This window comes from Bradyrhizobium sp. Rc2d (assembly GCF_900099855.1).
Classification (GTDB): domain Bacteria; phylum Pseudomonadota; class Alphaproteobacteria; order Rhizobiales; family Xanthobacteraceae; genus Bradyrhizobium.
Genome location: NZ_FNCU01000004.1, coordinates 166,846 through 222,937, shown reverse-complemented (window position 1 = coordinate 222,937; position 56,092 = coordinate 166,846). Strand labels below are relative to the sequence as shown.

The 56,092-nt window shown below is 63.8% G+C and carries 54 protein-coding genes and 1 tRNA gene (1 of these 55 cut by a window edge); 31 read left to right on the top strand and 24 right to left on the bottom strand.

Features of this window, described 5'->3' with window-relative positions; all coding sequences use genetic code 11:
- Positions 1–74: 74 nt before the first annotated feature.
- The gene (locus tag BLV07_RS08915) at positions 75–740 is read right to left on the bottom strand and encodes a glutathione S-transferase family protein (protein WP_091883067.1); all 666 of its coding nucleotides are present in this window, start codon (positions 738–740) and stop codon (positions 75–77) included.
- A 160-nt stretch (positions 741–900) separates the two neighbouring features.
- Between BLV07_RS08915 and BLV07_RS08910 the strand changes: the two genes are divergently transcribed.
- The 4 genes from BLV07_RS08910 to panE all read left to right on the top strand — a co-directional run bounded on the left by BLV07_RS08910 (position 901) and on the right by panE (position 4,637).
- Positions 901–1,485 (top strand): DUF2239 family protein, encoded by a 585-nt coding sequence (locus BLV07_RS08910; protein ID WP_176945425.1) that lies wholly within the window; start codon positions 901–903, stop codon positions 1,483–1,485.
- Positions 1,486–1,570: 85 nt separating this feature from the next.
- Positions 1,571–2,920, top strand: coding sequence for an MATE family efflux transporter (locus BLV07_RS08905; RefSeq protein ID WP_244551022.1), 1,350 nt, complete (start codon positions 1,571–1,573; stop codon positions 2,918–2,920).
- Between the two features lie 93 nt (positions 2,921–3,013).
- Positions 3,014–3,622, top strand: a complete 609-nt coding sequence (locus BLV07_RS08900; protein ID WP_091883062.1) for a 2-hydroxychromene-2-carboxylate isomerase — start codon at positions 3,014–3,016, stop codon at positions 3,620–3,622.
- 91 nt (positions 3,623–3,713) lie between these two features.
- Positions 3,714–4,637 carry a 2-dehydropantoate 2-reductase gene (panE, locus tag BLV07_RS08895; protein ID WP_091882720.1) on the top strand — a complete coding sequence of 308 codons (924 nt, stop codon included), beginning with the start codon at positions 3,714–3,716 and terminating at the stop codon, positions 4,635–4,637.
- A gap of 208 nt (positions 4,638–4,845) precedes the next feature.
- Here the strand turns inward: panE and BLV07_RS08890 are convergent, their stop codons facing one another.
- The 4 genes from BLV07_RS08890 to BLV07_RS08870 all read right to left on the bottom strand — a co-directional run bounded on the left by BLV07_RS08890 (position 4,846) and on the right by BLV07_RS08870 (position 8,456).
- Positions 4,846–5,439 carry a c-type cytochrome gene (locus tag BLV07_RS08890; RefSeq protein ID WP_091882717.1) on the bottom strand — a complete coding sequence of 198 codons (594 nt, stop codon included), beginning with the start codon at positions 5,437–5,439 and terminating at the stop codon, positions 4,846–4,848.
- A 214-nt stretch (positions 5,440–5,653) separates the two neighbouring features.
- On the bottom strand, positions 5,654–6,934 hold the full coding sequence (locus tag BLV07_RS08885; protein WP_091882714.1) for a PQQ-dependent sugar dehydrogenase: 1,281 nt from the start codon (positions 6,932–6,934) through the stop codon (positions 5,654–5,656).
- Positions 6,935–7,318: 384 nt separating this feature from the next.
- Positions 7,319–8,305, bottom strand: a complete 987-nt coding sequence (locus BLV07_RS08875; protein ID WP_176945424.1) for an NAD-dependent epimerase/dehydratase family protein — start codon at positions 8,303–8,305, stop codon at positions 7,319–7,321.
- Between the two features lie 76 nt (positions 8,306–8,381).
- Positions 8,382–8,456: transfer RNA gene (locus tag BLV07_RS08870), tRNA-Gly, on the bottom strand.
- Between the two features lie 272 nt (positions 8,457–8,728).
- On the opposite strand from BLV07_RS08870, the gene trxA reads away from it, so the two are divergent.
- Both trxA and BLV07_RS08860 read left to right on the top strand, forming a co-directional pair.
- Complete coding sequence (gene trxA, locus BLV07_RS08865; protein ID WP_091882708.1) at positions 8,729–9,652, top strand: thioredoxin; 924 nt, start codon at positions 8,729–8,731, stop codon at positions 9,650–9,652.
- Between the two features lie 31 nt (positions 9,653–9,683).
- Positions 9,684–10,361 (top strand): LON peptidase substrate-binding domain-containing protein, encoded by a 678-nt coding sequence (locus BLV07_RS08860; RefSeq protein ID WP_091882705.1) that lies wholly within the window; start codon positions 9,684–9,686, stop codon positions 10,359–10,361.
- Between the two features lie 12 nt (positions 10,362–10,373).
- Here the strand turns inward: BLV07_RS08860 and BLV07_RS08855 are convergent, their stop codons facing one another.
- The 6 genes from BLV07_RS08855 to BLV07_RS08830 form a co-directional block, all read right to left on the bottom strand.
- Positions 10,374–12,875 (bottom strand): EAL domain-containing protein, encoded by a 2,502-nt coding sequence (locus BLV07_RS08855; protein ID WP_091883059.1) that lies wholly within the window; start codon positions 12,873–12,875, stop codon positions 10,374–10,376.
- A gap of 201 nt (positions 12,876–13,076) precedes the next feature.
- Positions 13,077–13,667, bottom strand: a complete 591-nt coding sequence (locus BLV07_RS08850; protein ID WP_091882702.1) for a cytochrome b/b6 domain-containing protein — start codon at positions 13,665–13,667, stop codon at positions 13,077–13,079.
- Between the two features lie 49 nt (positions 13,668–13,716).
- The gene (locus BLV07_RS08845; RefSeq protein WP_091882699.1) at positions 13,717–13,995 is read right to left on the bottom strand and encodes a PepSY domain-containing protein; all 279 of its coding nucleotides are present in this window, start codon (positions 13,993–13,995) and stop codon (positions 13,717–13,719) included.
- A gap of 221 nt (positions 13,996–14,216) precedes the next feature.
- The gene (locus tag BLV07_RS08840) at positions 14,217–15,029 is read right to left on the bottom strand and encodes an SDR family oxidoreductase (RefSeq protein ID WP_091882696.1); all 813 of its coding nucleotides are present in this window, start codon (positions 15,027–15,029) and stop codon (positions 14,217–14,219) included.
- Positions 15,020–15,829 (bottom strand): crotonase/enoyl-CoA hydratase family protein, encoded by an 810-nt coding sequence (locus tag BLV07_RS08835; RefSeq protein WP_091882693.1) that lies wholly within the window; start codon positions 15,827–15,829, stop codon positions 15,020–15,022. Before BLV07_RS08835 ends, BLV07_RS08840 begins: the two co-directional genes overlap by 10 nt.
- Positions 15,830–15,860: 31 nt before the next feature.
- Positions 15,861–16,211: a hypothetical protein gene (locus tag BLV07_RS08830; RefSeq protein ID WP_091883054.1), complete on the bottom strand. Its 351-nt coding sequence runs from the start codon at positions 16,209–16,211 to the stop codon at positions 15,861–15,863.
- A gap of 106 nt (positions 16,212–16,317) precedes the next feature.
- Between BLV07_RS08830 and BLV07_RS08825 the strand changes: the two genes are divergently transcribed.
- Positions 16,318–16,848: a TetR/AcrR family transcriptional regulator gene (locus tag BLV07_RS08825; RefSeq protein ID WP_176945423.1), complete on the top strand. Its 531-nt coding sequence runs from the start codon at positions 16,318–16,320 to the stop codon at positions 16,846–16,848.
- 124 nt (positions 16,849–16,972) lie between these two features.
- Positions 16,973–17,170 (top strand): Trm112 family protein, encoded by a 198-nt coding sequence (locus BLV07_RS08820; RefSeq protein ID WP_028133418.1) that lies wholly within the window; start codon positions 16,973–16,975, stop codon positions 17,168–17,170.
- 230 nt (positions 17,171–17,400) lie between these two features.
- Here the strand turns inward: BLV07_RS08820 and BLV07_RS08815 are convergent, their stop codons facing one another.
- Entirely contained in the window at positions 17,401–18,621 is a 1,221-nt protein-coding gene (locus BLV07_RS08815; RefSeq protein ID WP_091882687.1) for a ubiquinone biosynthesis hydroxylase, read from the bottom strand.
- Positions 18,622–18,757: 136 nt separating this feature from the next.
- On the opposite strand from BLV07_RS08815, the gene tesB reads away from it, so the two are divergent.
- The gene (gene tesB / locus BLV07_RS08810; RefSeq protein ID WP_091882684.1) at positions 18,758–19,621 is read left to right on the top strand and encodes an acyl-CoA thioesterase II; all 864 of its coding nucleotides are present in this window, start codon (positions 18,758–18,760) and stop codon (positions 19,619–19,621) included.
- Between the two features lie 4 nt (positions 19,622–19,625).
- Here the strand turns inward: tesB and BLV07_RS08805 are convergent, their stop codons facing one another.
- The gene (locus tag BLV07_RS08805) at positions 19,626–20,525 is read right to left on the bottom strand and encodes a DUF4339 domain-containing protein (RefSeq protein WP_091882681.1); all 900 of its coding nucleotides are present in this window, start codon (positions 20,523–20,525) and stop codon (positions 19,626–19,628) included.
- Between the two features lie 236 nt (positions 20,526–20,761).
- On the opposite strand from BLV07_RS08805, the gene BLV07_RS08800 reads away from it, so the two are divergent.
- The 12 genes from BLV07_RS08800 (at position 20,762) to xth (ending at position 32,605) form a co-directional block, all read left to right on the top strand.
- Positions 20,762–21,100: a P-II family nitrogen regulator gene (locus BLV07_RS08800; RefSeq protein WP_028176997.1), complete on the top strand. Its 339-nt coding sequence runs from the start codon at positions 20,762–20,764 to the stop codon at positions 21,098–21,100.
- A 133-nt stretch (positions 21,101–21,233) separates the two neighbouring features.
- The gene (locus tag BLV07_RS08795) at positions 21,234–22,535 is read left to right on the top strand and encodes an ammonium transporter (protein WP_091882676.1); all 1,302 of its coding nucleotides are present in this window, start codon (positions 21,234–21,236) and stop codon (positions 22,533–22,535) included.
- Between the two features lie 42 nt (positions 22,536–22,577).
- Complete coding sequence (locus tag BLV07_RS08790; RefSeq protein ID WP_018646000.1) at positions 22,578–22,892, top strand: ArsR/SmtB family transcription factor; 315 nt, start codon at positions 22,578–22,580, stop codon at positions 22,890–22,892.
- Entirely contained in the window at positions 22,889–23,245 is a 357-nt protein-coding gene (locus tag BLV07_RS08785) for an SRPBCC family protein (protein ID WP_091882673.1), read from the top strand. The genes BLV07_RS08790 and BLV07_RS08785 overlap by 4 nt, the downstream gene beginning before the upstream one ends.
- Before the next feature lie 42 nt (positions 23,246–23,287).
- Complete coding sequence (locus BLV07_RS08780) at positions 23,288–23,890, top strand: ATP-dependent Clp protease proteolytic subunit (RefSeq protein WP_091882669.1); 603 nt, start codon at positions 23,288–23,290, stop codon at positions 23,888–23,890.
- Positions 23,891–24,316: 426 nt separating this feature from the next.
- The gene (locus BLV07_RS08775; RefSeq protein ID WP_008142813.1) at positions 24,317–24,655 is read left to right on the top strand and encodes a P-II family nitrogen regulator; all 339 of its coding nucleotides are present in this window, start codon (positions 24,317–24,319) and stop codon (positions 24,653–24,655) included.
- 38 nt (positions 24,656–24,693) lie between these two features.
- Positions 24,694–26,142 carry an ammonium transporter gene (locus BLV07_RS08770; RefSeq protein ID WP_091882666.1) on the top strand — a complete coding sequence of 483 codons (1,449 nt, stop codon included), beginning with the start codon at positions 24,694–24,696 and terminating at the stop codon, positions 26,140–26,142.
- A 202-nt stretch (positions 26,143–26,344) separates the two neighbouring features.
- A complete protein-coding gene (locus tag BLV07_RS08765) occupies positions 26,345–26,749 on the top strand; it encodes a GFA family protein (protein WP_091883051.1) in 405 nt (134 codons plus the stop codon).
- Between the two features lie 196 nt (positions 26,750–26,945).
- Positions 26,946–28,160: an aminotransferase class I/II-fold pyridoxal phosphate-dependent enzyme gene (locus BLV07_RS08760; RefSeq protein ID WP_176945422.1), complete on the top strand. Its 1,215-nt coding sequence runs from the start codon at positions 26,946–26,948 to the stop codon at positions 28,158–28,160.
- Positions 28,161–28,169: 9 nt separating this feature from the next.
- Complete coding sequence (locus tag BLV07_RS08755; RefSeq protein ID WP_091882663.1) at positions 28,170–30,644, top strand: DNA translocase FtsK; 2,475 nt, start codon at positions 28,170–28,172, stop codon at positions 30,642–30,644.
- Positions 30,645–30,796: 152 nt separating this feature from the next.
- Positions 30,797–31,552 carry an outer membrane lipoprotein carrier protein LolA gene (locus BLV07_RS08750; RefSeq protein ID WP_091882660.1) on the top strand — a complete coding sequence of 252 codons (756 nt, stop codon included), beginning with the start codon at positions 30,797–30,799 and terminating at the stop codon, positions 31,550–31,552.
- Between the two features lie 237 nt (positions 31,553–31,789).
- A complete protein-coding gene (xth, locus tag BLV07_RS08745) occupies positions 31,790–32,605 on the top strand; it encodes an exodeoxyribonuclease III (protein ID WP_091882657.1) in 816 nt (271 codons plus the stop codon).
- 106 nt (positions 32,606–32,711) lie between these two features.
- Here the strand turns inward: xth and BLV07_RS08740 are convergent, their stop codons facing one another.
- Entirely contained in the window at positions 32,712–33,155 is a 444-nt protein-coding gene (locus BLV07_RS08740) for a cyclic nucleotide-binding domain-containing protein (RefSeq protein WP_091882654.1), read from the bottom strand.
- A 58-nt stretch (positions 33,156–33,213) separates the two neighbouring features.
- On the bottom strand, positions 33,214–33,900 hold the full coding sequence (locus BLV07_RS08735) for a response regulator transcription factor (protein ID WP_007598630.1): 687 nt from the start codon (positions 33,898–33,900) through the stop codon (positions 33,214–33,216).
- Between the two features lie 201 nt (positions 33,901–34,101).
- Here BLV07_RS08735 and BLV07_RS08730 point away from each other — a divergent pair, with 201 nt between their 5' ends.
- Together BLV07_RS08730 and BLV07_RS08725 are read left to right on the top strand one after the other, a co-directional pair.
- Complete coding sequence (locus BLV07_RS08730; RefSeq protein ID WP_176945421.1) at positions 34,102–34,671, top strand: L,D-transpeptidase family protein; 570 nt, start codon at positions 34,102–34,104, stop codon at positions 34,669–34,671.
- A 6-nt stretch (positions 34,672–34,677) separates the two neighbouring features.
- Positions 34,678–35,463, top strand: a complete 786-nt coding sequence (locus BLV07_RS08725) for a 2-keto-4-pentenoate hydratase (RefSeq protein ID WP_091882648.1) — start codon at positions 34,678–34,680, stop codon at positions 35,461–35,463.
- 94 nt (positions 35,464–35,557) lie between these two features.
- Here the strand turns inward: BLV07_RS08725 and BLV07_RS08720 are convergent, their stop codons facing one another.
- Positions 35,558–36,247, bottom strand: coding sequence for a YggS family pyridoxal phosphate-dependent enzyme (locus BLV07_RS08720; RefSeq protein WP_091882644.1), 690 nt, complete (start codon positions 36,245–36,247; stop codon positions 35,558–35,560).
- Positions 36,248–36,355: 108 nt separating this feature from the next.
- On the opposite strand from BLV07_RS08720, the gene BLV07_RS08715 reads away from it, so the two are divergent.
- Complete coding sequence (locus BLV07_RS08715; protein ID WP_176945420.1) at positions 36,356–38,059, top strand: diguanylate cyclase domain-containing protein; 1,704 nt, start codon at positions 36,356–36,358, stop codon at positions 38,057–38,059.
- A gap of 99 nt (positions 38,060–38,158) precedes the next feature.
- Here BLV07_RS08715 and BLV07_RS08710 read toward each other — a convergent pair whose 3' ends face one another.
- Positions 38,159–39,205, bottom strand: coding sequence for a GGDEF domain-containing protein (locus BLV07_RS08710; RefSeq protein WP_176945419.1), 1,047 nt, complete (start codon positions 39,203–39,205; stop codon positions 38,159–38,161).
- A 194-nt stretch (positions 39,206–39,399) separates the two neighbouring features.
- On the opposite strand from BLV07_RS08710, the gene leuS reads away from it, so the two are divergent.
- The 3 genes from leuS to holA all read left to right on the top strand — a co-directional run bounded on the left by leuS (position 39,400) and on the right by holA (position 43,720).
- Entirely contained in the window at positions 39,400–42,024 is a 2,625-nt protein-coding gene (leuS, locus tag BLV07_RS08705) for a leucine--tRNA ligase (protein ID WP_091882638.1), read from the top strand.
- Entirely contained in the window at positions 42,011–42,562 is a 552-nt protein-coding gene (gene lptE / locus BLV07_RS08700) for an LPS assembly lipoprotein LptE (RefSeq protein WP_091882635.1), read from the top strand. The genes leuS and lptE overlap by 14 nt, the downstream gene beginning before the upstream one ends.
- A 129-nt stretch (positions 42,563–42,691) precedes the next feature.
- Positions 42,692–43,720: a DNA polymerase III subunit delta gene (gene holA / locus BLV07_RS08695; RefSeq protein WP_091882632.1), complete on the top strand. Its 1,029-nt coding sequence runs from the start codon at positions 42,692–42,694 to the stop codon at positions 43,718–43,720.
- Between the two features lie 292 nt (positions 43,721–44,012).
- On the opposite strand, the gene BLV07_RS08690 is transcribed toward holA, so the two are convergent.
- The 7 genes from BLV07_RS08690 to hemJ all read right to left on the bottom strand — a co-directional run bounded on the left by BLV07_RS08690 (position 44,013) and on the right by hemJ (position 52,765).
- Entirely contained in the window at positions 44,013–44,897 is an 885-nt protein-coding gene (locus tag BLV07_RS08690; protein WP_176945418.1) for a ParB/RepB/Spo0J family partition protein, read from the bottom strand.
- 154 nt (positions 44,898–45,051) lie between these two features.
- Positions 45,052–45,918, bottom strand: a complete 867-nt coding sequence (locus BLV07_RS08685) for a ParA family protein (protein ID WP_091882627.1) — start codon at positions 45,916–45,918, stop codon at positions 45,052–45,054.
- 32 nt (positions 45,919–45,950) lie between these two features.
- Complete coding sequence (rsmG, locus tag BLV07_RS08680; RefSeq protein WP_244551023.1) at positions 45,951–46,592, bottom strand: 16S rRNA (guanine(527)-N(7))-methyltransferase RsmG; 642 nt, start codon at positions 46,590–46,592, stop codon at positions 45,951–45,953.
- Positions 46,593–46,736: 144 nt separating this feature from the next.
- On the bottom strand, positions 46,737–48,617 hold the full coding sequence (gene mnmG, locus BLV07_RS08675; RefSeq protein WP_091882620.1) for a tRNA uridine-5-carboxymethylaminomethyl(34) synthesis enzyme MnmG: 1,881 nt from the start codon (positions 48,615–48,617) through the stop codon (positions 46,737–46,739).
- 532 nt (positions 48,618–49,149) lie between these two features.
- Positions 49,150–50,505 (bottom strand): tRNA uridine-5-carboxymethylaminomethyl(34) synthesis GTPase MnmE, encoded by a 1,356-nt coding sequence (gene mnmE, locus BLV07_RS08665; RefSeq protein ID WP_091882613.1) that lies wholly within the window; start codon positions 50,503–50,505, stop codon positions 49,150–49,152.
- Positions 50,506–50,823: 318 nt separating this feature from the next.
- A complete protein-coding gene (rho, locus tag BLV07_RS08660) occupies positions 50,824–52,089 on the bottom strand; it encodes a transcription termination factor Rho (RefSeq protein WP_091882608.1) in 1,266 nt (421 codons plus the stop codon).
- 253 nt (positions 52,090–52,342) lie between these two features.
- Entirely contained in the window at positions 52,343–52,765 is a 423-nt protein-coding gene (gene hemJ, locus BLV07_RS08655; RefSeq protein WP_091882604.1) for a protoporphyrinogen oxidase HemJ, read from the bottom strand.
- A gap of 524 nt (positions 52,766–53,289) precedes the next feature.
- Between hemJ and BLV07_RS08645 the strand changes: the two genes are divergently transcribed.
- The 4 genes in view from BLV07_RS08645 to dnaQ are tightly spaced (at most 30 nt apart) and all read left to right on the top strand, a layout consistent with a single transcriptional unit that may run on beyond the window.
- Positions 53,290–54,129: a pyruvate, water dikinase regulatory protein gene (locus BLV07_RS08645; RefSeq protein WP_091882598.1), complete on the top strand. Its 840-nt coding sequence runs from the start codon at positions 53,290–53,292 to the stop codon at positions 54,127–54,129.
- An 8-nt stretch (positions 54,130–54,137) separates the two neighbouring features.
- Positions 54,138–54,746: a Maf family protein gene (locus tag BLV07_RS08640; RefSeq protein ID WP_091882595.1), complete on the top strand. Its 609-nt coding sequence runs from the start codon at positions 54,138–54,140 to the stop codon at positions 54,744–54,746.
- A gap of 23 nt (positions 54,747–54,769) precedes the next feature.
- Positions 54,770–55,369, top strand: a complete 600-nt coding sequence (gene coaE / locus BLV07_RS08635) for a dephospho-CoA kinase (RefSeq protein ID WP_091883042.1) — start codon at positions 54,770–54,772, stop codon at positions 55,367–55,369.
- Between the two features lie 30 nt (positions 55,370–55,399).
- A protein-coding gene (gene dnaQ / locus BLV07_RS08630) for a DNA polymerase III subunit epsilon (protein ID WP_091882592.1) crosses the window boundary here: on the top strand, positions 55,400–56,092 show its 5' portion. The gene runs 24 nt beyond the window's last position; only the first 693 of its 717 coding nucleotides appear in the window; the start codon lies at positions 55,400–55,402; the stop codon falls past the right edge of the window.

The window sequence follows — 56,092 nt, the reverse complement described above, 5'->3', positions numbered from 1 at the left end:
ACGTCGTTTGCATGGCACGGCAGCGCGGGCCGGGCGGCTCGCAGAGCCGAACCTGGGATCTCGCTGAAAGTACCCTACCGCCCGACCTGATACGGCCCGCCCTTTTCGAGCGCGCGCGCATACGCTGGCCGCGCGTGGATGCGCTCCAGGAACGCCATCGCCTTGGGGTGGCCCTGCTCCAGCCCGCCGCGTGCTTGGGCTGCTTCCAGCGGAAAGCTCATCTGGATGTCGGCGGCGGTGAATTCGCTGCCCGCGAACCACTCGCTCTTGCCGAGCTCGCCTTCCCAGTAGTCCATGTGCTGCTTGAGCTGCGGATTGACCAGCGCGGTCAGCGCCTGGTTGCAGACCTTGCGGACCAGCGGGCGGAGAAGCGCCGGCGTGCGCTTCGGCATCAGCGTAAACAGCAGCTTCAAGAGCAGCGGCTGCATCGCCGACCCTTCCGCATAGTGCAGCCAATAGGTGTATCGCAGACGTTCCGGCGTGTTCGGCGGCGGGATCAGCCGACCATTGCCGTAGGTGGCGATGAGATATTCGATGATCGCGCCAGACTCGGCGATGGTGTTGCCGTTGTCGGTGATGACCGGCGACTTGCCGAGCGGATGGATGGCGCGCAGCTCCTTCGGCGCGCGCATATCCGGCTGGCGTTGATAGCGCACGATCTCGTAGGGCACGCCCAACTCCTCGAGCAGCCACAGCACGCGCTGCGAGCGGGAATTGTTGAGGTGGTGAACGGTCAGCATCGCGCAGGTCCCCAGCTTGGCTTGGTCGGTTGCGCCGTTGGTGCCAGCCCGGGGACGCAATGTCGAGCCATCGGTGCGGATATTTTCACCCGGGTATATTGACGCCAGAAATTTACCCGGGTATTAAACTGCCAACGCGATCAGTTTGGCAATGATTCCAATGCAACCGACCTTCACAGCCTTCATCGGCCAGCACCGGCTGGCCTCGGGAGCGGCGGGCGACGTCGCACTCGCGGTCAAGCGGGCGGGGTCGCAGCCGGACCAGCCGATCATCATTTTCGACGACGGGACCGGGCGGTCGATCGATTTCGACCTGCGCGGCGAGGATCACGAGGTGCTGGCGCGGCTGGCCAAGCTCATGCCGCCGCCACCGACCGAAATCAGCGAACCGCCGAGCGAGCCGCGCGGCCGCGGCCGACCGAAGCTCGGCGTGGTCGCGCGCGAGGTGACGCTATTGCCGCGGCACTGGGAGTGGCTCAACGCGCAAGCCGGCGGCGCCTCGGTCGCGCTGCGCAAGCTGGTCGACGAGGCCAGACGCGCCAGCGGCGACAAGGACCGCGAGCGGAAGGCGCGCGATGCGGCCTATCACTTCATGTCGACCATGGCCGGCAACCTGCCGCAGTTCGAGGAAGCCTCGCGCGCACTGTTCGCGGATGACCGCCGGCGCTTCACCGGGCTGATCGCTGACTGGCCGACCGACATCCGCGATCACATCGTCAAGCTCGCCTACAGCGACCCCGCTTAAGGCGCGCGCAGCATTCACCCCCATCAACGGCCGAGCCGCGCATCGCGCGGCAACGGCTTCGCACGCCCTGATGAAAGGCAAATCCATGTCCGCACCCGCACCTCTCTCGACGACGTTTCTTCGCTTCCTCGCACCGCTGATGCTGAGCAACGCGCTGCAATCGCTGTTCGGCACCGTCAGCAACGTCTATCTCGGTCAGATGATCGGCATCGACGCGCTCGCTGCGGTCTCGGCCTTCTTCCCGGTGATGTTCTTCCTGTTCGCCTTCGTCATGGGCCTCAGCACCGGCGCCACCGTGCTGATCGGCCAGGCCTTTGGCGCGGGCGAGCACGGCCGGATCAAGCTGGTCGTCGGCACGACGCTCGCGATCGGTCTAATGCTCTCGGCAACGGTTGCACTCGCTGGCGGGATCTTCAGCCGGCAACTGATGCTCATGCTCGCGACGCCCGCTGATATACTCGACCAGGCCAGCGCCTATGCCCGCATCATGCTGCTCACCATGCCGCTCGGCTTCGTCTTCCTGCTGATGACGGCGATGATCCGCGGCGTCGGCGACACCGTGACGCCGCTCCTCGCACTGGCGCTGTCGACCGCGATTGGCCTGATCCTGACGCCGCTACTGATCCGCGGTGCCTTCGGATTGCCGGCGGCGGGCATCACCAGTCCGGCATGGTCAGCTGCGATTGCCAACGCGCTGACGCTGATCGTGCTGGCCGCCCACCTGCTCCGGAAAAAGCACGCGCTGGCACCGGACGCTGCACTGCTGCGTCATCTGCGGCTCAATGGCGCCGTGCTGGGAAAAATCCTCGGTATCGGACTGCCGAGCGCAATTGGCATGGTGGTGATGGCGATTGCCGAGCTGGTGTTGCTTGGGCTCGTCAACGGCTTCGGCTCAAACGCCACGGCCGCGTACGGCGCCGTCAATCAGGTGATGGGCTACACACAGTTCACGGCAATGTCGATTTCGATCGCGGTCTCGATCCTCGGTGCGCAGGCGATCGGCGGCGGCGACAGGGCGCGGCTCGACGGCATCGTGCGCACCGGACTTGCGTTCAACCTCGTGCTGACCGGCGGGCTGGTGGCGCTGATCTATCTCGTACCACGTGCCGTGCTCGGCATCTTCATCACCGACGGCGCCGTGCTCGATCTGGCGAAGCAACTGCTTTACATAGCCTTGTGGAGCTCGGTGCCGTTTGGCCTCGCCACGGTGTTTTCCGGCGCCATGCGCGCCGCCGGCGTCGCCTTGACGCCGATGCTGCTGGCGATCTTCGCCATTGTCGCGATCGAGTTGCCGTCTGCAGTGATCCTGAGCCGCACGATCGGCGTTAAGGGCGTATGGGCCGCCTATCCGATCGTGTTCTGCGCCATGCTCGTTTTGCAGATGGGCTATTACCTCGTGGTGTGGCGCAAGCAAACGATCCGGCGTCTGATCTGACGAAATCATCAAGGTATTATGATCATCATTAAACGGTGGACCTGTGGCGCGGCCTGCGCCACAATGCGCGAAAATGCCGCCAGGGAGATCGAATTGACCCGCACAGCCCCGCAATTCCTATTCGATTTCGGCAGCCCGAACGCCTATCTCAGCCATCTGGCGATCCCGGCGATCGAGCAACGCATCGGCGTCAAGTTCGAATATGTGCCGATCCTGCTCGGCGGCATCTTCAAGGCGACCAACAACAAGTCGCCGGCCGAGACGCTCGCCGGCATCAAGAACAAGCGCGAATTCCACGCGATCGAGACCGAGCGCTTCATCAAGCGCTTCAAGGTGCAGCCCTACGTCATGAATCCGTTCTTCCCTGTCAACACGCTGAACCTGATGCGTGCGGCGATCGCGGCGCAGCTCGAGGGCGTGTTCGAGGCCTATGTCGAGGCGGCCTTCCACCACATGTGGCGCGAGCCGAAGAAGATGGACGATCCCGAGATCGCCGCGAAGGCGCTGGCGTCATCCGGCCTCGATGCGCAAAAGCTGTTCGCCCGCGCGCAGGAACCCGAGGTGAAAGGCAGACTGATCAAAAACACCGAGGAGGCGGTGGCGCGCGGCGCGTTCGGCTCGCCGACCTTCTTCGTCGGCAACGAGATGTTCTTCGGCAAGGAGCAGCTGCGCGAGGTCGAGGAGATGGTGCTGGGGAAGTGATTTCCGTATAGCTTTGAAAGCTGGCAATCTCCTCTCGTCGTCCTGACGAAAGCCAGGACGACGGCAAAGAAGTAACAACAAGGACAATCCCATGCGTATCCTCGTGGTCGGCGCCGGCGCCATCGGCGGCTATTTTGGTGGCAGGCTGTTGCAGGCCGGCCGCGACGTCACCTTCCTGGTCCGGCCGCGCCGCGCCAGCGAGCTCGCGAGCGCCGGCCTCGTCATCAAGAGTCCAAATGGCGATGTGACGCTGAAGGGCCCGCCGACCGTGCAAGCGGACAAGCTCGCGGAAAAATTCGACGTCGTGCTGCTGAGCTGCAAGGCGTTCGACCTCGACGACGCCATCAAGTCGTTCGCGGCCGCCGTCGGGCCGAACACCGCGATCATCCCCATGCTCAACGGCATGAAGCATCTCGACGTCCTCGACCAGAAATTCGGCGCCGGGCGCGTGCTGGGCGGGCTCTGCGCCATCGCCGCGACGCTGAACGACAAGCGCGAGGTGGTGCAGCTGCAGCCGATGCAATCGATCAATTACGGCGAGCGCGACGGCAAGCTGTCGGACCGCGTCAAGGCAATCGACGAGGCCTTCAGGAGCGGCATCAATGGCGCCTCCGCCAGCCAGAACATTATGCAGGACATGTGGGAGAAGTGGGTGTTCCTCTCGACGCTCGCGGCATCCACCAGCCTGATGCGCACCTCCGTCGGCAACATCCTCGCCGCCCCGGGCGGCAGGGACTTTCTGCTCGGCATGTTGGACGAGACCAGCGCGATCGCCGCGGCGTCGGGCTACGCACCGGGCGGACCATTCTTCGAGCGGGTGAAGGGCAATCTGACCACCGAGGGCTCGCCGATGACGGCATCCATGTTCCGCGACATCAAGGCGGGCCTGCCGGTCGAAGCCGATCACGTCATCGGCGATCTCATCGCACGCGGCGATGCTGCCAAGGTGCCGGTGCCGAAGCTGCGCATCGCCTATACGCATCTGAAGGCATATGAGAAGCAGCTGGCGGGGTAGGGGCAGCTACACTCTCAGCTGTCGTCCCGGACAATCGAGCGATAGCGAGCGCTGATCCGGGACCCATAACCACAGCAAGTGGTTATTGCGCGAGACGGAAGCTACGAGTCTTCGCAAAACGCGATCCTGTGGCTATGGGTCCCGGATCGGCGCGCGCTTGAGGCGCGCTGGTCCGGTACGACGGCAGAGTTTGCCGCAACAGCCCCGGCTATTTCAGATGCGCGAGATAGTGCGAGACGGCGGTGACTTCCTCATCGCTCATGTGATAGGCGACATCGGCCATCGCGGCGACGCCGCTGCCGACGCGCTGGCCCGCTTTATAGTCGTGCAGCGCCTTGACCAGATATTCCTCGCGTTGACCCGCGAGCCGCGCAACCGCCTTGGTGCCGGCATAGCTGTCCGTGTGGCATGAGGCGCAACGGCGGCCGGCAGCTACCTGCGCGCCCTTTTTCGAAAGGTCCGGATCCCCGTCCTCCGGTCCCTTCGGCGGCGTCAGCTGCGAGAAATAGGCGCCGAAATTGCGGATGTCCTCGTTGTTGATCTCCTCGACGATCGGCTGCATCTGGTCGTTCTTGCGCGAGCCGGCACGGAAGAACACCAGTTGCCATTGCAGGAATTGATCGGGCTGACCGGCCAGCGAGGGAATGTTCTCGGTCTGCGAGATGCCGTTCTCGCCGTGACAGCCGGCGCAGGCCGCCGCCTTCTCCTTGATCGCGGAATTATCGGCGGCGCTTACGGAAAGGGCGCCGAGCGTCAGGAGCGCAACCGCGCTGATTGCGTGCGAGATGAACTTCCGGCGCATGATGGGAATTCCGATCTGTCGAGTTCGTCGTTCCGGGCGTGCGAAGCACGAGCTATGATGCGCAATTGCGCATCGGACAATCCATAACCCCCGCTCGCGGGTATGGGTTCCGGACTTGCGCGCAAATCGCGCACAATCCGGAACGACGGCATGGGACTTTGAGAATGAAAGAGGCTGCGACCGTCGCCCGGTCGCAGCCTTCCGTTACGTCGCGCTACTTCTTGCTGTAGCTGATGCGATAGATCGCGCCGGCCCAGTCGTCGGCGACGAGGATCGAGCCGTCCTTGGCGAGAACGATGTCAGCGGGACGGCCGAGATAGCCCTGGTCACCCTCGAGCCAGCCGGAGGCGAAGATCTCCTGCTTGGGGTTCTTGCCGTCGGGCCCGACGATCACGCGCACGATGCGCGCGCCCTGATACTTGTGGCGATTCCAGGAGCCGTGCTCGGCGATCAGGATGTTGTTCTTGTATTCGGCGGGGAATTGGTCGCCGGTATAGAACTTCATGCCGAGCGGAGCGACATGCGCGCCGAGATTCAGCACCGGCGGCGTGAACTCCGAGCACTTGTGGCCCATCGCGAACTTGTCGTCGGGCAGATTGCCCTGGTGGCAATAGGGATAGCCGAAATGCTCGCCGATCTTGTTGATCATGTTCAGCTTGTCTGAGGGCAGATCGTCGCTGATCCAGTCGCGGGCATTCTCGGTGAACCAGTATTTGCCGGTGCGCGGATCGACGTCGCCGCCGACGGAGTTGCGGACGCCGAGCGCCCAGATCTCGGCATTGCCGGTCTTGGGATCGACGCGCCGGATCTGCGCGACGCTGGTCGGCGGCATGCCGATATTGAAGGGCGGCCCGAACGGCAGGAAGAACCAGCCATCCTTGTCGACCGAGATGTATTTCCAGCCATGCGCGGCATAGGACGGCATGTCGTCGTAGACGACCTTGCCGTCGCCGAGCTTGTCGAGATTGGCTTCGGCGTCGTCGTAGCGGATCAGCTTGTCGACGGCGATGACGTAGAGCGCGCCATCCTTGAAGGCGAGACCGGTGGGCATGTTCAGCCCCTTGAGGACGGTCTTGACCTCCTTCTTTCCGTTGTTGTCCTTGATGGCATAGACGTTGCCGAGGCCGAACGAGCCGACGAACAGCGTGCCCTTGTCACCCCAGGCCATTTGCCGCGCGGCCAGCACGCCGGCGGCGTAGACCTCGATCTTGAAGCCCGGCGGCAGCTTGATCTTCTTCATCATCGCCGCGAGCTCGGCCTCCGACGCGCCAGTCGGCGGACCCGAAGGCGGTGCCAGGCCCTTCTGTGCCTCGGTCTCGTCGCCGAGGAACCAGTCGTCCGGCGGATGGGTCCAGAACTCCTTGGTGCCGGATTCGTATTTCTTCAACCCCCGGTTCTTGTCCTGCTGTTGCGCGTTGCCAGCGCTGGTCCCCGCGAGAAGGGCAACCGCTGCAACCGCCAGAACGGATTGAAAGACGGATTTATGGAATTTCATCGCGTCACTCCCCTAAGGCAGCCGTCAGGGCTGCACGTTATTTTATTTTGCTAGTCGAGAGGCGAAGTTTTGGGTCGGTCAGGACGACAGACACAAAAAGGTTAGCACATCTGCGAGCGGTGAGAAGCGCGCCGCGTGCACCGCGATTGCGCGCCGTGAAAATTGAGACGGAACGTCAACGAGGGGCGAACGGCGCGACGACAACGCTCGCGCTGCAGCGCGGAATAAAGTTGGCGCGCGGATCGTTTGCAGGCGGCTCGCGGGGCGGATCATACAAAAAAATGCGAAAACAACCCCATGCACAGTAGAACGGCTCAGGCCGGGTTGTTCTCGCTGACACCGGACAGACATTTGAAGCGTCGAGCAAAATAGCAATCGCGGCGCTTACGAGACGACGGGGTAGGGCCCATCATCGAACACCGTGTCATGATAGCCTTTCGACCCGATCTCGCGCGCCAGCGCGCTGCGAAAATCGCGGTCACCATGCAGGCTGCGCAGCACATGCGCGAAGTCGAATTCGGGCCGCCAGCCCAGCTCGCGCCGCGCGCGTTCGTTGACATAGACGCGGTCGATCTCGGGGAAGAGGCGCCAGCCGCGCGCCGCATAGAGCTGCGCACATTCCGGATAGAGCTCGCGCACGACATTGGCGGCATCGCGCGCGAGCGCGGCGAGATGGCGTTGCTCGAACGGGCTCGTGGCCGAGACGATGTAGCGGGCAAACCCGATTCTGGGCGCGCGCTCGGCGGCGAGCAGGTGGGCGCTCACCGCATCCGCGATATCCAGCCGGCGATAGAGCAGCTCGTTGGCCTGCGCGTTCTCGGTTGTGTAAGCCGACCGCATCGCCGGATCGTCATCGGCTTCCGGAAAGAAGCGCGAGGTCCGCAAGATGACGACCGGCAGGGTACGCTCGCGAAAGAACAGCTCGCAGAGGTTCTCGGCCATCAGCTTGGTCGTGCCGTAGATGTTCTTCGGCACCGGCGGCAGGTCCTCGCTGACCCAGACGACAGCCTGTCCCGCCTCCGGCCTGAGCTGCGAGCCGAACGCGCTGGTGGTGCTGGTGAAGACGAAGCTCTTCACGCCGGCGGCCGCGGCCGCCTCGAGCAGATTCAGTGTGCCGGTGACGTTGGTGTCGACGAAATCCTGCTTGCCGTGGGTCGCCACATGCGGCTTGTGCAGCGTCGCGGTGTGGATCACGGCAGTTACGCCCGCCATCTGGCGCCGGACGAAGGCTGGGTCGACGATGGAGCCGACGGCATCGGTGAAGGGCGATGGCTTCAGATCAAGCCCGCGCGCGGGCGAGCCGCGCGAGCGGAGTGTCCGGATAATCGCCTCCCCGAGGTGACCGGCGCTGCCCGTGACGAGAATTGTCATGCGAAACCCAATAAAGCCGCCAGCGGCGTGGAAAACCACGGCCCGACCCGGTTTGGCTGGATGCTCTGGGAAAAATTGGAGCGGGCGAAGGGGCTCGAACCCTCGACCCCGACCTTGGCAAGGTCGTGCTCTACCACTGAGCTACACCCGCATCCTGTGTCGGTCGCGTGACGCGCCGGCAACGGCTGTCGTATGCCAAAAGCGGGAGGGGAATGCAACAGCTACCGGCGGCATAGATTCGCAATCGGAGGCCCCATATCGACCCTGAATGCGACCAAATCGCCCGAAACTGCCCCGGAACCGGCGAATCGACCGCAATGGATTGAAATTCGGCCGTCCCGGCCCAATTTAGGAGCCGACGACGCGCATCTGCATCGACGACGTGCTAAACAGCCGCCATTCCAGACATGACGAGGGGATCCCGTGACGATCATCGACCAGGGTAACGGAGCGGCGGGCCCGGCCGCCGCCGATCTGATCAAGGACACCACCACCCAGACCTTCGTGAAGGACGTCATCGAGGAATCGAAGCGCCAGCCGGTGCTGATCGATTTCTGGGCGGAGTGGTGCGGCCCCTGCAAGCAGCTCACCCCGGTGCTGGAAAAGGCGGTCAAGGCGGCCAAGGGTAAGGTCAAGCTGGTCAAGATGAACATCGACCAGCACCCGGCGATTCCGGGCCAGATGGGCATCCAGTCGATCCCGGCCGTGATCGCCTTCGTCAACGGCCAGCCGGCCGACGGCTTCATGGGCGCGGTGCCCGAAAGCCAGCTCAACGCCTTCATCGAAAAGCTGACCAAGGGCGTGACCGCGCCGGGCGAGGTCAACGTCGCCGAGATCGTGCAGGAGGCCGAGGCCGTGCTCGCCGAGGGCGACACGGCTGCGGCCGCGCAGATCTATGCCGAGGCCCTCCAGCATGATTCGACCAACATCGCGGCGCTTGCGGGCCTTGCGAAGTGCTACGCGGTCTCCGGCGCGATGGAGCAAGCCAAGCAGACGCTGGCCATGGTGCCGGAGTCCAAGCGCAACGATCCCGCTGTGAGAGCGGTGCAGACCACGATCGACCTCGCCGAGCAGGCGGAAGCGCTGGGACCGGTGGCCGAGCTGGAACAGAAAGTCGCCGCAAACCCGCTCGATCATCAGGCACGATTCGATCTCGCCACCGCGCTCAACGCGCAAGGCAACCGCGCGGCCGCCACCGAGCAGTTGCTCGAGATCATCAAGCGCGACCGCAAGTGGAACGACGACGGCGCCCGCAAGCAGCTGGTGCAGTTCTTCGAGGCCTGGGGCGGCACGGATGATGCAACCGTCGAGGGACGCAAGCGTTTGTCGACGATCCTATTTTCGTAGGGCGTGCTGGCAACGCCAGGGGACCGGGCAGATGCCGATCAACATCGAATATCGCGGGCCCGCCGACCTTCCGGAGATCATTCCGGTATTTCCGCTGCCCGGCGCGCTGCTGCTGCCCCGCGGCCAGATGCCGCTGAACATCTTCGAGCCGCGTTACCTTTCGATGGTCGACGATGCCTTCCGCGACGGCCATCGCCTGATCGGCATGATCCAGCCCGATGTGGCGCACTCGCCGAAGGATTCCGACAAGCCGGCGCTGTTCCGCGTCGGCTGCGTCGGCCGCATCACCCAGCTCGCCGAATCCGGCGATGGCCGCTACATCCTCGAGCTCACCGGCGTCTCGCGCTTCAAGGTGGTCGAGGAGCTCGACGTGCTGACCGCCTACCGGCAGTGCAAGGTGGATTTCTTCGCCTTCGTCGACGATTTCACCGCGCGCATGGGCGAGGACCAGGTCGATCGCGAAGCGCTGCTGGCGGTGCTGGCGGACTTCCTGAAGGCCAACAACCTCAAGGTCGATTGGGAGGGCGTCGAGAGCGCCCCCAACGAGGCGCTGGTCAACGCGCTGGCAATGATGTCGCCCTATGGACCCGCGGAGAAGCAGGCCATGCTGGAGGCGCCCGACTTGAAGACCCGCGCCGAGATCCTGATCGCGGTCACCGAGATGGACCTCGCCAAGAAGCGCACCAGCGGCGATCCACCGCTGCAGTGACGGCCTGAATGCTCACGCAGCGCGGATGGCCGCTCCGGAATCTTTCCGCAGCATTGTGGCGACGTCGGATGCAGGCATCGGCCGGCTGAAATAGTAGCCTTGCGTTTCGGCGCATCCCTCTTCATGGAGGATATCCAGCTGCGCCTTCGTTTCGACGCCTTCGGCGGTCGTCGTCTTGCCAAGGCTGACGGCGAAACGAACCACTGCTCGCGCCAGATGGCGCGCCTCTGCCCTCGCGCTGGATAGTTCGCCCACAAAACTGCGGTCGATCTTGACCTTGTCGAACGGGAATCTTTGCAGAAAGCTCAGCGACGAATAGCCGGTGCCGAAATCGTCCAGGGCGATTCGTACGCCGAGCTCGCGCAGCTGAGCGAGGACCGCAAAAACAGCGTCGCTGTCATGCATGATTACGGTCTCGGTGACCTCGAGCTCGAGCCTGTGCGGCGCAATTCCTGAACTCGCCAGCGCGCCGACAACGACCGGAACAAGCTCCGTGCTCCTGAATTGAGCGGGAGACAGGTTGATTGCGATCCTGACATAGGCAGGCCATTTGGCAGCTTCCGCGCAGGCGGTCCGCAAGACCCATTCTCCCAGCGGCACGATCAAGCCGGTTTCCTCCGCAAGCGGAATGAATTCGCTCGGCAGGACCAGGCCTCGCTGCGGGTGATGCCAGCGTAGCAAGGCCTCGAAGCCGATGGTCTTGCCGGTGGCAGTGCTGACGAACGGCTGGTAGTGAAGCTCGAATTGACGGCCGGCAAGCGCATCCCGCATGTCGCGCTCCAGATTGCGTCGCGCATGCATGAGCTCGTCGAGTTCCGGCTCGAAGAAACGAAATGCTCCGCGTCCGCCACTCTTGGCCGAGTAGAGCGCGAGATCCGCGCTCTTCATGATCACGTCGGAATCGTTGCCATCGCGCGGCGCGATGGCGATGCCGATGCTGGTGCCCACCGTGACCCGGTGATCGCCGAGATCGAAGGGTTCGCAAAGTGCCTTTCTGATGTTCTCGGCGAGGGCGGCGGCCTCCACGGCCGGGTTGGTCACGTAATCGATCACCGCGAATTCGTCGCCGCCCAGTCGGGCAATCAACGCGGTTTCCGTGGTGCATTCGCGCAGACGCGCAGCGACGGCGCGCAGCAGGGAATCGCCCGCCGGATGTCCAAGCGTGTCGTTGACTTCCTTGAAGCGATCGAGGTCGAGCATGAGCACGGCCAGATCGAGGCCGCCGTTGCGCGTAACCGCAATGGCATGCTCCATACGTTCCCTGAGCAACACGCGATTTGGCAGATCGGTCAGCGCGTCGTGTTGCGCCATATGTGTGATCTTGGCCTCGGACCGGCGTTGCTCGGTCACATCGAGATGCGTGGCCACCCATCCGCCACCGGCCATCGGCTGTCGCGTCACGCGGATCAGCCGACCATCCGCAAACTCGTCGATCCTGCTCGAGACTGCATCGAACGGCAGGGCCGCCAATTTCGAGATGAATTGCTCGGCAGCACCCTCGCTGGAATCGCCCTTGAGGATTCCCTTCACAATACGATGCCTGATGATCTCGGTGTGCGATGTCCCCGTCCGCAGCAGTTCCGGCGGCAACCGATACAGTCGGGCATAACGCTCGTTGCAGACGACAAGCCGCTTTTCGGCATCGAACATGCAAAGGCCCTCGACCATGTGGTTGATCGCCGTGTCCAGCCGGACCGTCTGGTCCTGCAGTTCCTGTTGCGAGTCTTCGAGCTGCTGCCGGGCGTCCGAAAGCTGGCTGATGATCTCCTCGAACTTGGCGGTTCTGCTTGCCAGGCGACGATCGGCCAGCACGCCGATCAGGCTCATGCCCAGCACAGATAGCGCGACACCGGCGATAGCAAGCGCGAGCACGGCCGGAGAAAGCGACAGGGCGCCCGTCGCACGCGTTGGATCCGGCGTGATCTGCACGGCGCCCATGGCCGTGAAGTGGTGCGATACGATGGCGAGTGTCAGCAGGACCGCCGCTGCGAGCGTACCCCGGTAGTTCTGATACCTGATCGCGACGGCCAGGGCGGCATAGCCGAGGCACATGCCCAGAATGATCGACACGAACACGAGGTCCAGCGACCAGGCGACGCGGCCCGGCACTTCGAGTGCCCACATTCCGAGATAGTGCATGCTGGCAATGCCGCCGCCGATGATGACGCCACCGGCCGCCGCGCGCCACCGGCCGGAATCGCCGACCGCAACGCCGAAGCCCCCCGAGGTCAGAAGCATTGCCGTCGCAAGCGAAAGTGCCGTCAGCACGATTCCGTAGCCGGTCGTAACGCCGGGCTCGTAGGCGAGCATGGCGACGAAATGGGTCGCCCAGATTCCGTATCCGATGGCGGCGCCGGCAATCGCGATCCAGATCAGCTGCGTTCTTGCACGCGCCGCGATCGCACGATGGAAGATACTGACTGCAACAATACTCGCGACGAAGCAGACCAGGCCGGCGAGCAAGACGAGCCGGAAATCATGCTCGACGGTAAGGCAAGACAAAACGCGGAACATCCAATATCGCTCCATCGCCAATAGTGTCGATGGTGGTCGGGCTAAACGTCGTTCGCGTTAATTTCGTGCAACGCCTGATTGCATGCTTACCAGCGCGTTAATGCTTCGGGCGCAATTTGATTTTGCCGCGCATTGCGCATGTCTTACCGCAATCGCGCCCAAGCTGAGGGAACAACGCTTGCAACGACCGGCAACGTAATCCTAGAGGCGATTGCGAATGTGCTTGCGTCCGGTGAACATCGCGCGGATCAGGTTCTCGCGCTGGAGAATCCCCATCAGCACCACGCCGAGCACGTGCAGCACGACCAGCACGATGACCGCGTCCGATGAATAATGGTGGGCATCCTCGACCCACCAGACGCCGAAAAAGGTGACGGTCACCGACATCGCGCCCGTGATCGTCGACACCGCCAGCGAGACCAGCAGCGCCACCAGCATCAAGGTGCCGGCGGGGTTGAGCCCGATATAGCGGCCGGTGATGCCGCGGCGCAGATTCCAGAGATAGTGTGGTGCGGCGCGCAGCCTGACGCCGACCATCCGGAAGCGCGAATAGCGGCTTCCCATCAAGCCCCAGAGCAGACGGAAGGCGAGAAGGCCGATGACCGCATAGCCGACGATGCGGTGAAGGCCGTCATAGACGGTCGGCGTGAACCACGCCATCAGAACTGAGATCGCAAGAAGCCAATGCCAGAGGCGCAGCGGGAGGTCCCAGACCGCGACCGTCCGCGAAATGATTCGATTCGCGGGGGTCCTGTCGGACGCCCCGCGCGTTTGTCGCGCCGCTTCTTCCATCAAGCCCGTTTCGCTTTGGGGCTCACTTGCCGCAGTTTACTTGCGCAGCTTACTTGGCAATCGTGTGCTTCAGGCTGAGGTCCTCGGGGCTGTAGAACAGCTCGTAGAGTTTGCCTTCCTTGACGCCGTAGACCTCATAGCACGAGCCTTCGATCTTGGAGCGCCGCACCTCGTAGCCCAGCGCCTTGGCCTTGGCTTCGGCTTCGCTGGCCGGCTTCCACGACGCCTTGTCGAGCTTGGTGCAGTCCTTGAAACCGTCGGCCATGGCCGCCGATCCCATACCAATCCCGATCGTCAGCGCAATGGCAACAACACGAATGACCTTCACGAAACGTCTCCTTCTCTGTCGTGTGCGCTACGCGAGCCGCGAAGCGGGACTGAAGGAACCAAAGGTGATGGTGAAGTCAATCCGGTATGGGGCCATTTGGATTTAGAGTTGTTCTAACAACAGCCAAAAGATCAGCGCTCTCCGCGTGCAGCCTGCATTCGCAGGGTCTCTGCGGCCTTACGCCTCACGGGCCGGATGAACTGCTGGCCTCGCCAGTTGCGCTAGGCCGCGCTCCGCATTCCCGGATCGTTGCGCTGCAGCCAGTCCGTCCAGCGGAGACGTCCGCGCACACCCTGGCTGACGACAAAGCCCATGCCACGCGCCTTCGGCTCGGACAGGCCGATCGGCAGGATTTTCCGATGCAGTCTCCTTGCATCCTGGTATTGGCGGGCGAAGGTAACGAGATCGAGATCTTCGGGGCCGCCGATCTCCGCACGCACGCCGCGCTGCCCGTCGAACGTGCAAGTCAGAACGTGATCGGCGACATCCGACGTATCGACAGGATTGAACAGCGTCGTTGGCACCGGCCACACCGGAAGCCAGGCGAGGCTCGAGAGCAACCTGTCGAGCGGGTAATAGAACGGCATCGCGCGAACGATGGACCAGGACAGAGCTGACGCACGCACCAGCCGTTCGCCGGCGAGCTTGACCCGCGCGTAGGGCAGGGTCGCCTGGTCGAGACCGACGATCGAGACGTGCAGGACGTGCTGCACCTCGGCGGCCCCGCAGAGCGACAGCAGCCGCTCCGTTCCCTCGACGTCCACTGCGGAGGGCGATCTGAAGAAATCGATCGGACGAATGCTGCCGCGCCGCGCGATCGGCGAACAGGTCGCCGCATTGATGACCGTATCGACGTCATGCAGCGCTTCCCGCAACCCGGCGCCTGTGGCGAGATCGCCTGCAGCCCACTCGACGCCCGATCGCATGCCCGGCGATCGCGCAAACACCCGGACGCGACGTCCGTCGCGAACCAGGCGATCGACGATATCCCTGCCGAGATGACCTGTGCCTCCGGTGACGAGTGTCAGCGCCATGCGAGGCTCCGTCTCGGTGCGCGATGTTCGAGATTGCTCCTGACCGCTTCGACATGATTGACGGAGCCGAGCAACGCCGCCTGTTCGGCGGTCTCCGCGGCGAGACCGACCGCCGCGTCGCAAGTTGCGGACAGGTTGAGCAGTCGCTTGGCGGCACGGATGGCACCGGGGCTGCGGCCCGCAATGTCACGCGCCGTTACCAGCGCGGCCGCCACGGGGTCATCGACGAGCCGCGTCGCAAAGCCGTAGGCAAGCGCTTCGTCGGCCGAAAAAACGCGCCCGGTATAGGTCAGCTCACGCACCACATCCTCGCGTGCGAGATGACGCATCAATTGCGTGCCGCACATATCAGGCACCAGACCCCATTTCGTCTCGATGACCGCGAGCTTCGTATCGGGTGCGAGATAGCGCAGGTCGGCGCCGAGCGCGAGCTGGAAGCCGCCGCCGAAGGCAACGCCGTGCACCGCTGCAACCACGGGCACCGGCAGCTCGCGCCAGAGCCAGACGAGGTGCTGGGCATAGTTCGCGATGCCGTGGGTTCGCCGCGTCAGGTCCACGGACGGGAGCAACGGTTCGCCCTTCGCCGTAGCGAGAAGGCGGTCCAGATCGAGGCCTGCGCAGAATGCGCGCCCTTCGCCGGAGAGAACGACGGCGCGGATGTCTTTGCGCGCACCAAGCTGCGTACCGACCTCGATGACCGCCTTGAACATCGCGGGGTCGAGCGCATTCATCTTGTCCGGACGGTTCAGCCGAACATGGGCCACGGCATCGTCGATGGTCAGACGGACACGATCGGTCATCGTGCTTCTCCTTTGGCCTGCATCGGCAGGTTCAGTATCCGGCGACCGCCAGCGCGACCACGGCGGCGAGAGCCTTCCAGCCAAAGCCGCGTCCGCGCGACCACCAGGCGTTGGCGGCGGCCGCAAAGCCGTAGACGGCGACGATCGTCGCCACGATCCAGTGTCGCGCGCTGTCCGATCCCAACATTGGTGCCGCAAGCAGGAGCATGCCGCCGCCGATCCAGGCTACCGTACCGGCCTGCCAGACCAACCGGATCAGCGTGCGCAGGCTTTCCGGGGTGATGGTCGCTTTGGCGAACACCTTGGTTTCGCCCAGTACGCCATGGATCAGGGCAACCACGATTCCGGCGGCGCCGGCACATTGCAGCAGCAGATCACGCATCAGCAGACCCTCGCCTATTTCGTCCATACAACACTGTATGGAAAGATAGGCGCTGGCCTGCCGCCCGTCAATACACTAGTGTATGGTCAGACCCTGGGAACCCGACATGACCGAACAGCTCTCCGCCGACGACTGGATCAAGGAGGGGCTCAAGGCGCTCGCCAGAAGCGGTTTTACGGCGCTGAAAGCCGATCCGCTCGCCAAGGCCATGGGCGTGTCGCGCGGCAGCTTCTATTGGCATTTCGCCGATCTCGCAGCATTCCAGGCCGCCGTGCTGAAGCGCTGGCGCGAGATCGCGGCGGAGCAGATCATTGCCGACGTCGAGGCCGCCAGCGACGAGCCATTGAAGGCGTTGCTGCGCAGGTCGTTCGGCGCGCGGCTCGACCTCGAACGCGCGGTACGCAATTGGGCGGCCTTCGATGCGGCGGCGCAAGGGGCAGTGCGCGCGATCGACCGCCGCAGGCTCGACTATATCGAAGGGCTGCTGGAAAAACGCGGGCTCACCCCGGCAACCGCGCAGGCCCGGGCCCAGATCCTGTACTGGACATTTCTCGGCTTTGCCCTGTCGGGCACGCCGGTGCCGGCAGCACGGCTCCAGGCCCTGCTCGACGAGGTCTTAACGATGGTCTCCGCGTAGATTCTTATTTTGACGCGTTTTCGTTCCGCGAACCGGTACCCACTTCGCTGGAAAACGCTTTGGCAGCCGCGATGGGCGGATGCGAATTTCTGTGCTAGAGGCAGCCGACTGCCGGAGACCATCAATGAACGCGCCCACCGAACGTCCCGAAGCCAGCGTCGATCCGAAACTGCTGGAGATTCTGGTCTGCCCGCTGACCAAGGGCCCGCTGGAGTTCGACGCCGCGCGGCAGGAGCTGATCTCGCGCAGCGCCAAGCTCGCTTATCCGATCCGCGACGGCATCCCGATCATGCTGCCGGAAGAGGCGCGCAAGATCGATTGACGTTTTGTAGCCCGTTCGTCCTTTGGAGCGATGCCCACGCCACACCCTGTCGTCCCGGCGAAAGCCGGGACCCATAACCACAGGGAGAGGTTTGGCGCGATGCTGGTAACCCCGAGCCTTCGCAAAACGATTGCTGCGGCGTATGGGTCCCGGATCTGCGCGCGCTTGAGAGCGCGCTTGTCCGGGACGACGAGGAGAGAGCGGGGCGCGAGCGCTCTTGAAACGTCTGCCTACAGCGCCTCGCCCTTCAACAAGCGCGGCACTTCACCAGTCAAACCAGCCGCCTGGCGGATGAAGAGATTCTTCAGCGGCGGGGCGCGGTCGACGAGGCCGAGGCCGATGTCGCGCACCGTGCGCAGCAGCGTCGACTGGTTGGAGAACAGGAAGTTCAGCGAGTTGGTGGCAACGCCCATCGCCATGGTGTCGAACCGGCGCCAGCGCTGGTAACGGTCCAGCACGTCGGCGCCGCCGAGATCCATGCCGAGCCGCGCGGCATCGACGACGACCTCGGCCAGCGCGGCAACATCCTTCAGTCCCATGTTGAGGCCCTGGCCCGCGATCGGATGGATGACATGGGCGGCATCGCCGACCAGCGCCAGGCGCTCGGCGATGAAGGAGCGCGCGACGAAATAGGACAGTGGGAATGCGCGCGGCTTGTCGAGCGCCCTGACCTCGCCGAGATGCAGACCAAAGCGCTGCTCGAGTTCAGCGTGGAACTCCTCATCACTGAGCGCAATGATGCGCGCGGCCTCGCTGCGGCGCTCGGTCCACACCAGCGACGACCGCTTGCCGGATAGCGGCAGAATCGCGAATGGGCCGGCGGGCAGAAAGTGCTCTTCGGCGCGGCCCTCGTGATCGCGTTCGTGGCCGACGGTGACGACGATGCCGGACTGATCATATTCCCAACCATGGGTGGCGATGCCGGCGCGCTCACGCAGCCTGGATCTGGCGCCATCGGCGGCGACCAGCAGGCTCGCCGCGATCACGCTGCCGTCGCCGAGCGTCACATCGATGCCTTCGGACCGCGCGTCATAGGAGGCCACCGTGGTGGCGCGCAAATCGATGCCCTCGGCCTCGGCGCGCGCCACCAGCGCATCGATCAGGCGGCGGTTCTCGACCATATGGGCGAAGGGCTCGCCCGGCGCGACATCGCCGGCGAAGTTCAGGAAAACCGGGCGCGTAGCGTCCTCCAGCTTGGAATCGGTGACGACCATGTCCAGGATCGGCTGCGCCTCGCCCCGGACATCGTCCCAGGCGTCGATCGCCTCGAACAGGCGGCGGCAGGCGGCCACGATCGCGGTGGCGCGCGGGTCGCGGCTCGGACGCATGCTGAGCGCGGGATCGGCCACGATGACGGGAATCTCGGGCCCGAGCCCCTGGCGCAGCGCCAGCGCCAGCGCCAGCCCTGCAAACGCGCCGCCGCCAATGACAATGCTACCCTGTACCGACATACCCGACTTTCCCGGCCAATTCCTGGTCTTGCTAGCAGACTTGAGGTGGGCGAAACAGTGCGGTGAAACAAGGGCGGAACGGCCCGAATGTCATTCCGGAGCTTCAATCCGGAAATGACGGCAAGAAAGCTCACGCATGTCCAAAAGCCTGATCGACCTCATTTCGATCCTCGACCTCGAACAGCTCGAGGTGAACCTGTTCCGCGGCAACAGCCCGAAGACGAGCTGGCAGCGGGTGTTCGGCGGCCAGGTGATCGGGCAGGCGATGGTGGCGGCCTGCCGCACCGTCGAGGGCCGGCTGCCGCATTCGCTGCATTGCTATTTCATCCTGCCGGGCGACCCGCAGATCCCGATCATCTACCAGGTCGAGCGCCTGCGCGACGGCAAGAGCTATTCGACGCGCCGCGTCACCGCGATCCAGCACGGCAATGCGATCTTCTCGATCATGGTGTCGTTCCACGCCGAGGAGGAGAGCGCGTTCGACCACCAGGACAAGATGCCCGACGTGCCGCCGCCGGAAAAGCTCACGGCGGAGGAGGTGGCGAAGCAGCCGATGTTCAAGGAGATGCCGGAGTTCATCCGCCGCTACTACGAATCCGATCGTCCGATCGAGCTGCGTCCGGTCGAGCTCGGCCGCTATTTCGGCCAGAAGATCGGGGACGGCCGCATTCACGTCTGGATCAAGACCGCTGCGAAACTGCCGGACGATCCGGCGCTGCACATGTGCGCGCTCGCCTACGCCTCGGACTTCTCGCTACTGGACGCGATCATGGCCCGCTATGGCCGCACGCTGTTCGACAAGCGCATGATGCCGGCGAGCCTTGACCACGCGATGTGGTTTCACCGCCCGTTCCGCGCCGACGAATGGCTGCTCTACGCCCAGGATTCGCCGAGCGCACAAGGCGGCCGCGGCTTGACCCGCGGCTCGATCTTCAAGCCCGACGGCACGCTGGTCGCCTCCGTCGCGCAGGAAGGCTCCGTGCGCGAGCGGAGGGCGTGATCGCTTAGAGCGAGCCGCGCGGAGCGAGTTCGGTCTGCGACGCAAACCAGTTCATGATCCAGCGATACACCCACGGGATCGGGATGATGAAGCTGCACAGGATCGCGGCCACGATTCCGCGCCACAAGATCTCAAGACCGCTGCCCTTGAACACGATTTCGCGCCGTGTGCCTTCGACGCTGCGGCAGAACCAGCGCATCTGCGCGGCGGCGACCCAGGCCCAGCCGATGATGGTGATGATCGAGATCGCGAACAACAGGCTCCAGCCGATATAGGCCCAGATCGAGCCGGTGAAGCTCAGGCCCAGCGGCTGCCCGTTGGAGGCGAGGTTCGCGACCATCCATTTGATCAGCAGCCAGTAGAGGACGATCTGCACGATGAACAGCAGGTTGCTGAGCAGCTGGCTTCCGATGAACGAGATGGCGATCGCCAGGACGATGAAGCCGAAATACCAGGGCACCAACGTCATCGCATTGCCGGTGAAGCTGAGATTCGGACGACCCGGGACCTTCACGCAGGACACGATCCATTGCGTGTACCAGACGAACACCCACGGCGCCGGCAGGACGAAGATCATTCCGATCAGCAAGGCGATGCTGCGCCAGGTGAACTCGAGGATGCCGAAATCGACCGCCAGCGATCCTTCACCTGCGCCACCATAGCCACCAGCGCCAGCATAGCCACCGCCGCCCATCATCGGCGGTCCGCCGGCCGGCATCATCGGCGGCGCGCCGCCGCCTCCGATCAAGCCGGGGATTTCGGCGGCCTTCTGCCAGCCGGCCATGCCCTCGGTCCAGACCAGCGTATCCGGGCGCACGACGCCTTGGGCGATGAGATCGCGGAACTGCCCTTCCGCAAAGGGCCCTTGCTGCTTGCCCTCGGATGCGTAGAACCAACTCGCCATATAGCGTCCCCCCAAAATACTTATGTACCGCCCGGGACCGGCAGGTTCACCCGATCCATGCCGAAAATGCATTGTGAAGGATGGACGGCTGCCCTGTACAGAGGCGGCCGTTCACATGGCCAAACTGTTTTTCCGCTTCAATCTGCAACTTTTTTGTGCCATTTGCCCGGAAAGATGCCAGATTGACGCAGCGCCGGGGACATACGGCGCGGCGCATCCCGGGGAATAGGCCTGCCATGAAACTCGTCGTCGCGATCATCAAACCCTTCAAGCTCGATGAGGTCCGCCAGGCCCTGACAGCGATCGGCGTCCACGGCATGACCGTGACCGAGGTGAAGGGCTATGGCCGCCAGAAGGGCCACACCGAGATTTATCGCGGCGCCGAATATGTCGTGAACTTCCTGCCGAAGCTACGCATCGAGATCGCGGTCGCGTCCGACGTTGCCGACAAGGCGGTCAGCGTGATCACCGCGACCGCGCGCACTGGCCAGATCGGTGACGGCAAGATCTTCGTCACGCCGATCGACCACGCGCTGCGTATCCGCACCGGCGAAACCGACAGCGACGCACTCTAGAGTTTTGTTTTGACGCGTTGCCTTGACGCGAACCGGTATCCGCTTCGCGCGAAAACGCTCTGATCCATCTTCTTCGATCGCACCGGGCAACGACGCCACAGGGTGCGACGCAATCTATGCTGGGGGGAACGACATGGCGGGATATTTGCGCCGCGCAGCCGCTATGGCTGCGCCGATCGGATTTGCGTCTGCCATTGCCTCGCCGGCGCACGCCGCAGGCTCCGAGATCAACACTGCCGACACCGCCTGGATGATCGTCGCCACCGCGCTGGTGCTGATGATGACGATCCCCGGACTTGCGCTGTTCTACTCCGGCATGGTGCGCAAGAAGAACGTGCTTGCCACCATGGCGCAGAGCCTCGCCGCGGTGACGCTGATCTCGATTCTCTGGGTCGCGTTCGGCTATTCGCTGTGCTTCGTCGGCGACGGACCGTGGATCGGCACGCTCGACCGCTGGTTCCTGGCGGGCATGACCATGGACAGCGTCAACCCGGCGGCCAAGACGATCCCGGAATCGCTGTTCATGCTGTACCAGATGACGTTTGCGATTATCACGGTGGCGCTGGTCGCGGGCTCGGTCGCCGATCGCATGCGGTTCTCCGCCTACCTCCTGTTCTCCGTCGCGTGGTTCATCTTCGTCTATATTCCGCTGGCGCATTGGGTGTGGGGCGGCGGCTTTCTCGCCAGCACGGGCGTTTTGGATTTCGCCGGCGGCCTCGTGGTGCATTTGTCCGCCGGCACCGGCGGCCTCGTCGCCGCGAAGGTGATGGGGCGCCGTCACGGCTACGGCACCGAGAATCTTTCGCCGTTCGATCTCTCGCTGGCGGTGATGGGCACCGGCCTGTTGTGGGTCGGCTGGTTCGGCTTCAACGGCGGCTCGGCCGGCGCGGCCAATTCGCGCGCGGTGATGGCGATCATTGCAACGCATCTCGCCGCTTGCGCCGGCGCCCTGACATGGGGCGCGATCGAATGGTCGACGCGGCGCAAGCCCTCGGTGCTCGGCATGATCTCCGGCGCGGTCGCAGGCCTCGGCACCATCACACCGGCCTCCGGGTTCGTGGCGCCCTGGCATGGCATCGTCATCGGCATCATTGCCGGTGCGGTTTGCTACTGGGCCTGCACTTGGCTGAAGCACCGCTTCAACTATGACGATTCGCTCGACGTGTTCGGCGTTCACGGCATCGGCGGCCTGACCGGCACCCTGCTTGGCGGCGTGTTCGCAACCAGCGCCATTGGCGGCACCGCCGGCCTGATCGAGGGCCACCCGCAGCAAGTGTTGATCCAGCTCTATGGCGTCGCCGTCACCTTCGTGTGGTCGGCGGGGGTGAGCTTCGTCCTGCTCAAGCTGGTCGGCCTGTTCGTGCCCTTGCGCGTATCCCGTGAGCACGAGCTCGAGGGGCTCGACATCTCGCAGCATGGCGAGGCGCTTCAGTAACAGGGGCTTGTGCAACACATAAGTACGTGCTTATGTGTTGTCATGATCGAAGCCGACATCTTCAAGGCGCTGGCCGACCCGACGCGCCGCAAGGTCTTTGAAAAGCTCGCTGGCGGAAGCCTGAATGCCAGCGCCTTGCGCGACGGATTGGAGATCAGCCAACCCGCGATGTCGCAGCATCTTTCGGTGCTGCGCGCGGCAGGCCTCGTGCGCGAACAGCGGCAGGGCCGCTTTGTGAATTACGAAGTCGACCCGGACGGAATTGTCGCCATCGGGGCATGGCTTGCGCGCTACCGCGCCTATTGGCCGAAGCGCATGGAAGCACTCGCTGACCTCCTGAAGGACATGGATCAATGAGCGACACCGTGAAGCCTGATCGTCCCGACGAAGCCCTCGTGCTCGAATATGATTTCGATGCACCGCCGGCAAAAGTCTGGCGCGCCGTGACCATTCCTGCATTGCGCGAGCGCTGGCTGCCGGATTGCGATCTTGCCGGCGCCGAGCCGGAATCAACGATCGCAGGTGAAGAGGTGCGCTACCGGCTTCGCGATTCCAAACCGCCATTTCGCGAGAGCCACGTCATCTTCCGGATCGAGCCGAACGAACACGGCGGCACCCGCTTTCGCATCATCCAGCAAGCCTGCGACGAGCGAACAAGTCTGCCGCAGCCGGCCAATAGCAATTGCTGCCTGATGCGCGCGGCGGCCTAGCAACAACACAACTTTCATCACCTGCAGACATGGAGGTCGCCGATGCGCGACATGCTTCAGCTCGTCCCTATGGTCGTCGAACAATCCGCTCGCGGTGAACGATCCTTCGACATCTACTCGCGGCTGCTGCGCGAACGCATCATCTTCCTCAACGGCGAGGTCAATGATGCGATGTCCGGGCTGGTTTGCGCGCAGCTGCTATTCCTGGAGGCGGAGAATCCGAGCCGGCCGATCAATCTCTACATCAATTCCTATGGCGGCGTGGTTACCAGCGGGCTCGCGATGTACGACACCATGCAGTTCATCAAGGCGCCGGTTCATACGCTGTGCATGGGCACCGCGCGCTCCATGGGCTCGTTCCTGCTGATGGCCGGCGAACCCGGTCACCGCGCCGCGCTGCCCAATGCGAGCCTTCACGTGCATCAGCCGCTCGGCGGCTTCCAAGGCCAGGCGTCAGACATCCTGATCCACGCCAACGAAATGCAGGAAACCAAGCGGCGCATCACCAGGCTCTATGCGCAGCATTGCGGACGGACTGAAGAGGAGGTGGAACGGACCCTGGACCGCGACCACTTCATGACCGCGCAGCAGGGAGTCGAATGGGGATTGGTCGACCGGGTTTTTGCTGAGCGCGACGCCATCTGATGGCGCGACAGCGGCCCTCAGCGGGATCCCCTCGGCGAGTGCTCGTCTGCTCGACCCGCGACCGCCGCGATGAGCGTATCCCGTAAGCAGCGGGCGCAGTGGTCTCGATATTTCTCAAGTCCTTCCCGTATCAAAATACCTTTTGACTGCCCGACGCATGAGCAACATTGTGTCGGCAGCCTGTCCTGCCTGCGTTTTGAGCAGAGGTGACCACGTTTTGAGCGCGACGTAATATCGCACTGCACGGCAATGCGCGTTAGACGCGAAAACACGCGTTTTCATAATCCGTTAGGCAACGCGCCTGATCTGGCACGGCATTTGATTCTACGGGTCTCGGCTGAGCCCGCGTAGTGAACTTCTCCCTCGTGGCGAACCAGTCGAGAACGCCCGGCCATGTCCGGACCGGGCCAAGCGGGGATAGGACCCATGAAAATCGTTATGGCGATTATCAAGCCATTCAAGCTGGAAGAAGTCCGTGACGCCCTGACCGCCATCGGCGTTCACGGTCTCACGGTGACGGAAGTCAAGGGATATGGCCGCCAGAAGGGCCATACGGAAATCTACCGCGGCGCCGAATATGCCGTGAGCTTCCTGCCCAAGATCAAGATCGAGGTCGCTGTCGCCTCCGACCAGGTCGACAAGACCATCGACGCCATCACGTCCGCCGCGAAAACCGGCCAAATCGGCGACGGCAAGATCTTCGTCATCAACCTCGACCATGCGGTGCGCATCCGCACCGGCGAGGCCGACGCCGCGGCCCTTTGATTTCGCGCTCAACCTTTATCCAATCAGGAGTGAATACAATGACGTTTAAGCGTCCCTATGGCGCGGGACTGGCGGCTCTCGCAGTCGGCCTGTTCGCTGCGACCGCAGCCTATGCCGAGCCAACGGTCAACAAGGGAGACAACGCCTGGATGCTGACATCGACAGTGCTGGTGCTGTTGATGACGATCCCCGGCCTCGCACTGTTCTACGGCGGCCTCGTCCGTTCCAAGAACATGCTCTCGGTCCTGATGCAGGTGTTCTATACCGTCTGCGTCGTCACCGTGATCTGGGCCGTGTACGGCTACAGCCTCGCCTTCACCGGCGGTTCCGACTTCATCGGCGGCTTCTCCAAGGCCTTCATGATGGGCGTCACCACCGACTCGAAGGCGGCCACCTTCTCAGTCGACGCCAACATCTCGGAGCTCATCTACGTGTGCTTCCAGATGACCTTCGCGGCGATCACGCCCGCCCTCATCGTCGGCGCCTTCGCCGAGCGCATGAAGTTCTCGGCGATCGCACTGTTCATCCCGCTCTGGGTCACGCTGATCTACTTCCCGATCGCGCACATGGTCTGGTACTGGCCCGGCCCGGACATGATCCAGGATGCGGCCAAGGCGCTCGCTGCGGCGGGTGATGCGGCAGCCAAGACCGCGGCGCAGGCCAAGCTCGACGAGATCAACGCCGACGCCGGCTGGATCTTCAAGAAGGGCGCCATCGACTTCGCGGGCGGCACCGTGGTGCATATCAACGCCGGTATCGCGGGTCTCGTCGGCGCTCTCCTGATCGGCAAGCGCGTCGGCTACGGCAAGGAGCTGATGGCTCCGCACTCGCTGACCATGTCGATGATCGGCGCCTCGCTGCTCTGGGTCGGCTGGTTCGGCTTCAACGCCGGCTCCAACCTGGAAGCCAACGGCGGCGCTGCGCTCGCCATGACCAACTCCTTCGTCGCCACCGCTGCCGCCGCGCTGTCGTGGATGTTCGCGGAGTGGATCATCAAGGGCCATCCGTCGGTGCTCGGCGTCATCTCCGGCGCTGTCGCAGGTCTCGTGGCCGTCACGCCTGCCGCCGGCTTCTCCGGCGTCATGGGTGCGATCGTCCTCGGCCTCGTGGTCGGCGTGGTCTGCCTGTTCTTCTGCACCGTCGTGAAGAACGCGCTGGGCTATGACGACTCTCTCGACGTGTTCGGCGTGCACTGCATCGGCGGCATCGTCGGCGCACTCGGCACCGGCATCCTGGTCAACCCGGCGCTCGGTGGTGCCGGCATCATGGACTACACCGCGATCCCGCCCAAGGTTGCCGATTACGACTTCGCCACGCAGATGATCGCCCAGCTCTGGGGCGTCTGCACCACGCTGGTGTGGTCGGGCATCGGTTCGGCGATCCTCTACAAGGTCGTCGATGTGATCGTTGGCCTTCGCACCAATGTCGAGAGCGAGCGTGAAGGCCTCGACATCACCGAGCACACCGAGCGCGCCTACAATATGTAACTCTCCTCCCGGCCGCGATCTCCTCGGGGATCGCGACCAGACCTACGGTTTGGGCACATACCCGGCAATGCCCCGACCGTTGAGGGGCTCCAGCGCAAGTTGGAGCCCCTTTCTTTTGGTCGGAGGGTCGAAGAAAAACATTGCCATTGCGCACCGCCGGCGCAGAAATATCGACCTCAAGAACAACAATCGGGAGGTCGTCATGCGTTTGGAAGGCGGATGCTATTGCGGCGCAGTGCGCTACAAGGCCGAAGGTGATCCGATGATGCAGGCCCAGTGTCATTGCCGGGAATGTCAGTACATCACCGGCGGCGCGCCCAACACCTTCATCGCAATGCCGGCGGCCGGCTTCAGCTACATCACCGGACAGCCCAAGCAGTTCACGCGCAAGGACCTCGAACGCGCCGTCACGCGCGAATTCTGCGCCGAATGCGGCACCCATCTGGTGACCAAGGTTCCAGGCCTGCCGGCCGCGGTCGTAAAGGTCGGCACGCTGGACGAGCCCGGGCAGTTCCATCCGCAAATGGCGATCTACACCTGCGACAAGCAGGAGTTCCACGCGATCCCGTCGGGTCTGCCGGCATTCGAGAAGCTGCCGGGGCGCTAGGCCTCGCTGCAACCGGGATGCCTAGCATGAAGGTGCCATGCATCCCGTTGTTATCCGGCCTCATTATTCCCGCTCTGGACGGGGGCGGCGGCCGATGGTTAATCGCGTCTTAACCTCGCCCTATCTATGGTGAACTGAACCGCTTCCCGCCGGCGCCTTGGTGCGACCGGCTGTTCCAAGAGTGCTGGCGCCCAGAATGGTCATGACCGCTTCATCCCGTGCGCCGCAGGCCAGTGGAAGCTCCGACAGCGAACGCTCGCCCTTCGTCCGGCTGAACGAGCTCTTGGGCCCGCATCAACCGGGTAAGCCCTTGATTACGCTTGCAGTCGGCGAGCCCCAGCATCCCGTGCCTGACTTCGTCGGCCCGGTGCTGGCCAAGCACATCGCCGAGTTCGGCCGTTACCCGGCGAACAAGGGCACCGACCCCTTCCGCAACGCGGCGGGCGCCTGGCTGTCATCGCGCTTCAGATTGCCGCGGCCGCTCGACCCCGAGAACGAGATTCTCGTCCTCAATGGCAGCCGCGAGGGGCTGTTCCTCGCCGCGCTCGCGGCGGCGCGCTATGTCGGCCCGCGCCCCGGCAAGCCTGCCATCCTGATGCCGAACCCGTTCTATCCGGTCTATGGCGCCGGCGCTCGCGCCGCGGCCTGCGAGCCGGTCTATCTGCCGACCACCGTCGAAAACGGCTTCCTGCCCGATCTCGACGCCATCGACGAAGCGACGCTGGCGCGCACTGTGGCGTTCTATCTGGCCTCGCCCGCCAATCCGCAAGGCTCGGTCGCCAAGCCCGACTATTTCAAGCGGTTGAAGCAGCTCGCCGACCGCTACGGCTTCGTGATCCTCAGCGACGAGTGCTATTCCGAGATCTACACCCGCGAGGCACCGGGCAGCGCGCTCGAATGCGCCGGCCCCGACTTCACCCGCGTGGTTGCGTTCCAGTCGCTGTCGAAGCGCTCCAACCTGCCCGGCCTGCGCGTCGGCTTCGCCGCCGGCGACAAGAAATTCATCGGCATCTTCCTCGAGCTGCGCAACATCGCCGCGCCGCAGGTGCCGGTACCGCTCCAGCATGTCGCGACCGTTGCTTACGGCGACGAGGCGCATGTCGAGGAGAACCGCAGGCTCTACCGGATCAAGTTCGATCTCGCCGACCAGATCATCGGCAATCGTTACGGCTATCGCCGGCCCGATGCCGGCTTCTGCGTCTGGCTCAACACGTCCGCGCTCGGCGACGACGTGTCGGTGACGCTGAGACTCTTCAAGGAAGCAGGCGTGCGCGTGGTGCCCGGCAGCTATCTGGCGCGGCTCCAGCCTGACGGCTTCAATCCCGGCGCGGGCTATATTCGCCTCGCGCTGGTGCAGGATGGCGAGACCACGGCGCAAGCGCTGCACCGCCTGGTCGAGACTCTGGGTTAGGCGGGGCCCATGAGCATGTCGGCAATCGAACGTGTCATTCCACTGGTCGGCCATCTGCCGCCCTCGATCCGAGAGGGGCTGGCGCGCCGTCTGCGCGAGCTCACCGGCCTCGGCCTGATCGCGCTGGCGGGCGTCGCATCGGCGGCGCTGATGACCTGGTCGGTGCAGGATCCGAGCCTCAGCCACGCCACCTCACGGCCGATCCGCAACATCCTCGGCTATGCCGGTGCGATCGGTGCCGACCTCTCGATGCAGATCCTCGGCCTTGGCGCGATCATGCTGGTCCTGACCGTCGCCGTCTGGGGCTGGCGCATGATGACGCATCGCCCGTTCGACCGCGAAGCGCTGCGGCTCGGCTCATGGATTCTCTGCACGGTGATCGCTGCGGGCTTTGTCAGCTGCTGGCCGCATGGCGGCGCCTGGCCGCTGCCGACCGGCCTCGGCGGTGTGGTCGGCGATGCCCTGGTGCGCGCGCCCGCCGTGATCTTCGGGCCTGCGGGAACAATCTATCGCATCGTGCTGGGCACGATCCTGTTCGCCGCGATGGCCGTGACCTTCCTGATCGCCTGCGGCCTCGGCGCACGCGAGCATGACGACGAGCTCGCCGAGATCGAGGATGACGACAAACCGCTCGACGAAGACGAGGAGAGCGATCGCGGCTCGGTGTCGCTGGGCTGGCTGTTCCACGCCTTGATGAGCACCAAAGCGCGACTGATCTGGCTCTTCGGTGCCGCTTACCGCTCGCTGGTCTCGAGCGGGCCGAAGACCAAGGCCGCTCAGTTCAGCCGTCAGGAGCCCAATCTCGGCGGCGGCCGCGCCGCGCCCTCGATCTCACCGCAGTCCGAAGACGAGGACCACGAGGACGAGTACGAAGAAGAGGAGGAGGAAGAGGAAGAGGAGGAGCCCGCCGCGCGCGCGCCGCGCAAGAAGGCTGCGCCGAAGGCCTCTGCCAAGAAATCCTCCGACAAGTTCGATCTTCCGTCCGTCTCCATGCTGGCCGCACCAAAGGCCGGCGACCGCCAGCCGCTCAGCAAAGCGGAGCTGGAGACCAATTCCCGCTCCCTCGAAGGCGTGCTCCAGGATTTCGGCGTGCGCGGCGAGATCGTGAAGGCCAATCCGGGTCCCGTGGTCACGCTGTACGAGCTGGAGCCGGCGCCCGGCATCAAGTCGTCGCGCGTGATCGGGCTTGCCGACGACATCGCGCGCTCGATGAGCGCGCTGTCGGCACGCGTCGCCGTCGTGCCCGGCCGCAACGCGATCGGCATCGAATTGCCGAACGCGCATCGCGAAAAAGTTTACCTGCGCGAACTGCTGGTGGCGAAGGAGGCGACCGACACGGTGGCAAAGCTGCCGCTGTGCCTCGGCAAGACCATCGGCGGCGACCCCGTCATCATCGACCTCGCGCGCACGCCGCACATGCTGATCGCCGGTACCACCGGCTCCGGCAAATCGGTCGCCATCAACACCATGATCCTCAGCCTAGTCTACAGGTTGCGCCCCGACCAGTGCCGGCTGATCATGGTCGATCCGAAGATGCTCGAACTCTCCGTCTATGACGGAATCCCCCATCTGCTCACGCCTGTCGTGACCGATCCGAAGAAGGCGGTGGTCGCGCTGAAATGGGCCGTGCGCGAGATGGAAGAGCGCTACAAGAACATGGCCAAGCTCGGTGTGCGCAACATCGACGGCTACAACACGCGCCTGCTCGAATTGAAGGCCAAGGGCGAGGAGCCGACGCGCACGGTGCATACCGGCTTCGACAAGGAGACCGGCAAGGCGATCTACGAGGAAGAGAAGCTCTCGCTCGACCCGCTGCCCTACATCGTCATCATCGTCGACGAAATGGCCGATCTGATGATGGTCGCCGGCAAGGACATCGAAGGCGCGGTGCAGCGTCTGGCGCAGATGGCACGCGCCGCCGGCCTGCACGTGATCCTCGCCACGCAGCGGCCGTCGGTCGACGTCATCACCGGCACCATCAAAGCGAACTTCCCGACCCGCATCGCCTTCCAGGTGACGTCCAAGATCGACAGTCGCACCATTCTCGGCGAGATGGGCGCCGAGCAGCTGCTCGGCCAGGGCGACATGCTCTACATGGCCGGCGGCGGCCGCATCAGCCGCGTGCACGGACCTTTTGCCTCCGACGAGGAGGTCGAGAAGGTGGTGCGTCACCTCAAGACGCAGGGCCAGCCCGAATATCTCGAAGCGGTCACGGCTGAAGAGCCCACCGAGGACGAGGACGGCGCAGTGTTCGACGCCACAGGCATGGGTGCCGACGGCGGCGGCGATTTGTTCTCGCAGGCCGTTGCCATCGTCAAACGCGACCGCAAGGCTTCGACCAGCTACATCCAGCGCCGCCTGCAAATCGGCTATAATCGCGCTGCATCGCTGATGGAGCGCATGGAACTGGAAGGCATCGTCGGGCCCGCCAACCATGCCGGCAAGCGCGAGATTCTGGTCGAGGAAGAAGACAGCCATATGTGAGGCGAGGAGCCTCAACACATCATTTCACGCAAAATCGATATCTGCTTTTGCCCGAAATCACGCTAAAAGGCGCCCAGCCACGTTAGGACGACGCGTTGATCAGACATCCGGACATTCGATTCGCTGCCACCATCGCTGCGCGAAGCGCGCGCGTGGCCGGCGTGCTTCTCGTCACCGCCGCGATGGTGACCGCTACATCGTTCGCGCAGACCGTGCCCGTGCCGAAGCCAGCGCCGAAGGGCCGCGATGGCGGTGCGGCGGGGGGAGGGCCCGCCGTCACCGGTGCGACGCAGGCGCCGCCGAATCCGGTCATCCCGGATCCGCGCCGCAACGTACCGAGCAGTATCTTCCAGACCTTCGATGCCAACCAGAAGGCGCAGGCCGCCAAGATCAGCGCCTATCTCTCCTCGCTCCAGACCCTGGTCGGGAATTTCGTCCAGGTCGGCCCCGACGGCAGCAAGACGCAGGGCGATTTCTACATCCAGAAACCGGGCAAGGTGCGCTTCGAATATGACGCGCCGAGCCCGATCGACATCGTCGCCGATGGATCCTCGCTGGTGGTGCGTGATCGCAAGCTCGCGACCCAGGACATTTATCCGCTGTCGCAGACGCCGCTGCGTTTCCTGCTGTCCGATCGCATCGACCTGATGAAGGACACCAACGTCGTCAACGTCTCGGCCGACGACGTCTTCACCAGCGTCACCATCGAGGAGAAGCAGGCGCTGGTCGGCACCAGCCGCCTCCTCTTGATGTTCGGCGCCAAGGACGGCCAGTTGAAGCAGTGGACCGTCACCGATCCGCAGGGCTACGACACCACGATCGCGGTCTACAATCTGGATTCGAGCAAGAAGCTCGATCCGGGCATGTTCAAGATCGATTTCACCAATTACGGCCCGTCGCCGGGTTGAGCGCTCCGCTGCCGTAGGGTGGGCAAAGGCGCGGAGCGCCGTGCCCACCATCTTTCCTCCTCGCGATCGGCACGTGGGCACGCTTCCGCCTTCGCTCTTCGAGCTACGGCGGACAAGTCGCTTTGCCCACCCTACGAAAGCACGCCCAGATCCTCACATCTCGCACCCGAAAAGACGGTGGGCACGGCGCTTTGCGCCTTTGCCCACCCTACGAGAGCTTGCTAAGACGCATCCCTCATGCGTCTCTCCCTCACAACCTGGAACATCAATTCGGTGCGGCTGCGCATCGATCTGGTCGCGAAATTCCTCAAGAGCGCGCGGCCGGACGTGCTGTGCTTGCAGGAGACCAAATGCATCGACGACGCCTTTCCGCTGAAGCGCTTCAAGCGGCTCGGCTATGAGCACGTCGCGCTGAACGGACAGAAGGGCTATCACGGCGTCGCCATCGTCTCGAAGATCCCGTTCGAATCAAAGGATATCCGCACCTTCTGCGACAAGATCGATTCGCGCCACATCTCGGTATCGTTCGGCGAGAAGGCCAACATCGCAAAGCCGCTGGTACTGCATAATTTCTACGTGCCCGCCGGCGGCGACATTCCCGATCCGGCGCTGAACGAGAAGTTCGATCACAAGCTCCGCTTCCTCGACGAGATGAAGGCCTGCGAGCCGTTGCATCCGCGCGGCGAGGACCGTCACATCCTGGTCGGCGATCTCAACGTCGCCCCGCACGAGAACGACGTGTGGTCGCACAAGCAGCTGCTGAAGGTGGTGTCGCACACGCCTGTCGAAACCGAGAAGCTGAAGGCAGCGCTGGCGGCCGGCGAATGGATCGACGTCGCGCGCGAGCGCATTCCGATGTCGGAGAAGGTCTATACATGGTGGAGCTACCGCTCCGCCGACTGGACCGTCGGCGATCGCGGTCGCAGGCTCGACCATATCTGGGTCTCGCGCGCGCTGAAGGATGCCGTCAGTGATTTCAAGATCCTGCGCGACGCGCGGAGCTGGGAGCGGCCGTCGGACCATGTCCCTGTTACGGTGACGCTGGAGGTGTAGCCTCTCGGGAAGCCCGTAGCCTGGATGAAGCGCAGCGCAATCCGGGGTTCTTGCATACGGAAAGGCTGTCCCGGATTACGCTTCGCTCCGTCCGGGCTACGACAGCTCAGCTCGTCAGCTTCGCACCGGCCATCAGGATATCGCTGGCGATCTGGCTGGAGCGGACTGCGAATTCGTCGCGGAGGCGAACCGCGGCGGCGGGGTCGCTTTCGAGCACGCGCTGGAACAGGCTGCGCGCGATGCGGATGACGGAGGCGTGCTCCAGCGCAACCGCGCTCGACGGCCGCTTCATCGGCACCACCAGCGCGAGCTCGCCGATCAGGGCGCCGGGACTGGCGATCATTTCGGCACCGGCGCCATCCTCGACCCGAAAGGCACCACGCTGGACCACGAAGCCGGCATCGGCCTCATCGCCGAGATTGAACAGGACGTCGCCGCGGACGAAGTTCCGCTGCTCGGAGCCGATCGCCAGCATGCGCAACGATGCGTCTCCCAACAGGCGCAGTGTCGGGACTCGCTCGAGAAGCGCTACATCGTCGTCGATTGACATTCAGGTCCGAGGCTCAAAGGCGCGCGATCTCAAACGATTCGCGGGCCCCTGAAGCGTATCACGGCACCAGCTTGTAGCCACCGGCTTCCGTGACGAGGATTTCCGGGTTGGCGGCATCCTTCTCGATCTTCTGGCGAAGGCGGTAGATGTGGGTTTCCAGTGTGTGGGTGGTAACGCCGGAATTATAGCCCCAGACCTCCTGGAGCAGGGTCTCGCGCGAGACGGGCATCTGGCCGGCCCGGTAAAGGAAACGGAGGATGGCGGTCTCCTTCTCGGTGAGGCGCACCTTGCGCGCGTTCGCTGCGGTCAGCATCTTCGAGCCCGGGCGGAAGGAGTAAGGGCCGACCGAGAACACCGCGTCCTCGCTGGCCTCGTGCTGGCGGAGCTGGGCGCGGATGCGGGCGAGCAGCACGGCGAAGCGGAAGGGCTTTGCCACATAGTCGTTGGCGCCGGATTCCAGCCCCAAAATCGTGTCGGAATCGGTGTCGTGGCCGGTCAGCATGATGATCGGGGCCTTGAAGCCGCCCTTGCGCAGGGAGCGGACCACCTCGCGGCCGTCGGTGTCGGGCAGGCCGACATCCATCAGAACGAGATCGGGAGCATTGGCCTTTGCGGCGCTCGCGCCCTTGGCGCCGGTATCGACGGCGGACGCTTCGAATTCTTCGTGCAGCGATAATTGCTCCACCAACGTATCGCGCAGATCGGTATCGTCATCCACGATCAGGATCTTGCGGGCATTGGCCATGGGGGGTCATCCTTTTGGATCCGGCTCGGCGCGCATCCATGCCGCACCCAGCCGCGAGGGAAAGTTAGGGGTCGCCGTTGTTATTGTTGTTCGTGTTGAAGTAGTGGGCTGTTACCGATTCACAAGCCAGAACCACTCTAACCCAGAATAGCAGGGCGTTTTGATGAATGTCCTGTAATGAATTCGACATCGCATGTTCACATGAAAAACAAAGCTGCGTCAGCTAGTTACACCCAGAATCGAAGGGCCAGGCCGCTGTCCGCGATCCGCGTTAAGCCGGCTGCCGGTAATCCGCGCCGGGGCTGGCTGACGGCCGGAGCACTGACGATACCGGTGGCGCTGGGGCGAGGCGGCATTCTCGCCAACAAGCGCGAGGGCGACGGCGGCACCCCGCGCGGCAGCTTCCGTCCCAGGCGATTGTGGTGGCGGAGCGACCGGCACAGCCGCCCGCAGACGTTCTTGCCGGCCCGGATCATCACCGGCGAAGACGCCTGGTGCGAGGATCCCAAAGACCGTCATTACAACCAGGGTATCCAACTCGGCGAGGGGCAGGGCGGCGACCGGCTCAAGCGCGCCGACCACCTCTACGATTTCATCATCGAGATCGACCACAACACCAAGCCGCGGATCGCCGGCCGCGGCAGCGCGGTGTTCTTGCACCTCGCCCGCGACAATTTCGGCCCGACCGCAGGCTGCGTCTCCATGACGAAATCTGCGATGCTGCAATTGCTGCGACGGTTGGGACCAAGAACAAAAATCATCATCGGGTGAGGACGGATGCTCGACAAGGATCAGATCGCCGCCGCATCGCAAGTCCTGGTGAAGCATTGGCGCGACGGCACCAAGCTTGACGCGCTGGATGCCCGGTTGCGGCCGCAGAGCCGCGCTGATGGCTATGCCATCCAGGCTGCGCTCGAAACGCAATCGAGCGGAAAATTATTCGGCTGGAAGATCGCGGCAACGAGCGAGTCCGGACAGAAGCACATCAACGTCACGGGACCGCTGGCCGGCCGCATCATGAGCGACAGCGTAATCGCCGATGGCGGCACCGCGTCGATGAAGGGCAACGAGATGCGCGTCGGCGAGCCGGAATTCGCCTTCCGCATGGGGCGCGATCTACCGCCGCGCGCGGTGCCGTACACTGTCGACGAGGTTCTCGCCGCCGTAGACGCTTTCCATCCCGCAATCGAAATTCCCGATTCGCGCTTTACCGATTTCGCCAGCGCCGGCGAGGCGCAGCTCATCGCCGACAATGCCTGTGCGCATCTGTTCGTGCTGGGCGCGCCGACGACTGCGGATTGGCGCGCGCTGGATCTCGTCGAGGAGCGGCCACAAATCACGCTACGTGGCCAGCGCTATATTGGCCACGGCAAGAACTTGCTCGGCGATCCCCGCGCGGCCCTCGCCTGGCTCGCCAACGAGCTCCGCGGGCTCGGCATCACCCTGCGGGCAGGGGAGGTGGTCACGACAGGCACATGCCATCCGCCGCTGCCGATCCAGGCCGGCGATCATTTTGCGGTGGATTTCGGTGAGTTGGGGAAGGTGTCGGTGGGGTTTGTGTAGGCGCACACGCTCCGCTGTCATTGCGAGGAGCCCTTGCGACGAAGCAATGACGAAATCGATGACGGTTGCTGGGTGCGTTCCTCGCTAACGGCTCTCACCTGTGCCCGAAGATCGCGCTCCCCACGCGGACATGGGTGGCGCCGAGCATGATCGCGGTCGCAAAATCCGCGCTCATACCCATCGACAGGTTCTTCAATCCATTGCGAGCCGCGATCTTGGCCGTGAGAGCAAAGTGCGCCGCCGGCGTTTCGTCGACGGGCGGGATGCACATCAGGCCGGAAATCGTCAGCCCATAGGTGTCGCGGCAGCTCGCGAGGAAGGCATCGGCCTCGCCGGGCGCGACGCCGGCCTTCTGCGGCTCTTCGCCGGTGTTGATCTGGACGAAGAGCTGAGGGTGCTTGTTCTGGGATTCGATTTCCTTGGCTAACGCTTGGCAAATGCTCGGACGGTCGACCGAATGGATGGCATCGAACAGCGCGACCGCCTCTTTCGCCTTGTTGGATTGCAGCGGGCCGATCAGATGCAGCGCGATGTCGGAGTAAACAGACGTTAACGCAGGCCACTTGGCTTTGGCCTCCTGCACCCGATTCTCGCCGAATACGCGCTGTCCGGCGGCGATGACCGGGGTAATCGCATCCGCGGCGAAAGTCTTGGACACCGCGATCAGCGTCACGGAGGCGCGATCACGCTGCGCATCCTTGCAGGCGCGTGCAATTTCGGCTTCGACTGCGGCGAGCGCGTTTGGTGAATGGCCGGTTACCGGCGCGGCATTGGCTTCTGTCATGACGTCGATTGGCTGTGGTCGTAACCGAGGTAAGTCCAATTTTACCGAGTTCAAGAAAGAGTTTTTGAACCCTTCGCTTTACCTTGGCCCATGGGGTGGGTAGCGAAGATGGCAAGCGTCAGTCTCAACCGCAAACGAGCGAAACTCAAGCAGGTTCTCGGAATCCGGGCGCGGCTGGCGTTGCTCGCGGTGATTCTGGTGGCCCCCTTGATGCTCGAGCGCATCCGTTCGCTCGAAGGCACGCGCGCGCGACAGATCGCGCAGGCCTCCGCTGAATTCACCACCGTCGCAAGGCACAGCGCCGATGCGCAGCGCGAAGTGATCTCGTCGGTCGAGACCATCCTGAAATCGGAGGCCTTCATCCGGGCGTCCGCCGGCGGCATCAGCAAGAGCTGCGACGTGCTGCGCGCGAGCCTGCCGTCCAGCCTGCCCTGGATCCGCACGCTTCTGATCGCCGGCCAGGACGGTCGCATCCAGTGCGCCACCAACAACATGTATGTCGGCCTCGACCTCAGTGACCGGCCTTACTTTCTGCAGGCACAGCAAACCGGCCGCTTCGTGCTGAGCGACTTCATCCTGTCCCGGCCCGCGCCGACGCCGACCGTCATGGCGGTTTATCCGGTGTCCGCGTTCAGCGGCGTCCCGGATGCCGTCGTGCTCGCCACCGTCAATCTCGACTGGATGTCGAAGGTCATGAGCAATCTCGGCGGCCGCGCCGGCATTGCCGCAGTTCTGGTCGACAGCGCCGGCACCGTGCTGGCCGCGCCGGCCGACCAGCACAGCGCGGTCGGCCGTCCCCTCGACAACATGCCGCTGATGTCGGCGATCGCCGACAGGGCATTGCGGTCGGACCAGGACGAAGGCGCGCTGTCCTTTCTTGCGGCCGACGGCTCCCGCCGCGCGGTCAGCTACATCCGCATCGCCGGCACCAACGCGCGCCTGATCGCCAGCATCGACGAGGACAAGGTATCTGCGGCCGTGAGCCGCGACATCCGCACCGCCTATCTCCAGTTCGCCTTCGTCGTCGTGTTCGTCCTGCTTGGCGCGCTGATCGCCGCCGAGAAACTGGTGATCAAGCCGATCGAGATGCTGGCCGACATGGCCAAGCGTCTCGGCGAAGGCGATCTGTCGGCACGGGCGGCGCGCAGTCGCCTGCCCGCCGAGTTCGTGCCGCTGGCCCGCGCGTTCAATGCGATGGCTGCGCAATTGAGCCAGCGCGAGCGCGAGCTGATCGCGAGCAACGACCGCCTGACGGTGATGGCCTCGATCGACATGCTGTCCGGCCTCGCCAACCGCCGCGGCTTCCAGAGCCGGCTCGATTTCGAATGGATGCGCGCGCAGCAATATGGCAGCGAGCTCGCGCTTCTGATGATCGACGTCGATCACTTTAAGCTCTTCAACGACACCTATGGCCATCTCGAAGGCGATTCCTGCCTGACCCGGCTCGGCGAATCGCTGTCCGGCATTGCCGCCGACACGATGGGCTTTGCGGCACGCTATGGCGGCGAGGAATTCTGCCTGCTGCTGCCGAACACCGACGTGCCCCGCGCCGTCGAAATCGGCGAATTGGTGCGCGCGGCCGTGCTGAAACTCTGCCTGCCGCACATCACCTCCGCGCATATGATCGTCACCGTCTCGATCGGCGTTGCTGCGACGAAGCCAAACGAGACACTGCGCCCCGGTGATCTCATCGAAGCGGCCGACGCCGCGCTCTATGCCGCCAAGCATCGCGGCCGCAACAACGTCGTCGAGCACGGCGTGCAGGCGATCGAGACCGGCACGACTGACGTGATGATGGCAGCTAACGGCTAGAGCGTTTTCGAGCGAAGTGGATACCGGTTCGCGTGAAGAAAACGCGTCAAAACAAGAATCTAGAGCTTCGGTTCCGATACAATCAGAGCCGATAATGCTCTAGCCCGCAGCTCCCGCGCGCTCGAGCCCGATCTCGGTCACCACGCGATTGCGGCCACCGCCCTTGGCGAGATAGAGCGCGCGGTCACAGCGCTCGATGAGATCGGTGATCGCTTCGCCGGTCCTGTATTGCGCGACGCCGATCGACACGCTGATATTGGGCAGGATCTCACCGGTCGAGCGACGGGTGATCCTGCATTCGGCGATCGCGCGCCTGATGCGCTCGGCGGTCTCGGCAGAGGCGGCAAGGTCGGCATCCGGCAGCACCGCGATCAGCTCCTCGCCACCATAGCGGGCCGGCAGATCCTGCTCGCGGACCTTCTCGCGCAACACCTTGGCGATCAGGCGCAACACCTGGTCGCCGATGCCATGGCCGAAATTGTCGTTGAAGGTCTTGAAGTGGTCGATGTCGAGCAAGAGCACGCTGAGCGGCTCGCCCCATTCCGCTGTCGTCTGCGCCTTGCGCAGGAATTCGTCGAGCGCCCGCCGATTCGCCAGCCCCGTCAGCGTGTCGGTCCGGGCGCGCTGCTCGGACCTCGACAGCGAATCACGGATCACGTCGAGCTCGCGGGTCTTTTCCGCAAAGCCTGCCTCGAGCCGTGTCGCGCGGGTGGCGGCGCGGGCCAGCTCGTTCATGAGCTGGGCGACCAGCGCCTTCGGATCGACGCCGGCCTTGCCTTGGTCCGCGACCTCGCTGATCGCCTGCATCTGCGAATGGTTGTCGGCGATGGCCGTCGTCAGAAACTCCTTTGCCGCACCCATGAGAGAATGCAGCCGCTCGGAGGTGCGGACGACGATGGCACTGACCTGCGGCGCGATGTAGGTCTCGAACAGATCCTGATTGGTTCTGCTGTCGAAAGGACGGTTGTGGTCGATCAGGAGATCGATCGCGTCGCGCAGATCGTCCTGGCTGCCGGCGAGATATTGGAACCAGACGGCAAAATTGGCCGGGGTCGGCGCAATCCGCTGCTCGGCCATGCTCCGCATCGCCCGTCCGGCAATGGACGCGGCATAGTCGTAATCGGGATCGTCGAAGCTGGAATCCATCGCAAGTATTGGGGGTCCTTGGCGGCCGCAACTTCGCATCGACCCCTTAATCACACCCCAACGACGGCCTCGGTATTTTTGCGGAGCGGCTCGGCAGGTTCCCCAGATTGCGGCAACCCATTGACCCCTTGCGGACTTCTATGGCCTAGTCCGCCGTCTTTAAGCCGGCCGAACCACGAAAAGCCAACGATTCCATGACCTCCGAACGCTACAACGCCCGCGACGCCGAACCGCGCTGGCAACGCCTCTGGGACGAACAGGCGATCTTCGTCTCCCGAAACGACGATTCGCGGCCGAAATACTACGTCCTTGAGATGTTCCCCTACCCGTCCGGGCGTATCCATATCGGCCATGTCCGCAATTACACGCTCGGCGACGTGCTGGCCCGCTTCAAGCGCGCCAAGGGGTTCAACGTGCTGCATCCGATGGGCTGGGACGCCTTCGGCCTGCCGGCCGAGAACGCGGCGATCGAGCGCAAGGTCGCGCCGAAAGCCTGGACCTACGACAACATCGCCGCGATGAAGAAGCAGCTCCGCTCGATCGGGCTGTCGCTGGACTGGTCCAGAGAGATCGCGACCTGCGATCCCTCCTATTACAAGCACCAGCAGAAGATGTTTCTGGACTTCCTGCGCGAAGGGCTTGCCGAGCGCGAGAAGCGCAAGGTGAACTGGGATCCCGTCGACATGACCGTGCTCGCCAACGAGCAGGTGATCGACGGCCGCGGCTGGCGTTCCGGCGCTGTCGTCGAGCAGCGCGAGATGAACCAGTGGGTCTTCAAGATCACGAAGTACTCGCAGGAGCTGCTGTCCGCGCTGGATGGGCTCGACCGCTGGCCCGACAAGGTGCGGCTGATGCAGCGCAACTGGATCGGCCGTTCGGAAGGCCTGTTGATCCGCTTCGCGCTGGATGCGGCGACGACGCCGGCCGGCGAGAACGAGCTGAAGATTTTCACGACGCGCCCGGACACCCTGTTCGGCGCGAAGTTCATGGCGATCTCGGCGGATCATCCGTTGGCGCAGGCGGCCGCCGCCAAGAACCCTGAGCTTGCGGAGTTCATCACCGAGATCAAGAAGATCGGCACCGCGCAGGAGGTCATCGACACCGCGGAGAAGCAGGGCTTTGACACCGGCATCCGCGCGGTTCACCCGTTCGATCCCTCCTGGAAGCTGCCGGTCTATGTCGCCAATTTCGTGCTGATGGAATATGGCACCGGCGCGATCTTCGGCTGCCCGGCGCATGACCAGCGCGACCTCGACTTCGTCAACAAGTACAATCTCGGCAACACGCCGGTGGTCTGCCCCGAAGGGCAGGATCCGAAGACATTTGTCATCACCGACACCGCCTATGACGGTGACGGCCGCATCATCAATTCGCGCTTCCTCGACGGCATGACGATTGATCAAGCCAAGGAAGAGGTGGCGAAGCGGCTGGAAGGCGAGCTGCGCGGCAATGCGGCGGTCGGCGAGCGGCAGGTCAATTTCCGCCTGCGCGACTGGGGCATTTCGCGCCAGCGCTATTGGGGCTGCCCGATTCCCGTCATTCATTGCCCGAAATGCGACGTGGTGCCGGTGCCAGATGCCGATTTGCCGGTGAAGCTGCCGGAGGATGCGACCTTCGACAAGCCCGGCAACGCGCTCGATCATCACCCGACCTGGAAGCACGTCACCTGCCCGAAATGCGGCGGCAAGGCGCAGCGTGAGACCGACACCATGGACACCTTCGTGGATTCGTCCTGGTACTTTGCGCGCTTCACCGATCCCTGGAACGAGAAGGCGCCGACCACGCGGTCGGTGGTCGATCGGCTGATGCCGGTCGATTGGTATATTGGCGGTGTCGAGCATGCGATCCTGCATTTGCTCTACGCGCGCTTCTTCACCCGCGCGATGAAGGCGACCGGGCACATTGCGCTGGACGAGCCGTTCGCCGGCCAGTTCACCCAGGGCATGGTGGTGCACGAGACCTACCAGAAGGCCGACGGCACCTATGTGCAGCCGGCCGAGGTCAAGGTCGAGGTCGGCGGCAATGGTCGCCGCGCCACGCTGCTCGCGACCGGCGAAGACATCCAGATCGGCCCGATCGAGAAGATGTCGAAGTCGAAGAAGAACACGGTCGATCCCGACGACATCATCGAGACCTACGGCGCCGACGTCGCGCGCTGGTTCATGCTGTCGGACTCCCCACCCGACCGCGACGTGATCTGGAGCGACGAGCGCGTCCAGGGCGCATCGCGCTTCGTGCAGCGGCTGTGGCGGCTGGTGAACGATGCCAAGGAACTCGGCAAGGAGGCGCCGGCGGCCCGGCCGGCTTCGTTCGGGACGGATGCGACCGCCTTGCGCAAGGCCGCCCATGGCGCCCTGGACAAGGTCACGACCGGCATCGAGCGGCTGCACTTCAACGTCTGCCTCGCCCATATCCGCGAATTCGCCAATGCCCTGTCCGAGGTGCTCCAGCGCCCCGGCCAGCCCGCCCCGGACCTGGCCTGGGCGATCCGGGAGGCCGGCCAGATCCTGGTCCAGCTGTTCTCCCCGATGATGCCGCATCTGGCCGAGGAGTGCTGGCAGGCTTTGGGCCAGAGCGGGCTGGTTTCAGAGGCCAATTGGCCCCAAATCGAACGCGATTTGCTGGTTGAAGACAGCGTGACCCTGGTGGTCCAGGTCAACGGCAAGAAGCGGGGTGAGGTCACAGTTGCAACAGTGGCCCAGAATCCGGAAATCGAGGCTGCCGTTTTGGCCCTCGATGCGGTAAAGCTGGCCCTGGACGGCAAGCCCGTCCGCAAGGTGATCATCGTCCCCAAGAGGATCGTGAATGTTGTCGGCTAGGATCCGCATCGCAGCCCGCTTGCTGGCGGTCGCCGCCCTGGCGGCGCTGACGGCCGGCTGCTTCCAGCCGATGTATGCCGAGCGTAACGACGGCACTCCCGGCCTGCGCGAGAAGCTGATGGGGGTCGAGCTGCCGCCGATCGCCAAGCCGAACGCCTCGCGCGAAGCGCGCGTTGGCGTCGAGGTCCGCAATGCTCTGGCCTTCAAGCTCTACGGCACCGCGACGGGCATGCCGCCGACGCACCGCCTGGAGATCCGCTTCACATCTACCCGCTCCTCGCTGATCGTCAGCGCCGCGACCGGACTGCCGACCAGCGAGAATTACGGCATCGACGCCCAGTACAATCTGATCGAGGTCGTCACCGGCAAATCGGTGATGACCGGCACCACCTTCTCGCGTGTGTCCTACGACATGCCCGGCTCCTACCAGCGCTTCGCGCGCAACCGGGCCTATCGCGACGCCGAGGATCGTGCCGCCAACGAGATCGCCGAGAACATCACGACCCGGCTCGCCTCGTTCTTCACTGCGGGCACCTGATTCATTCCTGTCATTCCGGGGCTCGCGAAGCGAGAACCCGGAATCTCGGTTCCCAACCTCTGGTTTCTCTGGTGCGCAATTGCGCACCGTAGTTAGCGCTACGCGCGCTCCGGAATGACGATCTAGGCCATGGTCGCGCTGCGCGGAAAAGAGATCGACGCCTTCCTCGCCCGCCCCGATGCGGGCCGCCCGATCATCCTGCTCTACGGTCCTGACGCGGGCCTCGTGCGCGAGCGCGCCGATGCGCTGATCGCATCCGCCGTCGACGATCCCAACGATCCATTCTCACTGGTCAAGCTCGATGGCGACGAGTTCTCCGCCGAGCCGTCCCGCCTCGTCGACGAGGCCATGACCGTGCCGCTGTTCGGCGGCCGCCGCGCCATCCGCATCCGCGCCGGCTCGCGCAGCTTTGCCAGCGGCATCGACACCCTGGCCGAGATGAGCGTGAAAGATTGCCGCATCGTGATCGAGGCCGGCGAGCTGCGCCCGGAATCGCCGCTGCGCAAAGCCTGTGAGCGCGCCAAGACGGCGGTCGCGATCGGCTGCTACCCCGACACCGAGCGCGACCTCGCCAAGCTGATGGCGGACGAGCTCCGCATCGCCAATTTGCGTATCGCGCAGGATGCCCGCGCGGCGCTGATGTCGTTCCTCGGCGGCGACCGTCAGGCCTCGCGCAACGAGCTGCGCAAGCTCACGCTCTATGCCCATGGCAAAGGCGAGATCACGCTGGACGACGTGATGTCCGTGGTCGCCGATGCCTCCGAGCTGAAGCTCGATCCCATCGTCGACGGCACCTTCGCCGGCCGGCCCGACATCGTCGAGACCGAATTCGCCAAGGCCATGATCGCCGGCACCTATCCCGGCGTGATCATCTCCGCCGCACAGCGTCAGGCCGCATGGCTGCACAAATCGGCGCTCGCGATTGCCGACGGCACGCCGGCCTCAGCCGTGCTCGACGGCGGCTTTCCACGGCTGCACTTCTCGCGAAAGCCCGCGGTCGAAACGGCGCTGCGCAATTTCAGCCCGGCCCGGCTTGCCCTCATCATCGAGCAGCTCGCGACAGCCGCGCTGGAGACCCGCAAGCAATCCACCCTTGCCGCCGCCATCGCTCAGCGCACGCTGATGGCGATCGCCGCGAATGCGAAGCGGCGGGGGTGAGCGCGGCTCTCACCACGTCATTGCGAGCGCAGCTCTCTCAGCACCGTCATTGCGAGGAGCACTTGCGACGAAGCAATCCAGAATCCTTCCGCGGAAAGATTCTGGATTGCTTCGCTTCGCTCGCAATGACGTGATTGATGTAGACGCGCGCCACACACGCAACTGTCGTCCTGGCGAAAGCCAGGACCCATTGCCACCGCGAGTAATTTGGTGGGCGGTATTGGCCTTGATATCCTATCGATAGATCACGCGGTATGGGTCCCGGCCTGCGCCGGGGCGACAGCGAGGGCGATTAAATCCCGCCCTTCGCCAGCCGCTTCATCACCTCGTCGAGCTGATCGAGGTTGCGGTAGTTGATCTGCACGGAGCCGCCGGGATCGCGGTGATTGACCGTGACCTTGAGCCCGAGTGCGTCGCTGACGCGCTTTTCGAGATCGATCGTATCAGGGTCCTTTTCCTTCGTCCCAGTGCGCGCCTTCTGCGGCTTGCGCTCGGGCACGCCCTCCTCGTGCGCGAGCGCCTCGGCCTGGCGGACGTTGAGGCCTTCCTCGACGATGCGCTTGGCGGCTGCGAGCGGATCGGGCACGCCGATCAGCGCGCGGGCATGGCCAGCCGTCAGCTCGCCGGTTGCGATCAAGGCCTGCACCTCGGCCGGCAGCTTCGTCAGCCGCATCATGTTGGCGACATGGCTGCGGCTCTTGCCGACGACTCTTGCGATGTCGTCCTGGCTGCGTTTGAACTCATTGGCGAGCGCGTGATAGCCCTGCGCCTCTTCCATCGGGTTGAGGTCTTCGCGCTGCACGTTCTCGACGATCGCGAACTCCAGCGCATCGCTATCGCTGATGTCGACCGGCACGATCGGCACCTCGTGCAGACCGGCCATTTGCGAAGCGCGCCAGCGCCGTTCGCCGGCGATGATCTCGTAGCGGTCCTGTGCGCCCTTCACCGGACGCACCACGATCGGCTGGATCACGCCGTGCTGCTTGATCGAGTCGGAGAGCTCCTTGAGCTCGGCCTCCGAGAAGGTACGGCGCGGGTTGCGCGGATTGGCCTTGATGAATTCGATCGGCACCTTGCGCTGCGCGCGCGGACGATCGACATGCTGAGCCTCGCCGCCGACATCACCGATCAGACTCGCAAGACCTCGGCCCAGTCGCGAACGCGCTTCGTCGGCCATCGCCAGCTCCCTTGGATTCACGGTGCAGCACTCCAGAACTGAATTTCAGACTCTCGATCGTAGGGTGGGCAAAGGCGTCTTCGCGCCGTGCCCACCATCTTTCAATCGAATGGTTTTGGTGGGCACGCTTCGCTTTGCCCACCCTACGGCAGCGTCAATGCGTCATGCGCAGCTCGCGCTCGCGCTGGATCACTTCGGTGGCGAGCCGCAAGTAAGCTTCGCTGCCGACGCATTTGAGATCGTAGACCAGCACCGGCTTGCCGTAGGACGGCGCTTCCGAGATGCGCACGTTGCGCGGGATCATGGTCTTGTAGACTTTCTCGCCCATGAACTGGCGGACGTCGGCAACGACCTGGTTCGAGAGGTTGTTGCGCGAGTCGAACATGGTCAGCACGATGCCGTGGATCGACAGGTTCGGGTTGAGCGTCGAGCGCACCTGCTCGACCGTTTGCAGCAATTGCGACAGACCTTCCAGCGCGAAGAACTCGCATTGCAGCGGCACCAGGATCGCATCGGAGGCTGCCATCGCGTTCACCGTGAGCAAGTTCAGCGAGGGCGGGCAGTCGATCAGCACATAGGTGTAGTCGGCGTCCGGCGAGACGTTGTTGTTGAGCGCGCCGATGGCATCGCGCAGCTTGAAGGCGCGGCCGGGCGTGGTGCCGAGCTCGAGCTCGAGGCCTGAGAGATCCATGGTCGAGGGTGCGATGTGCAGCCGGGGCACCGCGGTCGAGACCACCGCCTCGCGCAAGGCGGCTTCGCCGACCAGCACGTCATACGTGGAGCAGGAACGGTTGCGACGATCGATGCCGAGGCCGGTCGAGGCGTTGCCCTGCGGGTCGAGATCGACGATCAGGACACGTTCGCCGATCGCCGCGAGCGCCGTGCCGAGGTTGATCGCTGTGGTTGTTTTTCCCACGCCGCCCTTCTGATTCGCCAGCGCCAGGATGCGCGGGTGGCCATGCGGTACCTCGTTGGTCTCTTGGGCGTCCTGTTCTTGCTGCGGCTCGTCAATCACGCTCATCGCAAATTCCCCCACTCAGGCCCCTGAACGCCTCACCCGCGCCGTTCGACGGACGTCAGTTCCACGATCCACCCGTCACCGGTGCGGCTTGGATGGAGCTGAGTCCGAATATTCCAATATTTAGCGGCTTCGGTCAATTCAGCCTCTACATCTTGACCCTTGAGGAACAACGCCTTTGCGCCCTGGCGCATCAGCGGCTCCGCAAAGCCGATAAGTTGATGTAGCGGAGCCAACGCGCGCGCGGTGACGCAATCGACGGGGCCGGTGATTCTATCCACATTATCCCCGATCTCAGCGAGATGTACGAGCCCCGGAGATGTGGTGACGCGAATCGCCTCGCGCAGGAATGCGGCCTTCTTGGCGATTCGCTCGACGAGATGGACGCGGGCATCCGGCGTCCCGGCCATGGCGCAGGCGAGCACGACGCCCGGGAAGCCACCGCCGCTGCCAAGATCGGCCCAGCGTTTTGCCGCCGGCGCGAGATCCACCAGCTGAAGCGAGTCGGCTATGTGCCGGGTCCAAAGATGGGGCAGCGTCGAGGGCGCCACCAGGTTGGTCTTGGCCTGCCACTCCCGGAGCAAGGCGATGTAGCGATCGAGCCGGCCTTCCGTTTCATGTGAAACGGGCGCGAGCTTGAGTGCCGCGATCTTGTCGGCAGCGATGACCGCGTCCAGCGATTGATCGGTGGCGCTGACCTTATCGGCCTTCAGCTTGGTCGGCCCCGGCTCGGATCGACGACGACCTGCACCCTCGCCTGCAATGGATTTTCCTGATGACGATCTGCCGCCTCCCGGCCCGCGCTGTTTCACGTGAAACGCCTATGCGATCGCCTTTGAGGTCTTCCGGGCCTCGCGCCGCAGATAGGCAGCGAGAATGCCGAGCGCCGCCGGCGTCATCCCGTCGATCCGGCCGGCCTGGCCGACCGTGAATGGTCGGGCCTTTTCCAGCTTGGCCCGCACCTCGTTGGAGAGACCGGGGACCTGCTGGTAGTCGACCTCAGTCAACACCATCCCCTCGTCGCGCCGGAAGGCGTCGACATCGGCGCTCTGGCGCTCCAGGTAGACGTCGTATTTGGCGTCGATCTCGAGGTGGGTGGCGATGGTATGATCGATCGCGGACAGCTCCGGCCAGATCGCGCGGACCTGGCTCCAGCCAATATCTGGATACGCCATCAGCTCGAAGGCGGACCGACGCTGGCCATCGCGGTTCAGGGACAGTCCGTGCTTGATCGCCTCGTTCGGGGTGATCGCGAGCGACTTCGAGAGCGTCCGGGCTGCGTTCAGGGCATCCATCTTGGCGCGATGGTGCTGCGTGCGGACACTGCCGACACATCCCAAGGCGATGCCCTTCTCGGTCAGACGCTGATCCGCGTTGTCGGCCCGCAGCGTAAGCCGGTATTCGGCCCGGGAGGTGAACATCCGATAGGGCTCGCTAATCCCGCGGGTGACGAGGTCATCGATCATCACACCGAGATAGCCATCCGCCCGGTCGAACACGGTCAGCGCGGCCCCGCTCGCCGAGAGCGCGGCGTTCAACCCGGCCACGATGCCCTGCCCGGCGGCCTCTTCGTATCCGGTGGTGCCGTTGATCTGCCCGGCCAGGAACAGACCGCGCAGACGCTTGGTCTGGAGGGTCGGATCGAGTTCCCGGGGATCGATGTGGTCGTATTCGATGGCATAGCCCGGACGGACCATCTTCACCCGCTCCAGGCCCGGAATGCTGGCGAGGATCGCGAGCTGGACCTCTTCTGGGAGCGAGGTCGAGATGCCGTTGGGATAGACGGTCGTGTCGTCGAGCCCTTCAGGCTCCAGGAAGATCTGATGGCCATCACGGTCGCCGAAGCGGACGATCTTGTCCTCGATCGACGGACAATAGCGCGGACCGGAGCTCTTGATCTGACCGGAATACATCGGGGAGCGATGGACATTGGCGCGGATCACCTCATGGGTCGCCGAGGTGGTCCGGGTGATCCCGCACTGGATCTGCGGGGTTGTAATCCGCTCCGTCATCACCGAGAACGGCTCCGGTGGTTCGTCGCCGGGCTGCATTTCGACCACCGACCAGTCGATCGTGGTGCCGTCCAGACGGGGTGGAGTCCCCGTCTTCAGCCGTCCGAGAGTAAAGCCGGCGCGCTCAAAGGAGCCGGAAAGCCCCATCGCCGGTGCCTCGCCCACACGACCGGCGGGCCAATTCCTCTCACCGAGATGGATCAGACCGCGCAGGAAGGTGCCGGTGGTGACGACAATCGCCCCTGCCCGAAGCTGCCGGCCGTCGGCCAAGCGCAGAGCGGTGACCCGGTCTTCCACTACGATCAGCTCGTCAGCCTCCCCCTCGATGACGGAAAGACCCTCGGTTTCCCGGATCGCGGCCTGCATCGCGGCCGCATAGAGCTTCCGGTCGGCCTGAGCGCGAGGACCACGGACAGCCGGACCCTTGCGGCGATTGAGGACTCGAAATTGGATGCCGCCGGCATCGCCGACCCGGCCCATCAGACCATCGAGAGCATCGACTTCGCGGACCAGATGGCCTTTGCCGAGACCGCCAATGGCCGGGTTGCAGGACATGGCTCCGACGGTGGCGAAACGGTGCGTCACCAGAGCGGTCGCTGCACCCATCCGAGCAGCAGCAGCCGCGGCTTCACAGCCGGCGTGACCACCACCGATGACGATGACGTCGAAACTCTCTCGCTCTGTTCGCATGAGCGGACTTCTAGCTCAGAGGCGAAGAAGCCGGAAGCGGAAAACTGGGTGAGGCGGATGTTTCACGTGAAACGGTAGGCGGAGGGCGAAAGCGATTTCGTGAAAACAACCCCATGCACAGTAGAAAGGGCGTCGAAGGAAAGGCGTTTGTTTCACGTGAAACAATGGGCCGCGCCGTTCGATGGGGGATAGGACGGCAAAGCCCGCCATGCTTCGATACCCAGGGTATTTCAGCATTGAGCGAGATCGACGCCCCGCCCGTCATTGCGAGCGCAGCGAAGCAATCCAGCATCTCTCTTGGGAGGGATACTGGATTGCTTCGTCGCAAGGGCTCCTCGCAATGACCTGATTGAGCGCCGGGTTTCGACTCACCGGCCGTCGCAGCTTTCGGGCCTAGTTGCAGCGAACAGGATCATGTCTGTTTCACGTGAAACAAACGCGCAGACACGTGTTTCACCTGAAACGTCAGGGGGCGCCGGTGTCCTGGTGCAAGAAATGGAACAAATGCTAGTCCTACAATGAAGAACTAGCACTATTTTCCGATACAGAATTTCTGGAAGATGGCCCCAAGGACGTCTTCGACATCCACCCGGCCCAGCAGCCGACCCAGGGCATAGGCGGCGGCCCGTAGTTCCTCGGCGGCGAGCTCCTCGCCCTCTTCTACAAGCTCCAAGCTTCGGCGCAAGCTGTCTGCCGCCTGGCGCAACAGGTCGCGTTGGCGCGCCCGGGTCACCAATGCGCCCTCGCTGCTCCCAAAGAATTCAGAGGCAAATGTCACGAGCGCGTCGACCAGCTGAGGGATGCCATCGCCGCGGCTCGCCGAGATCTCAAACTCGCCGCGCGGCCCAGCTTCACCCACCCCACCGAGATCGATCTTGTTGCGCACGATCCAGATCGAGCCACCGGTCCGATCGCCATCGCCAGCCTTCCACAGCGACCGCGTCGCGTCCGGATCGATGGCCTGCGATCCCTCCACCAGCCACAGTACGAGATCTGCGTCTTCGGCCCTGGCCCGTGCCCGGCGCACGCCCTCTTGCTCGACCGGGTCATCGGTCTCGCGAATGCCGGCGGTGTCGATCACCGTCACGGGGTAGCCGTCGAGATCGAGCTGCACCTCGATCACATCGCGTGTGGTGCCGGCGTGCGGCGAGACGATCGCGACCTCGCGGCGGGCGAGTTGATTCATCAGCGTCGACTTGCCGACATTCGGCTCGCCGGCGATCGCAACCACTAGGCCATCGCGCAGACGTTCAGCTTGTCCCTGTGCCGCAAGGACTTCCGCAATTTCACCATGCAGCGCTCGGATCGCCTTGATGGCCGGCGCCAGGAGTTCGGCAGGCACATCGCCCTCGTCCGAGAAATCGATGCCGGCTTCGATCAGGGCCGAAGCCTCGATGATGCGCTCGCGCCAGTCGCGTGCGCGATGGCCGAGCAGGCCCTGCAATTGGCGCAGCGCCTGACGGCGCTGGCGGTCGGTGTCGGCGTGGATGAGATCGTCGAGGCCCTCGGCCTCGGTGAGGTCGAGCTTGCCGTTCTCGAACGCGCGCCGCGTGAACTCGCCGGGCTCGGCCGCCCGCGTATTCGGTATATCAGAAATCGCTGCAAGAAGCGCCGAGAGCACCGCGCGTCCGCCATGAACGTGGAATTCGGCGACGTCCTCGCCGGTCGCACTAACCGGTCCCGGAAACCAGAGCACGACTGCGTCGTCGATCGGTTGGCCCACGCCGTTACGGAGCAATCGGCGGCTGGCCTGCCGCGGCGGCGGGAGCTTGCCCGCCAGCGTCGTCAACACCGCGCCAGCCTGCGGCCCGGAGACGCGCACCATCGCAATCGCGCTCGGCGGACGGCCGGACGACAGCGCAAAGATGGTCTGGTCTTGCGGATGCATGGCCTATTTGTCCGGCTGCGGGAGAAAAGGCAAATCCACCATTTTCGAACGCCAGGTGGCCTAGTTTTGCTGCGCCAAGTCCCGCAGCAAAGGCTTATATTGCAATGCAACATGATGCAGCAATTTTGCTGCAGCATCCAGCCGCCCAAGCCCAGCAGGCTCAAGCGAATTCAAGTCTTATCGCATTATATATCAACAGCTTAATGAAAATCAGGAATCGAGCGATAAGCAGCCTGTCATGCTGCACGTTGGCCGCAGCAAAGCTGCATAATGAAAAAGGGCGCCCGAAGGCGCCCTCCACTTTTCGCTGCACTGCACTCAGGTGTTCATCGAGTCGAAGAACTCCGAATTGCTCTTGGTCGAGCGCAGCTTGTCGAGCAGGAAGTCGATCGCGTCCATGGTGCCCATCGGGTTGAGGATGCGGCGGAGCACGTACATCTTCTTGAGCACCTGAGGATCGGTAATGAGCTCCTCCTTGCGGGTGCCGGAGCGTGAGATGTCGATCGCCGGGAAGGTGCGCTTGTCCGAGACCTTGCGGTCCAGGATCAGCTCCGAGTTACCGGTGCCCTTGAACTCTTCGAAGATGACTTCGTCCATGCGGCTGCCGGTATCGACCAGCGCGGTCGCGATGATGGTCAGCGAGCCGCCCTCCTCGATGTTACGGGCGGCACCAAAGAAGCGCTTCGGGCGCTGCAGCGCGTTGGCGTCGACACCGCCGGTCAGCACCTTGCCGGATGACGGCACCACGGTGTTGTAGGCGCGGCCCAGGCGGGTAATCGAATCGAGCAGGATCACGACGTCGCGGCCATGCTCGACCAGGCGCTTGGCCTTCTCGATCACCATCTCGGCGACCTGGACGTGGCGCACCGCCGGCTCGTCGAAGGTCGAGGACACCACCTCGCCCTTCACCGAACGCTGCATGTCCGTGACTTCTTCCGGACGCTCGTCGATCAGGAGCACGATCAGATAGCAGTCCGGGTGATTCGCGGTGATCGAGTGCGCGATGTTCTGCATCAGCACGGTTTTACCGGTGCGCGGCGGCGCGACGATCAGCGCGCGCTGGCCCTTGCCGATGGGCGCGACGATGTCGATCACGCGTGCAGAGAGATCCTTGCGCGTGGGATCGTCGATCTCCATGCGGAAGCGCTGATTCGGAAACAGCGGCGTGAGGTTATCGAAATTGACCTTGTGCTTGGCCTTTTCCGGGTCCTCGAAATTGAGCGTGTTGACCTTCAGCAACGCGAAATAGCGCTCGCCCTCTTTCGGGCTGCGAATATGGCCCTCGATGGTGTCGCCGGTGCGCAAGCCAAAACGGCGGATCTGCGAGGGCGAAACATAGATGTCGTCAGGGCCTGGCAAGTAATTCGCATCGGGCGAGCGAAGAAAGCCGAAGCCGTCGGAGAGCACCTCGACAACGCCCTCACCGACGATGTCGGTTTCCTGAATCGAGAGCTGCTTGAGGATGGCGAACAGCAGCTCCTGCTTGCGCAGGGTGCTGGCGTTCTCGACCCCTTTCTCTTCCGCGAACGAGACGAGCTCGGCCGGGGTTTTCGACTTGAGGTCCTGGAGTTTAATTTCCCGCATTGGGGTGGTCCTGTGGGGTAACCTTGGAAGGGGGTGCGAGGTGGCTCTGAAATGCGGACGCGAGCAGGTGCAGGTAAGGTCCGCAGGTCTGGCAAGGTGAGTGCCGGTGAGGCTTCAAACCTGATGCGGTGTCCGGCCTCTGGAAAGCTCGGACACAACCACATCCGCCTGCGTTGGGTGGGATATCGATAATATAGAAAATCGCTTCCTGCTCCGCAAGCCGAAGCGCTGAGCGATTCGTCGCGCGCCTTGCCTAGAACGGCTTCACGATCACCATGATCACGATGAAAATCATCAGGACGGTCGGCACCTCATTGATAATTCGATAGAATTTCTGGGTCCGCGGGCGCCGGTCGGCGGCGAAATCCTTCAGCCAGCGGGAAAAAAAGCCGTGGACCGCGGACATTGCCAGGACCAGTGCCAGTTTTACGTGCAACCAGCCGGAGCTGAACCAATGGCCGGACCAGGCGAGATAGAGCCCGGCGAGCCAGGTGACCATCATGGCAGGATTGATGATCGCCTTGAGCAGCCGGCGCTCCATGACCTTGAACGTTTCCGACTGCTTCGATCCGATTTCGGCCTCGGAGTGATAGACGAACAGCCGCGGCAGATAGAGCATGCCCGCCATCCAGGAGATGACGGCGATCACGTGCAGCGCCTTGATCCACTCATACATGCCGGCAGCCTCCCATTCTTGTTTTCGACCCGCTTTGCCGACGCGAACCGGGATCCATTCTGCTCGAAACCGCATTCTGCTCACCGAACAGTGGATGGAAGGTGTCCGGTAAGAATTCATTCATAGATTTGGGCGCACACACATATCCGCGTGCTCGGCTCTTCTAAACCTAAAAATTTTAGAATCTTAAGGTTTGAGTCTTTGTGACCGTGGATTGGACTCACGCAATTCGGTCCGCCGCTTCACGCGCGCTTGTACACATCCATCAACATATCCTGTGCCGATCTGGGCCGTCGAAATAAGTGACCCGAGCTCAGGGGCTTGCGCCCGCTTGTCGGCAGCTTATCAAGAGGGTTGTCCGCGCAATCCTGTTTGCGCTCCGGACGGCCGGCAAACTTGTTCTGACAGGCAGCGGTGTGAAGAAAATTGGCCGTTGTCCCGTCCCTGGTGTCGCACATCCCTTTCCGAGAGGTTAAGCTCCACAGAAATCCACAAACTGCCCCACCAAAATTCAAAGAGTTTTTGTGCCGACCTCGAACAACTATTTCCATCTGCACCTGGTCTCCGACTCCACGGGCGAGACGCTCATCACCGTGGCGCGCGCGGTCGCGGCTCAATATGCCAACGTGACGCCGGTCGAGCATGTCTATCCGCTGGTGCGCAGCCAGAAGCAGCTCGATCGCGTGCTCGACGAGATCGAGGAGGCGCCGGGAATCGTGCTGTTCACACTGCTGGAGAAGGATCTGGTCTTCAGGCTCGAGAACAAGTGCAAGGAGATCAACGTTCCGAGCCTGTCCATCATCGGCCCGGTGATGCAGCTGTTTGAAGCGTATCTCGGCGCTGCGACCACGGGTCGCGTCGGCGCCCAGCACGTGCTCAATGCGGAATATTTCAAGCGCATCGATGCGCTGAACTACACCATGATCCACGACGACGGCCAGCATGTCGAAGGTCTCGACGAGGCCGACGTGGTGCTGGTGGGTGTGTCCCGCACCTCGAAGACGCCGACGTCGATCTATCTCGCCAATCGCGGCATCCGCACCGCCAACGTGCCGCTGGTTCCGGGCATTCCGGTGCCCTCGCAATTGGAAACGCTGACGCGGCCGCTGGTCGTCAGCCTGCATGCGACGCCGGAACGCCTGATCCAGATCCGTCAGAATCGCCTACTCTCTATGGGAGCCGAGTCTGGCAGCGACACCTACACCGACAAGCAATCGGTCACCGAGGAGGTTGCGTTCGCACGCAAGCTCAGCGCCAAGCATGATTGGCCGCTGCTCGATGTCACAAGACGCTCGATCGAGGAAACCGCCGCGGCGATCATGAAGCTCTACACCGATCGCCAGCGCAACCGGCCCTCGGAATAGTTTTCGCGATGGGTCTGTGGCGCGGCACATCTCCGTTGATCCTGGCCTCGCAAAGCAGCGCGCGGAAAATGCTGCTGGCGAATGCTGGCTTCGAATTCGAGAGCGTGACGGCTGACATCGACGAGCGCGGCCTTCAGACTGCGTCGAAACTTTCAAACCCGCGCGAAATTGCTCTGCTGCTGGCCTGTGAAAAGGCGAAGGCCGTCTCGGCTCTTCATCCGGGCAGCTACGTCATCGGCGCCGACCAGACCCTGGCTCTCGGCGAGCGCCTCTTTAACAAGCCCGCCGGTCGTCCCGAGGCGATGGCGCAGTTGCGTGATCTGGCCGGCAACAGCCACGAGCTGAATTCAGCGGTGGCGGTGGCGCATGACGGAAAGATTGTTTTCGAGGATGTTTCGGTAGCCCGCATGACCATGCGGCAAATGACCGAGGCCCAGCTTTCAGCCTATCTCGATGCCGCCGGTGACGCCGTCACGACCAGTGTCGGCGCTTATCAGCTCGAAGGGTTGGGTATCCATCTGTTCGAGCGCATCGAGGGCGACCATTTCACCATTCTCGGCCTGCCGCTGCTGCCGCTGCTTGCGTTCCTGCGCCGCGAGCGGCTAGTTGCGGTGTGAACGACAGACATGGCTGGGCGCTGATGCGGATCCTCGGACTGACCGGCTCGATCGGGATGGGCAAATCCACCACCGCGAAATTGTTCGCGGAGGCCGGTGTTCCCGTCTACGACGCCGATGCCGCTGTTCATCACCTGTATGAGGGCGAAGCGGCTCCCGCGATCGAGGCTGCCTTCCCCGGCACCACCATCAACGGCAAGGTCGATCGGTCCAAACTGTCCGCGCGCGTCGTGCACGATCCCGCCGCGATCAAGGAGCTCGAGCAGATCGTCCATCCAATGCTGGGCGAGTCCCGCAAAAGGTTCTTCGCCGAGGCCGAAGCGGCCCACGTTCCCGTCGTGGTCCTGGACATTCCCCTCCTGTTCGAAACCGGCGGCGAGAAACGGGTCGACGCCGTGGTCGTGGTCTCGACCTCGCCGGAACTTCAGCGCGAGCGGGTGCTGGCGCGCGGCACGATGGACGAGGCGAAGCTCGACGCCATCATCGCCAAGCAGATGCCCGACGCCGAAAAGCGCAAGCGCGCCGATTTCGTGGTGGATACCTCACACGGACTTGAGCCGGTGCGGGCGCAAATCAAGCACATCCTGGCCGAGGTCGTTAAGATGCCGCAGCGGCGAGCTTGATTCGCCGAATTTTGCACGGCCATCCCAATCATGCGCGAAATCGTTCTCGATACCGAAACCACCGGCCTCGATCCGCTCCGCGGCGATCGCCTGGTCGAAATCGGCTGTGTCGAGATCTTCAACCGCATGCCGACCGGACAGACCTTCCACCGCTACATGAATCCTGAAAGGGACATGCCGGCAGAGGCCTTCGCAGTGCACGGGCTGTCGGCCGAATTCCTGTCGACCAAGCCGCTGTTCCACGAGGTCGTCGACGAGTTTCTGGAATTCATCGGCGATGCGCCGCTGGTGATCCACAACGCCTCGTTCGACATCAGCTTCATCAATGCCGAGCTCGATCGGATCAAGCGCGCGGCGATCCCGCGCGAGCGGCTGGTCGATACGCTGCTGCTGGCGCGGCGCAAGCATCCCGGCGTGTCGAACCGGCTCGACGATCTCTGCTCGCGGTATGCGATCGACAATTCACACCGCACCAAGCACGGCGCGTTGCTCGACGCCGAGCTTCTGGCCGAAGTCTATGTCGATCTGGTCGGGGCGCGGCAGTCGCAGCTGCTGCTGGCCTCGGACACCGAGGAGATTCGCGTCAGTGCGACCGGCGAAGCGCCGCGGCGACAGCGCCTGGTGCCGCTTGCGCCGCGGGTTTCCGATGCCGAACGCGAGGCCCACCGGGCCTTCATCGCAACGTTTGGCGACAAGGCGATCTGGAACGAGTACCTGCCCGCT

What these genes read in the sequence shown, in the direction of transcription:
- BLV07_RS08905 (WP_244551022.1), top strand. Translation starts at nt 1,571, where the DNA reads ATGTCCGCACCCGCACCTCTCTCGACGACGTTTCTTCGCTTCCTCGCA.
- rho (WP_091882608.1), bottom strand. Translation starts at nt 52,089, where the DNA reads ATGCGGGAAATTAAACTCCAGGACCTCAAGTCGAAAACCCCGGCCGAG.
- leuS (WP_091882638.1), top strand. Translation starts at nt 39,400, where the DNA reads ATGACCTCCGAACGCTACAACGCCCGCGACGCCGAACCGCGCTGGCAA.
- BLV07_RS08785 (WP_091882673.1), top strand. Translation starts at nt 22,889, where the DNA reads ATGAGCGACACCGTGAAGCCTGATCGTCCCGACGAAGCCCTCGTGCTC.
- BLV07_RS08795 (WP_091882676.1), top strand. Translation starts at nt 21,234, where the DNA reads ATGGCGGGATATTTGCGCCGCGCAGCCGCTATGGCTGCGCCGATCGGA.
- tesB (WP_091882684.1), top strand. Translation starts at nt 18,758, where the DNA reads ATGTCCAAAAGCCTGATCGACCTCATTTCGATCCTCGACCTCGAACAG.
- BLV07_RS08825 (WP_176945423.1), top strand. Translation starts at nt 16,318, where the DNA reads ATGACCGAACAGCTCTCCGCCGACGACTGGATCAAGGAGGGGCTCAAG.
- BLV07_RS08885 (WP_091882714.1), bottom strand. Translation starts at nt 6,934, where the DNA reads ATGAAATTCCATAAATCCGTCTTTCAATCCGTTCTGGCGGTTGCAGCG.
- BLV07_RS08730 (WP_176945421.1), top strand. Translation starts at nt 34,102, where the DNA reads ATGAAAAACAAAGCTGCGTCAGCTAGTTACACCCAGAATCGAAGGGCC.
- BLV07_RS08890 (WP_091882717.1), bottom strand. Translation starts at nt 5,439, where the DNA reads ATGCGCCGGAAGTTCATCTCGCACGCAATCAGCGCGGTTGCGCTCCTG.
- panE (WP_091882720.1), top strand. Translation starts at nt 3,714, where the DNA reads ATGCGTATCCTCGTGGTCGGCGCCGGCGCCATCGGCGGCTATTTTGGT.
- BLV07_RS08780 (WP_091882669.1), top strand. Translation starts at nt 23,288, where the DNA reads ATGCGCGACATGCTTCAGCTCGTCCCTATGGTCGTCGAACAATCCGCT.
- BLV07_RS08765 (WP_091883051.1), top strand. Translation starts at nt 26,345, where the DNA reads ATGCGTTTGGAAGGCGGATGCTATTGCGGCGCAGTGCGCTACAAGGCC.
- BLV07_RS08835 (WP_091882693.1), bottom strand. Translation starts at nt 15,829, where the DNA reads ATGACCGATCGTGTCCGTCTGACCATCGACGATGCCGTGGCCCATGTT.
- BLV07_RS08725 (WP_091882648.1), top strand. Translation starts at nt 34,678, where the DNA reads ATGCTCGACAAGGATCAGATCGCCGCCGCATCGCAAGTCCTGGTGAAG.
- holA (WP_091882632.1), top strand. Translation starts at nt 42,692, where the DNA reads ATGGTCGCGCTGCGCGGAAAAGAGATCGACGCCTTCCTCGCCCGCCCC.
- coaE (WP_091883042.1), top strand. Translation starts at nt 54,770, where the DNA reads ATGCGGATCCTCGGACTGACCGGCTCGATCGGGATGGGCAAATCCACC.
- BLV07_RS08830 (WP_091883054.1), bottom strand. Translation starts at nt 16,211, where the DNA reads ATGCGTGATCTGCTGCTGCAATGTGCCGGCGCCGCCGGAATCGTGGTT.
- mnmG (WP_091882620.1), bottom strand. Translation starts at nt 48,617, where the DNA reads ATGCGAACAGAGCGAGAGAGTTTCGACGTCATCGTCATCGGTGGTGGT.
- BLV07_RS08755 (WP_091882663.1), top strand. Translation starts at nt 28,170, where the DNA reads ATGAGCATGTCGGCAATCGAACGTGTCATTCCACTGGTCGGCCATCTG.
- BLV07_RS08800 (WP_028176997.1), top strand. Translation starts at nt 20,762, where the DNA reads ATGAAACTCGTCGTCGCGATCATCAAACCCTTCAAGCTCGATGAGGTC.
- BLV07_RS08760 (WP_176945422.1), top strand. Translation starts at nt 26,946, where the DNA reads ATGGTCATGACCGCTTCATCCCGTGCGCCGCAGGCCAGTGGAAGCTCC.
- BLV07_RS08855 (WP_091883059.1), bottom strand. Translation starts at nt 12,875, where the DNA reads ATGTTCCGCGTTTTGTCTTGCCTTACCGTCGAGCATGATTTCCGGCTC.
- BLV07_RS08735 (WP_007598630.1), bottom strand. Translation starts at nt 33,900, where the DNA reads ATGGCCAATGCCCGCAAGATCCTGATCGTGGATGACGATACCGATCTG.
- BLV07_RS08790 (WP_018646000.1), top strand. Translation starts at nt 22,578, where the DNA reads ATGATCGAAGCCGACATCTTCAAGGCGCTGGCCGACCCGACGCGCCGC.
- BLV07_RS08720 (WP_091882644.1), bottom strand. Translation starts at nt 36,247, where the DNA reads ATGACAGAAGCCAATGCCGCGCCGGTAACCGGCCATTCACCAAACGCG.
- hemJ (WP_091882604.1), bottom strand. Translation starts at nt 52,765, where the DNA reads ATGTATGAGTGGATCAAGGCGCTGCACGTGATCGCCGTCATCTCCTGG.
- lptE (WP_091882635.1), top strand. Translation starts at nt 42,011, where the DNA reads ATGTTGTCGGCTAGGATCCGCATCGCAGCCCGCTTGCTGGCGGTCGCC.
- BLV07_RS08875 (WP_176945424.1), bottom strand. Translation starts at nt 8,305, where the DNA reads ATGACAATTCTCGTCACGGGCAGCGCCGGTCACCTCGGGGAGGCGATT.
- mnmE (WP_091882613.1), bottom strand. Translation starts at nt 50,505, where the DNA reads ATGCATCCGCAAGACCAGACCATCTTTGCGCTGTCGTCCGGCCGTCCG.
- BLV07_RS08850 (WP_091882702.1), bottom strand. Translation starts at nt 13,667, where the DNA reads ATGGAAGAAGCGGCGCGACAAACGCGCGGGGCGTCCGACAGGACCCCC.
- BLV07_RS08710 (WP_176945419.1), bottom strand. Translation starts at nt 39,205, where the DNA reads ATGGATTCCAGCTTCGACGATCCCGATTACGACTATGCCGCGTCCATT.
- BLV07_RS08685 (WP_091882627.1), bottom strand. Translation starts at nt 45,918, where the DNA reads ATGAGCGTGATTGACGAGCCGCAGCAAGAACAGGACGCCCAAGAGACC.
- BLV07_RS08915 (WP_091883067.1), bottom strand. Translation starts at nt 740, where the DNA reads ATGCTGACCGTTCACCACCTCAACAATTCCCGCTCGCAGCGCGTGCTG.
- BLV07_RS08740 (WP_091882654.1), bottom strand. Translation starts at nt 33,155, where the DNA reads ATGTCAATCGACGACGATGTAGCGCTTCTCGAGCGAGTCCCGACACTG.
- xth (WP_091882657.1), top strand. Translation starts at nt 31,790, where the DNA reads ATGCGTCTCTCCCTCACAACCTGGAACATCAATTCGGTGCGGCTGCGC.
- BLV07_RS08770 (WP_091882666.1), top strand. Translation starts at nt 24,694, where the DNA reads ATGACGTTTAAGCGTCCCTATGGCGCGGGACTGGCGGCTCTCGCAGTC.
- BLV07_RS08815 (WP_091882687.1), bottom strand. Translation starts at nt 18,621, where the DNA reads ATGTCGGTACAGGGTAGCATTGTCATTGGCGGCGGCGCGTTTGCAGGG.
- BLV07_RS08820 (WP_028133418.1), top strand. Translation starts at nt 16,973, where the DNA reads ATGAACGCGCCCACCGAACGTCCCGAAGCCAGCGTCGATCCGAAACTG.
- BLV07_RS08860 (WP_091882705.1), top strand. Translation starts at nt 9,684, where the DNA reads ATGCCGATCAACATCGAATATCGCGGGCCCGCCGACCTTCCGGAGATC.
- BLV07_RS08840 (WP_091882696.1), bottom strand. Translation starts at nt 15,029, where the DNA reads ATGGCGCTGACACTCGTCACCGGAGGCACAGGTCATCTCGGCAGGGAT.
- BLV07_RS08775 (WP_008142813.1), top strand. Translation starts at nt 24,317, where the DNA reads ATGAAAATCGTTATGGCGATTATCAAGCCATTCAAGCTGGAAGAAGTC.
- BLV07_RS08910 (WP_176945425.1), top strand. Translation starts at nt 901, where the DNA reads ATGCAACCGACCTTCACAGCCTTCATCGGCCAGCACCGGCTGGCCTCG.
- BLV07_RS08690 (WP_176945418.1), bottom strand. Translation starts at nt 44,897, where the DNA reads ATGGCCGACGAAGCGCGTTCGCGACTGGGCCGAGGTCTTGCGAGTCTG.
- BLV07_RS08715 (WP_176945420.1), top strand. Translation starts at nt 36,356, where the DNA reads ATGGCAAGCGTCAGTCTCAACCGCAAACGAGCGAAACTCAAGCAGGTT.
- BLV07_RS08805 (WP_091882681.1), bottom strand. Translation starts at nt 20,525, where the DNA reads ATGGCGAGTTGGTTCTACGCATCCGAGGGCAAGCAGCAAGGGCCCTTT.
- BLV07_RS08640 (WP_091882595.1), top strand. Translation starts at nt 54,138, where the DNA reads ATGGGTCTGTGGCGCGGCACATCTCCGTTGATCCTGGCCTCGCAAAGC.